At 70.3% G+C, this 55,837-nt stretch carries 53 protein-coding genes, 2 tRNA genes and 2 pseudogenes (1 of these 57 cut by a window edge); 28 read left to right on the forward strand and 29 right to left on the reverse strand.

What is annotated here, in order from left to right; translation table 11 throughout:
• Positions 1–198 (forward strand): annotated as a pseudogene (locus AC0T5L_RS24210) (succinate--CoA ligase subunit alpha); the annotation flags it as partial.
• On the forward strand, positions 195–1,742 hold the full coding sequence (locus AC0T5L_RS24215; RefSeq protein WP_476167790.1) for an aldehyde dehydrogenase family protein: 1,548 nt from the start codon (positions 195–197) through the stop codon (positions 1,740–1,742). The pseudogene AC0T5L_RS24210 and the gene AC0T5L_RS24215, both read left to right, overlap by 4 nt.
• Positions 1,743–1,925: 183 nt before the next feature.
• On the opposite strand, the gene fdhD is transcribed toward AC0T5L_RS24215, so the two are convergent.
• The 5 genes from fdhD to AC0T5L_RS24240 all read right to left on the reverse strand — a co-directional run bounded on the left by fdhD (position 1,926) and on the right by AC0T5L_RS24240 (position 9,102).
• On the reverse strand, positions 1,926–2,807 hold the full coding sequence (gene fdhD / locus AC0T5L_RS24220; RefSeq protein ID WP_476167791.1) for a formate dehydrogenase accessory sulfurtransferase FdhD: 882 nt from the start codon (positions 2,805–2,807) through the stop codon (positions 1,926–1,928).
• Positions 2,808–2,880: 73 nt separating this feature from the next.
• Positions 2,881–3,822, reverse strand: a complete 942-nt coding sequence (locus AC0T5L_RS24225; protein ID WP_476167792.1) for a 2Fe-2S iron-sulfur cluster-binding protein — start codon at positions 3,820–3,822, stop codon at positions 2,881–2,883.
• Positions 3,819–5,798 carry an NAD(P)H-dependent oxidoreductase subunit E gene (locus AC0T5L_RS24230; protein WP_476167793.1) on the reverse strand — a complete coding sequence of 660 codons (1,980 nt, stop codon included), beginning with the start codon at positions 5,796–5,798 and terminating at the stop codon, positions 3,819–3,821. Before AC0T5L_RS24230 ends, AC0T5L_RS24225 begins: the two co-directional genes overlap by 4 nt.
• A gap of 238 nt (positions 5,799–6,036) precedes the next feature.
• Entirely contained in the window at positions 6,037–7,980 is a 1,944-nt protein-coding gene (locus tag AC0T5L_RS24235; RefSeq protein WP_476167794.1) for a molybdopterin oxidoreductase family protein, read from the reverse strand.
• Positions 7,981–8,094: 114 nt separating this feature from the next.
• Positions 8,095–9,102 carry a 2-dehydropantoate 2-reductase gene (locus AC0T5L_RS24240; RefSeq protein ID WP_476167795.1) on the reverse strand — a complete coding sequence of 336 codons (1,008 nt, stop codon included), beginning with the start codon at positions 9,100–9,102 and terminating at the stop codon, positions 8,095–8,097.
• Between the two features lie 79 nt (positions 9,103–9,181).
• Here AC0T5L_RS24240 and AC0T5L_RS24245 point away from each other — a divergent pair, with 79 nt between their 5' ends.
• On the forward strand, positions 9,182–10,399 hold the full coding sequence (locus AC0T5L_RS24245; RefSeq protein ID WP_476167796.1) for a molybdopterin molybdotransferase MoeA: 1,218 nt from the start codon (positions 9,182–9,184) through the stop codon (positions 10,397–10,399).
• Positions 10,400–10,466: 67 nt separating this feature from the next.
• Positions 10,467–11,153 carry a GntR family transcriptional regulator gene (locus tag AC0T5L_RS24250; protein WP_476167797.1) on the forward strand — a complete coding sequence of 229 codons (687 nt, stop codon included), beginning with the start codon at positions 10,467–10,469 and terminating at the stop codon, positions 11,151–11,153.
• A 71-nt stretch (positions 11,154–11,224) separates the two neighbouring features.
• On the opposite strand, the gene AC0T5L_RS24255 is transcribed toward AC0T5L_RS24250, so the two are convergent.
• From AC0T5L_RS24255 to AC0T5L_RS24265, 3 genes are all read right to left on the reverse strand, one after another.
• The gene (locus tag AC0T5L_RS24255; protein ID WP_476167798.1) at positions 11,225–12,043 is read right to left on the reverse strand and encodes an HAD family hydrolase; all 819 of its coding nucleotides are present in this window, start codon (positions 12,041–12,043) and stop codon (positions 11,225–11,227) included.
• A 44-nt stretch (positions 12,044–12,087) separates the two neighbouring features.
• On the reverse strand, positions 12,088–12,807 hold the full coding sequence (locus AC0T5L_RS24260) for an STM4011 family radical SAM protein (RefSeq protein ID WP_476167799.1): 720 nt from the start codon (positions 12,805–12,807) through the stop codon (positions 12,088–12,090).
• Between the two features lie 208 nt (positions 12,808–13,015).
• Entirely contained in the window at positions 13,016–13,471 is a 456-nt protein-coding gene (locus tag AC0T5L_RS24265) for a helix-turn-helix domain-containing protein (RefSeq protein ID WP_476167800.1), read from the reverse strand.
• 58 nt (positions 13,472–13,529) lie between these two features.
• Here AC0T5L_RS24265 and AC0T5L_RS24270 point away from each other — a divergent pair, with 58 nt between their 5' ends.
• The 3 genes from AC0T5L_RS24270 to AC0T5L_RS24280 all read left to right on the forward strand — a co-directional run bounded on the left by AC0T5L_RS24270 (position 13,530) and on the right by AC0T5L_RS24280 (position 16,461).
• Positions 13,530–14,120, forward strand: coding sequence for a class I SAM-dependent methyltransferase (locus AC0T5L_RS24270; RefSeq protein ID WP_476167801.1), 591 nt, complete (start codon positions 13,530–13,532; stop codon positions 14,118–14,120).
• A gap of 162 nt (positions 14,121–14,282) precedes the next feature.
• Complete coding sequence (locus AC0T5L_RS24275; RefSeq protein WP_476167802.1) at positions 14,283–15,074, forward strand: class I SAM-dependent methyltransferase; 792 nt, start codon at positions 14,283–14,285, stop codon at positions 15,072–15,074.
• Positions 15,075–15,219: 145 nt separating this feature from the next.
• Positions 15,220–16,461, forward strand: a complete 1,242-nt coding sequence (locus tag AC0T5L_RS24280) for a phospholipase D-like domain-containing protein (protein WP_476167803.1) — start codon at positions 15,220–15,222, stop codon at positions 16,459–16,461.
• 2 nt (positions 16,462–16,463) lie between these two features.
• On the opposite strand, the gene AC0T5L_RS24285 is transcribed toward AC0T5L_RS24280, so the two are convergent.
• The gene (locus tag AC0T5L_RS24285; protein ID WP_476167804.1) at positions 16,464–16,682 is read right to left on the reverse strand and encodes a calcium-binding protein; all 219 of its coding nucleotides are present in this window, start codon (positions 16,680–16,682) and stop codon (positions 16,464–16,466) included.
• 808 nt (positions 16,683–17,490) lie between these two features.
• Between AC0T5L_RS24285 and AC0T5L_RS24290 the strand changes: the two genes are divergently transcribed.
• Positions 17,491–18,312 (forward strand): SAM-dependent methyltransferase, encoded by an 822-nt coding sequence (locus tag AC0T5L_RS24290; RefSeq protein WP_476167805.1) that lies wholly within the window; start codon positions 17,491–17,493, stop codon positions 18,310–18,312.
• A 693-nt stretch (positions 18,313–19,005) separates the two neighbouring features.
• Here AC0T5L_RS24290 and AC0T5L_RS24295 read toward each other — a convergent pair.
• A tRNA-Arg gene (locus AC0T5L_RS24295) sits at positions 19,006–19,078 on the reverse strand.
• Positions 19,079–19,498: 420 nt separating this feature from the next.
• Here AC0T5L_RS24295 and AC0T5L_RS24300 point away from each other — a divergent pair.
• On the forward strand, positions 19,499–20,605 hold the full coding sequence (locus AC0T5L_RS24300) for a D-alanyl-D-alanine carboxypeptidase family protein (protein WP_476167806.1): 1,107 nt from the start codon (positions 19,499–19,501) through the stop codon (positions 20,603–20,605).
• A 53-nt stretch (positions 20,606–20,658) separates the two neighbouring features.
• Here the strand turns inward: AC0T5L_RS24300 and mscL are convergent, their stop codons facing one another.
• The 4 genes from mscL to AC0T5L_RS24320 form a co-directional block, all read right to left on the reverse strand.
• Positions 20,659–21,063 carry a large conductance mechanosensitive channel protein MscL gene (mscL, locus tag AC0T5L_RS24305; RefSeq protein ID WP_476167807.1) on the reverse strand — a complete coding sequence of 135 codons (405 nt, stop codon included), beginning with the start codon at positions 21,061–21,063 and terminating at the stop codon, positions 20,659–20,661.
• Between the two features lie 185 nt (positions 21,064–21,248).
• Positions 21,249–21,899, reverse strand: coding sequence for a CpaB family protein (locus AC0T5L_RS24310; RefSeq protein WP_476167808.1), 651 nt, complete (start codon positions 21,897–21,899; stop codon positions 21,249–21,251).
• A gap of 171 nt (positions 21,900–22,070) precedes the next feature.
• The gene (locus AC0T5L_RS24315) at positions 22,071–22,439 is read right to left on the reverse strand and encodes an FmdB family zinc ribbon protein (protein WP_476167809.1); all 369 of its coding nucleotides are present in this window, start codon (positions 22,437–22,439) and stop codon (positions 22,071–22,073) included.
• Positions 22,440–22,615: 176 nt separating this feature from the next.
• A complete protein-coding gene (locus tag AC0T5L_RS24320; RefSeq protein ID WP_476167810.1) occupies positions 22,616–23,233 on the reverse strand; it encodes a 5-formyltetrahydrofolate cyclo-ligase in 618 nt (205 codons plus the stop codon).
• A gap of 170 nt (positions 23,234–23,403) precedes the next feature.
• Here AC0T5L_RS24320 and galU point away from each other — a divergent pair, with 170 nt between their 5' ends.
• The 9 genes from galU to AC0T5L_RS24365 all read left to right on the forward strand — a co-directional run bounded on the left by galU (position 23,404) and on the right by AC0T5L_RS24365 (position 30,457).
• Positions 23,404–24,342, forward strand: coding sequence for a UTP--glucose-1-phosphate uridylyltransferase GalU (gene galU / locus AC0T5L_RS24325; protein ID WP_476167811.1), 939 nt, complete (start codon positions 23,404–23,406; stop codon positions 24,340–24,342).
• Positions 24,343–24,503: 161 nt separating this feature from the next.
• The gene (glp, locus tag AC0T5L_RS24330; RefSeq protein WP_476167812.1) at positions 24,504–25,736 is read left to right on the forward strand and encodes a molybdotransferase-like divisome protein Glp; all 1,233 of its coding nucleotides are present in this window, start codon (positions 24,504–24,506) and stop codon (positions 25,734–25,736) included.
• A gap of 206 nt (positions 25,737–25,942) precedes the next feature.
• Positions 25,943–26,452, forward strand: a complete 510-nt coding sequence (moaC, locus tag AC0T5L_RS24335; protein WP_476167813.1) for a cyclic pyranopterin monophosphate synthase MoaC — start codon at positions 25,943–25,945, stop codon at positions 26,450–26,452.
• On the forward strand, positions 26,445–26,963 hold the full coding sequence (locus tag AC0T5L_RS24340; RefSeq protein WP_476167814.1) for a MogA/MoaB family molybdenum cofactor biosynthesis protein: 519 nt from the start codon (positions 26,445–26,447) through the stop codon (positions 26,961–26,963). Before moaC ends, AC0T5L_RS24340 begins: the two co-directional genes overlap by 8 nt.
• Positions 26,964–27,213: 250 nt before the next feature.
• Positions 27,214–27,933, forward strand: a complete 720-nt coding sequence (locus AC0T5L_RS24345) for a GNAT family N-acetyltransferase (protein ID WP_476167815.1) — start codon at positions 27,214–27,216, stop codon at positions 27,931–27,933.
• Positions 27,934–28,328: 395 nt separating this feature from the next.
• Positions 28,329–28,988, forward strand: coding sequence for a divisome protein SepX/GlpR (sepX, locus tag AC0T5L_RS24350; RefSeq protein WP_476167816.1), 660 nt, complete (start codon positions 28,329–28,331; stop codon positions 28,986–28,988).
• 70 nt (positions 28,989–29,058) lie between these two features.
• Positions 29,059–29,132 (forward strand) — tRNA-Ala (locus AC0T5L_RS24355).
• Positions 29,133–29,435: 303 nt separating this feature from the next.
• A complete protein-coding gene (locus tag AC0T5L_RS24360; protein ID WP_476167817.1) occupies positions 29,436–30,044 on the forward strand; it encodes a TetR/AcrR family transcriptional regulator in 609 nt (202 codons plus the stop codon).
• Between the two features lie 2 nt (positions 30,045–30,046).
• Positions 30,047–30,457 carry a hypothetical protein gene (locus tag AC0T5L_RS24365; RefSeq protein WP_476167818.1) on the forward strand — a complete coding sequence of 137 codons (411 nt, stop codon included), beginning with the start codon at positions 30,047–30,049 and terminating at the stop codon, positions 30,455–30,457.
• Between the two features lie 58 nt (positions 30,458–30,515).
• Here the strand turns inward: AC0T5L_RS24365 and AC0T5L_RS24370 are convergent, their stop codons facing one another.
• Complete coding sequence (locus AC0T5L_RS24370; RefSeq protein ID WP_476167819.1) at positions 30,516–31,256, reverse strand: response regulator; 741 nt, start codon at positions 31,254–31,256, stop codon at positions 30,516–30,518.
• A 1,084-nt stretch (positions 31,257–32,340) separates the two neighbouring features.
• On the opposite strand from AC0T5L_RS24370, the gene AC0T5L_RS24375 reads away from it, so the two are divergent.
• Positions 32,341–32,895, forward strand: coding sequence for a hypothetical protein (locus AC0T5L_RS24375; protein ID WP_476167820.1), 555 nt, complete (start codon positions 32,341–32,343; stop codon positions 32,893–32,895).
• A 75-nt stretch (positions 32,896–32,970) separates the two neighbouring features.
• Here AC0T5L_RS24375 and AC0T5L_RS24380 read toward each other — a convergent pair whose 3' ends face one another.
• The 4 genes from AC0T5L_RS24380 to AC0T5L_RS24395 all read right to left on the reverse strand — a co-directional run bounded on the left by AC0T5L_RS24380 (position 32,971) and on the right by AC0T5L_RS24395 (position 36,162).
• Positions 32,971–33,279 carry a sec-independent translocase gene (locus tag AC0T5L_RS24380; RefSeq protein WP_476167821.1) on the reverse strand — a complete coding sequence of 103 codons (309 nt, stop codon included), beginning with the start codon at positions 33,277–33,279 and terminating at the stop codon, positions 32,971–32,973.
• A 373-nt stretch (positions 33,280–33,652) separates the two neighbouring features.
• The gene (locus AC0T5L_RS24385; RefSeq protein ID WP_476167822.1) at positions 33,653–33,856 is read right to left on the reverse strand and encodes a cold-shock protein; all 204 of its coding nucleotides are present in this window, start codon (positions 33,854–33,856) and stop codon (positions 33,653–33,655) included.
• A 308-nt stretch (positions 33,857–34,164) separates the two neighbouring features.
• The gene (locus AC0T5L_RS24390; RefSeq protein ID WP_476167823.1) at positions 34,165–35,802 is read right to left on the reverse strand and encodes a dolichyl-phosphate-mannose--protein mannosyltransferase; all 1,638 of its coding nucleotides are present in this window, start codon (positions 35,800–35,802) and stop codon (positions 34,165–34,167) included.
• Positions 35,803–35,829: 27 nt separating this feature from the next.
• Positions 35,830–36,162 (reverse strand): hypothetical protein, encoded by a 333-nt coding sequence (locus tag AC0T5L_RS24395; protein WP_476167824.1) that lies wholly within the window; start codon positions 36,160–36,162, stop codon positions 35,830–35,832.
• Between the two features lie 208 nt (positions 36,163–36,370).
• Between AC0T5L_RS24395 and rsmI the strand changes: the two genes are divergently transcribed.
• Positions 36,371–37,255, forward strand: a complete 885-nt coding sequence (gene rsmI / locus AC0T5L_RS24400) for a 16S rRNA (cytidine(1402)-2'-O)-methyltransferase (protein WP_476167825.1) — start codon at positions 36,371–36,373, stop codon at positions 37,253–37,255.
• 72 nt (positions 37,256–37,327) lie between these two features.
• Positions 37,328–37,990 (forward strand): AIM24 family protein, encoded by a 663-nt coding sequence (locus AC0T5L_RS24405; RefSeq protein ID WP_476167826.1) that lies wholly within the window; start codon positions 37,328–37,330, stop codon positions 37,988–37,990.
• A gap of 74 nt (positions 37,991–38,064) precedes the next feature.
• On the opposite strand, the gene secD is transcribed toward AC0T5L_RS24405, so the two are convergent.
• Together secD and AC0T5L_RS24415 are read right to left on the reverse strand one after the other, a co-directional pair.
• Positions 38,065–40,737, reverse strand: coding sequence for a protein translocase subunit SecD (secD, locus tag AC0T5L_RS24410; protein WP_476167827.1), 2,673 nt, complete (start codon positions 40,735–40,737; stop codon positions 38,065–38,067).
• An 84-nt stretch (positions 40,738–40,821) separates the two neighbouring features.
• On the reverse strand, positions 40,822–41,277 hold the full coding sequence (locus tag AC0T5L_RS24415; protein ID WP_476167848.1) for a hypothetical protein: 456 nt from the start codon (positions 41,275–41,277) through the stop codon (positions 40,822–40,824).
• Positions 41,278–41,513: 236 nt separating this feature from the next.
• On the opposite strand from AC0T5L_RS24415, the gene metG reads away from it, so the two are divergent.
• On the forward strand, positions 41,514–43,331 hold the full coding sequence (gene metG, locus AC0T5L_RS24420) for a methionine--tRNA ligase (protein WP_476167828.1): 1,818 nt from the start codon (positions 41,514–41,516) through the stop codon (positions 43,329–43,331).
• An 80-nt stretch (positions 43,332–43,411) separates the two neighbouring features.
• Positions 43,412–44,335 (forward strand): TatD family hydrolase, encoded by a 924-nt coding sequence (locus AC0T5L_RS24425; protein WP_476167829.1) that lies wholly within the window; start codon positions 43,412–43,414, stop codon positions 44,333–44,335.
• Between the two features lie 59 nt (positions 44,336–44,394).
• On the opposite strand, the gene rsgA is transcribed toward AC0T5L_RS24425, so the two are convergent.
• Positions 44,395–45,507: a ribosome small subunit-dependent GTPase A gene (gene rsgA / locus AC0T5L_RS24430; RefSeq protein ID WP_476167830.1), complete on the reverse strand. Its 1,113-nt coding sequence runs from the start codon at positions 45,505–45,507 to the stop codon at positions 44,395–44,397.
• Positions 45,508–45,743: 236 nt separating this feature from the next.
• A complete protein-coding gene (locus AC0T5L_RS24435) occupies positions 45,744–46,616 on the reverse strand; it encodes an MHYT domain-containing protein (protein WP_476167831.1) in 873 nt (290 codons plus the stop codon).
• 377 nt (positions 46,617–46,993) lie between these two features.
• On the opposite strand from AC0T5L_RS24435, the gene AC0T5L_RS24440 reads away from it, so the two are divergent.
• The gene (locus AC0T5L_RS24440; protein ID WP_476167832.1) at positions 46,994–47,284 is read left to right on the forward strand and encodes a hypothetical protein; all 291 of its coding nucleotides are present in this window, start codon (positions 46,994–46,996) and stop codon (positions 47,282–47,284) included.
• Positions 47,285–47,339: 55 nt separating this feature from the next.
• The gene (locus tag AC0T5L_RS24445) at positions 47,340–47,873 is read left to right on the forward strand and encodes a hypothetical protein (RefSeq protein ID WP_476167833.1); all 534 of its coding nucleotides are present in this window, start codon (positions 47,340–47,342) and stop codon (positions 47,871–47,873) included.
• Here the strand turns inward: AC0T5L_RS24445 and AC0T5L_RS24450 are convergent.
• The 5 genes and pseudogenes from AC0T5L_RS24450 to AC0T5L_RS24470 all read right to left on the reverse strand — a co-directional run bounded on the left by AC0T5L_RS24450 (position 47,770) and on the right by AC0T5L_RS24470 (position 52,938).
• A complete protein-coding gene (locus tag AC0T5L_RS24450) occupies positions 47,770–48,831 on the reverse strand; it encodes an IS630 family transposase (RefSeq protein ID WP_476167834.1) in 1,062 nt (353 codons plus the stop codon). The genes AC0T5L_RS24445 and AC0T5L_RS24450 overlap by 104 nt on opposite strands.
• 8 nt (positions 48,832–48,839) lie before the next feature.
• Positions 48,840–48,980 (reverse strand): annotated as a pseudogene (locus AC0T5L_RS24455) (hypothetical protein); the annotation flags it as partial.
• A gap of 1,053 nt (positions 48,981–50,033) precedes the next feature.
• On the reverse strand, positions 50,034–50,993 hold the full coding sequence (locus tag AC0T5L_RS24460; RefSeq protein ID WP_476167835.1) for an alpha/beta hydrolase family protein: 960 nt from the start codon (positions 50,991–50,993) through the stop codon (positions 50,034–50,036).
• Positions 50,994–51,321: 328 nt separating this feature from the next.
• On the reverse strand, positions 51,322–52,152 hold the full coding sequence (locus AC0T5L_RS24465) for an MHYT domain-containing protein (protein ID WP_476167836.1): 831 nt from the start codon (positions 52,150–52,152) through the stop codon (positions 51,322–51,324).
• Positions 52,153–52,278: 126 nt separating this feature from the next.
• Positions 52,279–52,938, reverse strand: coding sequence for a TetR/AcrR family transcriptional regulator (locus AC0T5L_RS24470; protein WP_476167837.1), 660 nt, complete (start codon positions 52,936–52,938; stop codon positions 52,279–52,281).
• Positions 52,939–53,761: 823 nt separating this feature from the next.
• Between AC0T5L_RS24470 and AC0T5L_RS24475 the strand changes: the two genes are divergently transcribed.
• From AC0T5L_RS24475 to AC0T5L_RS24485, 3 genes are all read left to right on the forward strand, one after another.
• The gene (locus AC0T5L_RS24475; RefSeq protein ID WP_476167838.1) at positions 53,762–54,259 is read left to right on the forward strand and encodes a hypothetical protein; all 498 of its coding nucleotides are present in this window, start codon (positions 53,762–53,764) and stop codon (positions 54,257–54,259) included.
• Positions 54,260–54,351: 92 nt separating this feature from the next.
• Positions 54,352–54,723: a hypothetical protein gene (locus tag AC0T5L_RS24480; protein ID WP_476167839.1), complete on the forward strand. Its 372-nt coding sequence runs from the start codon at positions 54,352–54,354 to the stop codon at positions 54,721–54,723.
• Positions 54,724–54,891: 168 nt separating this feature from the next.
• Positions 54,892–55,137, forward strand: coding sequence for a hypothetical protein (locus AC0T5L_RS24485; RefSeq protein WP_476167840.1), 246 nt, complete (start codon positions 54,892–54,894; stop codon positions 55,135–55,137).
• A 94-nt stretch (positions 55,138–55,231) separates the two neighbouring features.
• On the opposite strand, the gene AC0T5L_RS24490 is transcribed toward AC0T5L_RS24485, so the two are convergent.
• Positions 55,232–55,837, reverse strand: the 3' portion of a protein-coding gene (locus AC0T5L_RS24490; RefSeq protein WP_476167841.1) for a sugar phosphate isomerase/epimerase family protein. The gene runs 399 nt beyond the window's last position; the window shows 606 of its 1,005 coding nt (coding positions 400–1,005); the start codon falls outside the window, past its right edge; its stop codon occupies positions 55,232–55,234.

Consider the following 55,837-nt stretch of genomic DNA (forward strand, 5'->3'; position numbering starts at 1 on the left):
ATGGGCCACGCGGGTGCCATCGTGTCGGGTTCCTCGGGCACGGCCGCGGCGAAGAAGGAGGCGTTGGAGGCCGTCGGAGTCAAGGTCGGCAGAACCCCCAGCGAAACCGCCCGGATCGTCCGTGCCGTCCTGACCGGAACGACATATGGAGAGGAGACGGGCGCCATCTCCTCGGCGATGGCGCCCACGGCCCCATGACGGAGATGACGCTCAAGCCCGGCACCGAGTGGGCTTCCCTGTACACCCGCTGCCGTGAGACCGCCCCGGAGGCCTTCGGCGCCGACCGGGTCCACAACCGCTGGGGCGGGCAGTGGCGCGCCGACGGTGAACCGCGCACGTCCTACTCACCCGTGGACGGTTCCGAGATCGCCGGACCTCCCATGCTCGACGGATCCACCGCGGACCGCGCCGTGGCCGGGGCCGCCGCCGACCACCGCGAGTGGAGCGGCGTCCCCCTCGACGAGCGCCGGGCCCGGGTCCGCGCGGCCGTCCGGGCCTGGGGCGAGCACCGGGACACCCTGGCCCTGGCCCTGGTCTGGGAGATCGGCAAACCCTGGCGGCTGGCCCGCCAGGATGTCGACCGGGCGATCTCGGGGGTGGAGTGGTACCTGGACGGGGTCGACCGGATGCTGGACGGGCGCGTCGCCCTCGACGGCCCCGTCAGCAACATCGCCAGCTGGAACTATCCCATGAGCGTGCTGGCCCACGCGATGTGCGTGCAGGCCCTGGCGGGCAACGGCGTGATCGCCAAGACGCCCACCGACGGCGGGCTCGTGTGCCTCACCCTGGCAGTGGCCCTGGCGGTCCGGGAGGGGCTGCCGTTCACCCTGGTCAGCGGTGGCGGCCGCGACCTGTCCCCGGCCCTGGTCCGCGGTCCGGAGATCGGCTGTGTGTCCTTCGTCGGAGGACGCGACACCGGGGGCCGGGTCGCGGCCGACCTCGCCGACCTGGGCAGACCGCACATCCTGGAGCAGGAGGGCCTGAACTGCTGGGGTGTGTGGGAGTTCGACGACTGGGACACCCTCACGGGACAGATCCGCAAGACCTTCGACTACGCCAAGCAGCGCTGTACGGCCTACCCCCGGTTCGTGGTGCAGCGCTCCCGCTTCGACGCCTTCCTCCAGGCCTACCTGGCCGCCGTGTCCACGGTCCGCTTCGGCCACCCGCTCGCGGTCGCCGACCCCGGGGACGACCTGCCCGAACTCGACTTCGGACCGGTGATCAGCGCGGCCAAGGCCAAGGAGCTCACCGACCGGGTCGCCGAGGCCGTCGTGGGCGGCGCGGTGCCGCTCCACCGGGGATCCCTCTCCGACGCCCTGCTGCTCCCCGGACAGAACACCGACGCCTACGTGGCCCCCGTGGCCCTGCTGGAGCCGCCGCGTTCCTCCCCGCTGTTCCACGCGGAGCCCTTCGGGCCGATCGACTCGATCGTGTTGGTGGACACCGAGGCCGAGCTGTTGGCGGCGATGAACGCCAGCAACGGGGCGCTGGTCGCCACCGTCTCATGCGACGACACCGACACGGCCGCCCGCCTGGCGGCCGGGGTGCGGGCCTTCAAGGTCGGTGTCAACCGGCCGCGCTCACGCGGTGACCGCGACGAGCTGTTCGGCGGTTGGGGCGACTCCTGGCGGGGCGCCTTCGTCGGCGGCGAGCTCCTGGTCCACGCGGTCACCCGGGGACCCGCCACCGAGAGGCCGCCCGGGAACTTCCCGCACTACACGCTGCACCCCGAGGGGCGCTGAACCGGCGCCCGAACAGCGATGGTCTTGCCCTTACCGGCACTCTCGAGCGCCGGCAGTGCCTCTGGGGGGCAAGATCATCGCGTGTCGGTGCGCACAGCGCGACCAGGGAACACGCCAGAGGAGGAAGTCCGGTGTCGGGCCTGGCCGGCGCGGGGGGCTGGTACGCGCCGACCGGGCCCGCGCCTACCGGTTCGGAGGGCGTGGTGCACCCGGGGCCGCCGAAGACGCGGTCAGCGCCTTCTCCAGGAGCACACGGTGCCTTCCGGCGTAGACGTTCATGGAGGTGCCGCGCAGGAAACCGACGAGCGTGATGCCCGCCTCCGCAGCCAGGTCGACGGCGAGGGAGGAGGGCGCGGAGACGGCGGCCATCATGGGGATGCCCGCCATCCACGCCTTCTGCACCAGCTCGAAGGAGGCGCGCCCCGACACCATCAGCACCGTCTCGCGCAGGGGCAGGCGTTCGGAGCGCAGCGCCCAGCCGACCAGTTTGTCCACCGCGTTGTGTCTGCCCACGTCCTCGCGCAGGGCGAGCAGCTCGCCCCCGGGGGTGAACAGCCCGGCGGCGTGCAGGCCACCGGTGCGGTCGAACACCCGCTGTGCCTCGCGCAGCCGGTCCGGCAGCGCGGTCAGCGTGTCCGCGTCGATCCGCAGCCCGTCCCCGTCCACCGGCCAGTGGGCCTGGGTGCGCACGGCGTCCAGGCTCGCCTTGCCGCACAGCCCGCACGAGGAGGAGGTGTAGAAGTTGCGTTCCAGTGAGGTGTCCGGACGGGGGACGTCCGGGGCCAGCGACACGTCGAGCACATTGTAGGTGTTCGACCCGTCCTCGGTGGCCCCGGCGCAGTAGCGGATCGCGGTGACGTCTCGTTCCCGGGTGGCCACCCCCTCGCTGACCAGGAACCCCGCGGCGAGGTCGAAGTCGCTTCCGGGGGTGCGCATGGTGATGCTCAGCGGAGCCCCGTCCAGCCTGATCTCCAGCGGCTCCTCCACCACGAGCGTGTCCACGCGCTCACTGGCGGCCCCCTCTCTGATCCGGAGGACCTTCTCCCGGGCCGTGACCCGTCCCATCCGTCCACCGCCTTTCGCTGCCTCTGGTCTACTCCTCCGCCCGCCTCGCGTCGAGGGGGGCGGACTCTCGGATTCAGTCCCCGCCGCGCCGCTGCACGTGCTGGTAGCCGAACCGGCCCTTGATGCACAGGTTTCCATGGGTCACCGGGTTGTCGTGCGGAGACGTGACCTTGACGATCTCGTTCTCCTGCACGTGCAGGGTGAGGTTGCAGCCGACACCGCAGTAGGTGCACACCGTGGTCGTCTCGGTCTGCTTCTCCTCGTCCCAGGTACCCGCTTGGCGCATGTCGAACTCCGTGGAGAACGACAGGGCGCCGGTCGGGCAGACCTCGATGCAGTTTCCGCAGTACACGCAGGCCGAGTCTGGCAGGGACACGTCGTGCTCGGTGGAGATGCGCGCGTCGAAGCCCCGGCCCGCCACCCCGATGGCGAAGGTGTTCTGCCACTGGTCGCCGCAGGCGTCCACGCACTTGTAGCACATGATGCACTTGGAGTAGTCGCGCACGTAGAGGTCGTTGTCCACCTTGGCGGGCTGTTCGACCGTCTCCGCGACGGAGCCGTCGCCGGGCTCGTGCTCGCCCGCGCGGCGGGCGTCGCGCACGCCCAGCGCGGCGGGCTCGGCGCGCTGGCCGAACCTCTCGGGCCTCGCCTCGTAGCGCTCCATCCACTCCGGCACCTGCGGGGTGGTGGACAGGTCCACCGATGAGCCCAGCAGCTCCAGGACCACCTTGCGGCTGTGCCGGACCCGCTCGGAGTCGGTGGCCACGCTCATCCCGGGTTCCAGTTTGCGCGAGCAGGCGGGTGCGAGCGTGCGCGCGCCCTCCACCTCCACCACGCACACGCGGCAGGCGTTGCGCGGCGTGAGCGTGTCGCCGTAGCACAGGGTGGGGATCTCGGTCCCGGACGCGGAGCAGGCGTCCAGGACGGTGGTGCCCTCCGGGACGCGGACCGACTCTCCGTCGATGGTCGCGTCGATCAGCCGTTTGGGCGGGGAAAGGAGTACGGGGGCGGTCATCGGGCCTCCTCGGTCGCCGCCCGGGCACCCGGCGCGGCGGTCTGGTGGGTGTCGTCTGAGTACAGTCCGAGCCGGTCGATGGCCGACTCCACGGCGTTCCAGGCGGTCTGGCCGAGGCCGCAGATCGAGGCGTCCCGCATGGCCCGCCCGACCTCGCGCAGCAGCGGCAGCTCCTGTTCGGGGGGAGCACCCGCGCTCAGCCGCAGCAGGGACTCCTCCTGCCGCACGGTGCCCACACGGCACGGGACGCACTGGCCGCAGGACTCGTCCCGGAAGAAGGCGGCGACGCGTACCAGCGTCGCGGGCAGGTCCGCGGTGTCGTCCAGGACGAGGACGACGCCCGAGCCCAGGGAGGTCCCCGCCGCCCGCGCCCCCTCGAAGGTGAGGGGGATGTCCAGCTCGTCGCCGCGGACGAACGTCCCGGCGGCCCCGCCGAGGAGCACCGCACGGATCGAGCGGCCCTCCGGCATCCCGCCCGCGGCCTCGACCAGGTCGCGCAGGGTGGCTCCGAAGGGCATCTCGTACAGGCCGGGCCGGCGCACGCCGCCGGAGAGGCAGAACAGCTTGGGGCCGGACGACCCCTCGGTGCCCACGGCCGCGTACGCGGGACCGCCCATCAGCAGGACCGGGAGCACGTTGACCAGCGTCTCCACGTTGTTCACGGCGGTCGGCTTGCCGAACAGCCCCTTCTCCACGGGGAAGGGCGGCTTGGTGCGGGGCTCTCCCCGCTGGCCCTCGATGGAGCCGAAGATCGCGGTCTCCTCACCGCAGATGTAGGCGCCCGCGCCGCGCCGGACCTCGATGTCGAAGGTGAATCCCGATCCCATGACGTCGGCGCCGAGCAGTCCGCGCTCGCGTGCCAGGGCGAGGGCGTTCTCCAGGTGCCGCAGGGCCCTCGGGTACTCGCCCCGGATGTACAGGTAGCCGGTCCTGGCGCCGATCGCGTATCCGGCGATCGTCATGGCCTCGACGACGGAGAAGGGGTCGCCCTCCATCAGCACCCGGTCCTTGAAGGTGCCGGGCTCACTCTCGTCGGCGTTGCACACCAGGTAGTGCGGGGTGTCGGGCTGCTGGGCGGTGGCGTTCCACTTGCGGCCGGTGGGGAAGGCCGCGCCGCCGCGGCCGACCAGGCCGGAGTCGGTGACCTCACGAAGGACCCCGGCGGGGCCGAGCCGAAGGGCCTCACGCAGCGCGGCGTAGCCGCCCGCCGCGCGGTAGTCGTCCAGGCTGAGCGGGTCGGCGCGGCCGATCCGGCGCAGCAGGACGTGGTCGGGGGAGCCCGCGTCGGGGACCGCGGAGGCGGCGTCCGGCTCGGGGGAGGCGCCGGGAAGCGGATCGGCGCCGTAGGTGGTGCGCGCAGCCGGCCGGTGGCCGTTCCCCCCACCGGAGGCCGCCGGCTCGGACGTCTCGGCGCCGCTCTCGGCGATTGTGTCCAGGGCGGCGGGGTCGGCGGGCGCGGCGACGGAGTACCGTGCCGGGTCCCCGGCCTGGAGCGCGAGCGCGGCGGGTGCGCGCTCGCACATGCCGAGGCAGGGGCTCTCGTGCCAGGTGGTCCCGCCCTCGGCGGAGCCGGGCGGGCCCAGCCGCTCGGCCACGCGGTCCCTCAGTCCGGCCGAGCCCGCGGCGGCACAGGCGATGTCGGTGCACAGGTGCAGGACCCGGCGGGGCCGCTCGTGCATGGCGAACATCGCGTAGAAGGAGGCGACGGCGTATGCCTCCGCCGGGGGAATGGTCAGCCTGCGGCAGACGTAGTCGAGCGCGCCGCGGCTGGTCCAGCCCACACGGTCGTTGACGGCGTGCAGGGCGGGTAGGAGCAGGTCGCGCCGGTCGCGGGCGGCGTGGCCGCCCTTGGCGTAGCGCAGGTCGGTGTCCTGGCGGGTGCCGCCGTCCCATCCGGATTCGGGCGGTCCCAGGACCGAGTCGACGGCCTCGCGCTCGGCGGTGGTGGGAGCCTCATCCAGGAATCGCAGGTCCACGCCCGTGTCACCTCATATCACGTGTAAGCCAGATCACAGGATTCTGTATACAGAGGACAGTATGATGGGGGAGTCGGATTGACAACCCCTGATCCGGTGCGGCCTCGGCGGGGCGTCGCCCTTTCCGGGGCACCCGCGGCGGGCCGTCTCCACAGGGGGCTGGGGAGACGGCCCGCGCGTTCGCCGCGCGTCCGGCGGACGCGGTCGCGGGGCGCCACGGCCTCGGAGCGCGCCGGGGTCAGCTCGCGGTTGCGGTCGCCCGCGCGTTCTCCCTCACCCGCTCGATCCGGACCGCGGCCGCCTTGTACTCGGCCGTTCCGGCGATCGGGTCGGTGGCGTCGATGGTCAGCAGCTGGGTGTCCACCTGGTCGGGGAAGTGGAAGGTCATGAACACCAGTCCCGGCCGCATGGCCTCGCTGACCGAGACGGGGACCAGGACCGACCCCCGGCGCGAGGACACGCGCACCGTCTCCCCGTCCTCGACGCCGAGCTTGGCGGCGTCCTCGGGGGACAGGTCCAGCAGCTCGCCCCGGCGCAGGGGTGAGGAGAACCCGCTGGTCTGCACACCGGTGTTGTAGTCGTCCAGCCGGCGCCCGGTGGTCAGGCGGAACGGGAAGTCCTCGTCCAGCAGGTCCACCGGCGGCGAGTGGCCGACGATGCCGAACGGGGCGGGTTCGCCGCGCTCGTCCGGGTCCTTCGACCACAGCCGCGAGTGCAGGTAGCTCGGCTCCAGAGTGTCCTCCGAGTAGCAGGGCCACTGGATGCCGCTCAGTTCGGCCAGGCGCGCGTAGCTCATCCCCCGGTGCATCGGGGAGAGCGAGCGCACCTCGTCCCAGATCTCCTCGGCTGGCGGACGCTCCCATCCGTGCCCCAGACGGGTCGCCAGCTCGCACATGATCTCGATGTCGTCCCGGGCGCCCTCCGGCGGTTCCAGGGCCTTGCGGACCAGCTGGACCCGTCGCTCGCTGTTGGTGAAGGTGCCGTCCGACTCACACCAGGAGGCGCTCGCCGGGAGTACGACGTCGGCGAGTTCGGCGGTGCGTGTCAGGAAGATGTCCTGCACCACGAGGTGGTCCAGTGCGCGCAGCCGTCCGGTGGTCTTGTGCGTCTCGGGCTCGGACTGGACCGGGTTCTCCCCGATCACGTAGAGCGTCCTGAGCTCGCCGGAGTCCATCGACTCGAACATCTGGGTGAGGTTCTTTCCCTTGGCGGCCTGGATCGGCCGTCCCCACGTCTGCTCGAACGGGGAGCGCACCCGCGGGTCCTGGAGGTCCTGGAACCCGACCAGCCGGTCCGGGATGGCGCCCATGTCGCCGCCGCCCTGCACGTTGTTCTGACCGCGCAGGGGATTGAGCCCGGAGCCGTGCCGTCCCACGTGGCCGGTCAGCAGGGACAGGTTGATCAGTGCGCGCACGTTGTCGGTCGCGTTGTGGTGCTCGGTGATGCCGAGGGTCCAGCAGAGCTGGGCGCGCTCGGCCCGGGCGTAGGCGTGCGCCAGTTCGCGGATGGCCTCCGCGGGCACGCCGGTCTCGGCCTCGGCCGCTGTGAGCGTCCACGGCTCGACCAGTTCGCGGTACTCGTCCAGGCCGCTGGTGGCGCGCTCGACGAAGGTCTCGTTGGCCAGGCCCGCGTACAGGATCTCCCGGCCGACGGCGTGCGCCAGGGGGATGTCGGTGCCCACGTTGAGCCCGAGCCAGCGGTCGGCCCACTCGGCGGTCGGTGTGCGGCGGGGGTCCACGACGAAGAGCTTGGCGCCCCGGCGGACGCCCTTGAGTACGTGCTGGAAGAAGATCGGGTGCGCGAAGCGCGGGTTGCCTCCCCAGATGACGATGAGGTCGGTGTCCTCGATCTCCGAGTAGGAGGAGGTGCCGCCACCGGAGCCGAAGGCCGCGGCCAGTCCGGCGACGCTGGGGGCGTGGCAGGTGCGGTTGCATGAGTCGACGTTGTTGGTGCCGACCACGACACGGGCGAACTTCTGCGCCATGAAGTTCATCTCGTTGGTGGCTCGGGCGCAGGAGAGCAGTCCGAAGGAGTTCGGCCCGTGGCGCTCCACACCCTGCTGGAACCCGGCGGCGGCGCGGTCGAGGGCTTCGTCCCAGGTGGTCGGGCGTAGTTCGCCGTGCTCGCGCACGAGCGGTCGGGTGAGGCGGTCGAGAGGGGCGAAGAGGTCGTCGGTTCGCATGTGGCCTCGCTTGGTGGTCGTGGCCTTCTTCGTGGAGGGCCCGGAAACGGTGGGGTTCCCGCAGGCCGCATAGCACGGATACTGTATACAGTATTTGCGCTAAGAGGGTAGAGGTCAAGAGCGCGCGACCAGGGAGGAGGCGGGCGCTGAGGGCTCGGACACCCTCCGGTTCAGCAGCCCGGCCGCGGCGTCGACCGTCCGGAGCGCCGGTGCCGCGACCCCGGTCAGATCGGCCATCTCCACCACGGCGGACAGGATGACGTCGAGCTCCATGGGGCGCCCCCGCTCCAGGTCGTGCAGGGTGGAGGTGCGGTGGTCCCCGGCCCGTTCGGCGCCCGCCAGCCGCCGCTCGACGGAGACGGCCGGGCGCACTCCCAGCCCGGCCGCCACCTCCAGGGTCTCGTTCATCATGGTTCGGGCCAGTTCCCTGGTCGCGGGGTCGCGGCAGATCTGCACCATGGTCGACCGGGTCAGCGCGCTCAGCGGGTTGAAGACGATGTTGCCCATCAGCTTCACCCAGATGTCCTCGCGCAGGTCCTGCTCGACCGGGCACTTGAGCCCGCCCGCCTCCATCGCCGCGGCCAGGGCGCGGCAGCGCTCGGAGTCGGAGCCGTCCGGCTCGCCGATGGAGAAGCGGGTGCCCTCGATGTGCTGGATCACCCCCGGCGCGGCGATCTCGGTGGCCGCGTAGACCACGCACCCCACCGCGCGCTCGACCGGAATCGTCCGGCTGACCGCGCCCTCGGGGTCCACGCTCTCGATCCGCCGGTCCGCGAACGGGCCGCCGACCCCGTGGAAGTACCACCACGGGATGCCGTTCTGGGCGGCCACGACGGAGGTGGCGGGCCCGAGGAGGGGGCGCAGCAGCGGTCCGCACCCGGCGTACTGCTGGGCCTTGAGGCAGAGGAGGACGGCGTCGACGGGACCCACCTCGGCGGGGTCGTCCGTGACGTGGGGGCGCGCGGTGAAGTCGCCGCGGGGGCTCAGTACGCGGACCCCGTGCTCGCGCATGGCCCGCAGGTGCTCACCGCGGGCGATGAGGTGGACGTCGGCACCGCCGCGGTGCAGCGCGGCGCCCGCGTAGGCGCCGATCGCTCCCGCGCCCAGGACGGCGATTCGCATGAGGACTCCCTTCATTTTACATATTGTATACAGTATGCTTACGAAGCCGCTCCTTCACACCACGGCAGGGAGAGAAGGAATGTCCGACTCGGGTGCTTCGGAAACTTCTCCGCTTCTTCACGCGGGATCCCGTCCCCGCGCGCCCGTGCCCTGGGACAGGGCTCGGAAGCTGGCGCGTGCGGCCGGCGCCGAGGGGGGACTGCCCGTGGCCGAGGAGCCGCTCGCCGACGCACTCGGCGCCACCCTCGGCGCCGACCTCGTCTCAGCGGTCGACGTCCCCGCGCTGGACAGCGCGGCGATGGACGGGTACGCGGTGTCCGGAGGGGGCCCCTGGGCCGTGCTCGGCCGGTCGTTCGCCGGGCACCGGGGACCCGTCGCCCGCCTGCGTCGCGGGGAGGCGGTGGAGATCGCCACGGGCGCCGTCGTGCCGGACGGCACCACCGCCGTCCTTCCCCACGAGCGGGCGACGGTGTCCTCCGAGACCGTGTACGGCGGCGCTGAACCCGGCAGGCACATCCGGCGCCGGGGCGAGACCACCGCGGCCGGGACGTTGGCCGCACGCCGGGGGAGCCCCGTCACGCCGGCCCTCCTGGGCCTGGCCGCGAGCCTGGGGCTGGACACCCTGCCCGTACTCCGTCCCCTGCTGCGCGTCCTGGTCACGGGGGACGAGGTCGTGCGTGAGGGGACGCCGCGCCCGGGGTCGGTGCGCGACGCGATCGGCCCCGTGCTGCCGGGGCTGGCGGCCTGGGCCGGAGCGAGCTGCGCCCCCGCCGCCTCGGTCGCCGACCGGGACGGGGACCTGGCGCGTGCGCTGGAGGAGGCCGCGCAGGCCGACGTCGTCGCGGTCTGCGGCTCCTCGTCGGCCGGACCCGCCGACCACCTGCGTACGGTGCTGGCCGGGTTCGGCGCGAGGGTCGTCGTCGACGGCGTGTCCTGCCGGCCGGGGCACCCGCAGACGCTGGCGGTGCTGCGCTCGGGCACCGTGGTCGTGGGGCTGCCGGGCAACCCCGGCGCCGCCCTGGCCGCCGCCCTCACCCTGCTTGTCCCGGTGCTCAGCGGACGTGCTGGTCGGCGCGACCCCGCGCACACCGGAAGGCGCGCCCGGTTCGTCGGCACCACCCCGCCGCACGCGTCCGACACCCGCCTGCTGCCGGTGCGCGTCAGCCGGGACCTGGCGGTGGAACTGGCCTGCTCGGGTTCCGCCGACCTGCGCGCCGCCGCCACGGCGGACGCCCTCGCGGTCGTCCCGCCCGGCCGTGCCCCCGGCCGCGTCGAGCTCGTGGGGGTACCTGGATGACGTACGCGCCCGCTGTGCTTTGTACACTGTCTACAAAGGCCGACCACCTGGATTCTGGAGATCTTCTATGTCCTCGCAGGGGTTGAGTACCGTCGCAGGGCGTATCCAGCGTCCGGTACCGCTGCGTGAAGCCGTGTACGAGGCCATCCTCGACCTGATCACCACCCGGGCGCTCTCACCCGGCCAGCACCTGGTCGAGACCGAGCTCGCCCAGAACCTGGGCGTCTCGCGCCAGCCCGTACGAGAGGCGATGCAGCGGCTCAGCAACGAGGGGTGGGTGGACCTGCGGCCCGGCTACGGCGCGTTCGTGCACACGCCCACCGAGAGCGAGGCCGACCAGCTCCTGGCCGTCCGCGCCCTGCTGGAGACCGAATCGGCCCGCTTGGCGGCCGAGAACGCCTCGACCGATCAGATCGGGTTCCTGCGTGAGCTGGTCTCCGCCGGGCGCGTGGCGACCGAGCGAGCCGACACCGACGCGGTCGTCCAGGCCAACGCCGACTTCCACCGCACCGTCACCGAAGCCTCGGGCAACCGGGTGCTCGCCGAGCTGGCCGCGCAGGTCGACCGGCGGGTCCGCTGGTACTACGCTCCGGTGGCCCGTGTCCGCGGCTCCGCCTCCTGGGACGAGCACGACCAGCTCGTCGACGTCATCGAGACGGGGAACGCGGACGAGGCGCTGAGACTGATGGGTGAGCACACCGAGCGCACCCGGCGTACCTACCACGAGCAGGTGGACGACCCCCGGAGCCCGTGACCGCGGAGGCGCGCCGCCGCGCGGGCGGCCCCGGTGGACGGTTCCGGGGCCGCCCGCGCGGCCAGCCGTTTTCAGCGCTGGTCGAGCAGCTGCTCGACCACCCTGGCCACACCGTCCTCGTGACTAGCGGGGGCCACCCGCAGTCCCAGCGCCGGGTCGAGCAGGTCCGGGTGCCCGTTGGCCATGGCGTACCCCGCACCCGCCCAGGACAGGGCGGACAGGTCGTTGGGCATGTCTCCGAAGGCCACCACCCCATCGGCGGACACACCCCACCGCTCGCAGACCAGCGCGAGCGTGCTTCCCTTGCTCACCCCCGCGGCGCTCAGCTCCAGCAGGCCGTACCCGCCCGAGTAGGTGATCTCCGCCAGCGGCCCGACCGCCTCCACGGCGGCCTCGTGCAGCACGTGTACCGGGATGTCGCGGGAGCGCACGAGCAGCTTGGTGACCGGGGTGGCCCGCGTGAGCAGGGCGTCGGGGGTGTCCAGCACCTCGCGCACCCAGTCGCGGGGCACCCACGGCTCCAGGTGGTATCCGGTGTCGTGGAAGAAGCCGGTGCCGGTCTCGACACCGAAGCCGATCCCCGCCAGCGCCCCGCGCAGCTTCCCGACCACCGTGCTGGCGGTCTCCAGGTCGATCGCACGCACCAGGGGGTCGGAGTCGGGCACGTGGGCGAGTGCGCCGTTGCCGCAGAGCACGGCGGCGCAGGTGAACTGCTCGGCGATGTGCTGGGTGGTGCGGGGCGGGCGCGCGGTGGAGACGACCACCTTGACGCCCGCCTCCGCGGCGGCGGCCAGGGCCCGCCGGTTGCGTTCGGAGACCAGACCCTCTCTTCCCAGGAGGGTGCCGTCGAGGTCGGTCGCGATAACCCGGGGAAAGACCATGATGCGCATTATGTCGGTTACCTGTGACGTTCTGAAGTGGTTTCCACCCGCCCTCAGACGAGTGGAAGCGTGGTCCCGGACCCCGCTGGGACCCGTTCCACCACCCCGCCCCGAAACACCTCGTACAGGTCCAGCGATTCCAGGTGGACATAGCCGATATGGCAGTCGCAGCTGTTCAGCGGGCACGCGCGCGGCCCGAGCCGGGTGGCGAACGAGCCGTCGTAGAGGTTGCCCAGCGGCGTGTCCACGAAGTGGCAGCGGCGCACGTTCCCGTCCCCGTCCACGGACAGCACACTGTCACCTGTACGACAGGGCAGCCCCCGGCTGGGATGGGGGCGGCGGCTGTAGTGGAAGTACGGGTCCAGGGCCTGCCACTCGGCGGCCTCCGCGTCGGTGTAGGTGCGTCCCTCGGCGGCGTTCACCCACAGGTACACCCCCTCGGGCAGGCCGGCGCGCATCCGCCGGGCCGCCTCCAGGTGCTCGGGCTCGCCGACCACGCCGACGCTGAACCGCACCCCCATACCGGTCAACTCGCGCGCCTCGGCGAGGAAGCGCTCGTGGGACACCTGTCCGGGGTGGTAGGTGGTCCACAGCGCGGCGGAGGAGGGGTCGCACTCCTCCATGGACAGGCCCGCGTAGAAGAGGGAACGCAGGACGGGCAGGCGCGGGGCGGTCTCCACGAAGGCGTCGCGGACCTCGGCGGAGGACTCCGCGTCGAAGGCGTCCACCAGGCTGCCGACCACGACGGCGGTGACCGCGGCCGGATCGGACACGAACTCGGTGAAACCGGTGAGGTAGTCCAGAGCCGGCCCCGGCCGTCGTCCTCGTAGCCGTACCGGGTCAGCCGCCAGGCCACCGAACCGGGATCGGCGAGGCCGTCCAGCTCGGGGGAGGCGCCCCCTCCCCCTCGTCTCTGGATGCGGGCTTCCGTGTACTCGGCGACGGGCGGTCCGGCGAACTCGTTCGGGGGATCGTGGAAGGTCAAGGTGATTTCCGGAGGGTCGGAGGGCGTGCGTGTCCATGCATAGCAGCGCACTCCGACATCGCCGTCTCCTCCAGCATCGCCTGCATGGTCGGGCACTCCAGGAAGTCCCCGGCCTCGCAGGCCACGACGTGCGCCACCATCTCGCGGGCGGCCCGTAGCCGCTCCATGCGCTCGTCCAGCCTGGCCAGGTGCTCGGCCAGGAGGGTGTTTCGCGACGCGCCGTCCGGTGCGCCGACCACCTCGCGGATCTGCGCCAGGCTGAACCCGGCCTCCTGTGCGCGCAGCACCAGCGCGACCTGGACCCGGTGCTCCGGCGTGTAGCGGCGCTGGCCCCCGGTGCGCCGGGACGGCTTCAGCACGCCCGCCGTCTCCCAGTGCCGCAGGACGTGGGGGGCCAGCCCGAACGGCTCGGCCAGCTCGCCGATGGACAGTTCCGACTCTCTTGACCTCATGTGGACATTAACTTCCAGACTGGGGGTTCCGGTCAAGGAACGGAGCTGGGAGGGCGTCATGGACGAGCGGACCGAACGGGTACGTGGTCAGTGGAACCGGATGTCGAGGGGGTATGACCGCGGGGAGCGGGTGCAGGGGCTGGTGCTCGGCGGCACCCGCGCCCGGCTGTGCGGGAGGGCCCGCGGCAGGGTCCTGGAGGTCGCCGTGGGGACCGGCCACGACCTGCCGTACTACCCGGAGGGTGTGGAGCTCACCGGGGTGGACCTGAGCCCCGGCATGCTGGAGGGGGCCAGGGCGAGGGCCGCCAGGCTGGGCGTGGAGGCCGACCTCCGGGAGGGAGACGCCCAGGACCTGCCCTTCGGAGACGGCGGGTTCGACACCGTCGTGTGCGCGCTCGCCCTGTGCACCATCCCCGACCAGCGCCGGGCACTGGCCGAGATGCGCCGGGTCCTCCGAGCGGACGGACTCCTGCTGCTGGTCGACCACGTCGAGTACACCCGCTGGCCCCTCAGGCGGCGCGAGGCCCGTAAGGAGCACCCGCGGCGGCTGCCGAGGCACGTCGCCGTCGACGTGGGCTTCACGGTCGACCACCATGACCGGACCATGCTGGGGTTCGTCGAGCTGGTGGTCGCTCACCGGGGCGTCTGAGCGGCGGGCACCGGGGGGCTGGATGCGTCCGGGCGGTCTACCGGCATCCGGTCTTCCGTCTCTTCGCTATCAGGCTGTCCGAAACCCGTCTAGCAGGGCTTCGGCGCATTCCCTCCGGCGCTTCGACGGGACTTCGCGCGGGCGCGGTGTGACAGTGGTCCCATGGCTACGCACAGCGAACTGCGAGACTTCTGGGAGCGCCGCCTCGAAGGTGACTGGACCGAGAGCGGTGTCGGTTACCGGGCCCTGGGCCGCCCCTTCAACACGTGGATGTACCGGGTGCGCGAGGAGGTGTTCCTGCGCGAGGTGTCCCAGATGGACCCGGGCGGGGCCAGCGTCCTCGACGTGGGTAGCGGCACCGGTTTCTACACGCGCCTGTGGGACCGGATGGACGTCGGTGACATCACCGGGTGCGACATGACCGACGCGGCCGTGGAGCGGCTGCGCGGCAGGTTTCCCGGCCACCGGTTCGTCCGCCAGGACGCCGCGGACCTCGACGCCTTCGACGCCGACTCCTTCGACGCGGTCTCCTGCATGGACGTGCTCTTCCACATCACCGACGACGGCCGTTACGCCGGGGCGTTCGGCGAGTTCGCCAGGGTGCTGCGCCCCGGTGGCTTCCTCGTGGTCTCCGAGAACTGCCTCCAGCGCCCCGAGCAGCGCGGTGAGCACCAGGTCAACCGCACCCTGGAGTGGATCGCGGGTACAGCGGACAAGGCCGGGTTCGACCTGGTCCGCCGCGTTCCCATGCTCATGCTGATGAACGCCCAGGTGGACGCCCCCGCGGCGTGGCGCAAGGCGTGGGGCGGGGCCCTGCGCGCGGCCACCCTGACCGCGCCGACCGGATGGTTGGCGGGCGCCGCGCTGTACCCGTTGGAGCGGCGCCTGGTCCGGGGCCGCAGGGAGAGCCCGACGACGGAACTGGTGGCGTTCCGCCTCCGGGAGCAGACGTGAGGCGCGGCGCGAGGGGTGACACAGGAGGACCGTGCCTCCCCCCGGGGTGCGTCCCGGGTTACGGTTGACGTTCACCTTGTGCCGGAGAGACGGCTTCCGGGGCCGGGGCACCCGGTACTTTGGACGTCCTGCTCGGGAGGCGACTGTGCGACGCTCCACCATCAAGTCTGTGGTCAAGTGGGGACTCGTGGGGCTGACAGCCACCCAGGTCACCGTGGCGGCGACCCTCATGGGGATCAACCACTGGCGCAGGAAGGTGCGGCCGCGCCGAGCGGTCTTCCCCCGCACCGCCCCGGTCCAGCTCTCGGTCGGCGACACCGGAACCACCGCCACCGTGTACACCTACGGCGAGGACGTGTTCGCCGACATGCTCGCGGCGATCCGGGACGCCCGGCACCGAGTCCTGTTCGAGTCCTACATCGTCAAGGACGACCGGGTGGGCGTCGAGTTCAAGAGGGCGCTCGTCGAGGCCGCAGAACGGGGCGTCGAGGTGTACGTGATCTACGACGGCTTCGCGAACCTGGTGGTGCCCCGGTCCTTCTTCCGCTTCCCTCCCGGCATCCACGTGGTCAGGTATCCGGCGTTCCGGCCGGGCGTGCTGCTGATGAACATCCGCAAGTCCGGCCGGGACCACCGCAAGATCCTCACCGTCGACGGGAAGGCGGGGTTCGTCGGCGGGTACAACGTCGGATCCATGTACGCCACCGAGTGGCGCGACACCCACCTGCGGGTGGCCGGCCCGGCGGTGTGGGAGCTGGAGAACGCCTTCACCGACTTCTGGAACATGAATCGCTCCTCTCACCAGCCCGAGCTGGAGGGTCTGGGAGAGGCCGACTGGGACGCGCACTTCCGGGTGCACCGAAACGTGCCCGAACTGCTCATCTACCCGATCCGGGCGATGTTCCTGGAGGCGATCGACCGGGCCAAGGAGAGGGTGCTGTTCACCCAGGCCTACTTCATGCCCGACCGGGAGTTCCAGCGCGCCCTGGTCGACGCCGCCGAGCGGGGGGTGGACGTCAACGTCCTCGTTCCGGAGGAGTCCAACCACGTCATCGCGGACTGGATCTCCCGCAGCCAGTACTCCGTGCTGCTGAGCGGCGGGGTGCGGCTGTGGCTCTACAAGCAGGCCATGGTGCACGCCAAGACGGCGACGGTGGACGGCCGGTGGTCCACGGTCGGCACCGCGAACGTGGACCGGATGAGCCTGACGGGCAACTACGAGATCAACGTGGAGATCTTCGACGAGGGCGTGGCCGGGCACCTGGAGGAGGTCTTCGCCGCCGACCTCACCAACTGCCGGGAGCTGACCGAGGAGGAGTGGCGGAACCGTCCGCTCGCCGCGAAGTTCGGCGAGTGCGTTCTGGCGCCCTGGCGCCCGTTCCTGTGAGCTCAGGAGCGGCGGCGCTTGGGCGGCGGTCCCAGCCGCCTGGGGAAGAACGGGTCCGGGTCGGTCTTGCGCGGACGGGGGCCGCCCCAGTGCTGGGGGCCGGGATGCGGCGTGCGGTGAAGCGCACCGGCGATCGCGGACGGAGACCCGCCCCGCTGCCTGCCGGACGGCCTGCCCTGTTCCCCGGGCTGCTCGTCATGGGCGTGTTCCGCGTGCGTCATCCGAGTGGCCTCCCCCGACCGTTCCGTGCTCAGGTTCCATGATCGGACGGGGCGTCCCCGCTGTCATGGCGACACGGTGGGGGAACCGAGAACGGTGGAGGTCGGACCCGGTGCTGACCGCCGACGACGAACTCACCCGTGGCGCGGGGACCGGATGGGGTCCGCACTGCTGGATGACGTGTAGAGACGCGTAGAACCCCGGGGCTGCGACCCGGACCGCAACCTACGGGGCTCTGTAATCTGCGATGTTTCCGCAGGTCATCCCTGGCGTCCCCAGCAGGGAGCGAACCTGGACGTGTTGTGCGGACACACGCGCATACCGGGAACAGGCCACCACCATGCGCGGCGGCACCGCCCCAGCCACGGTCACCGTCCAGGTCGCCTCATCCGCACGAGACAGGGCGAGGGGTGGTGCCGAAGCGGGTCGGTGACCTCCTGCGGTCCGTGACGCAGCACGTCGAAGCATCCCGAACGGATGGTCTGAGTGCGCCATGAATGAGCTCCCTTCACGACGTCGGAAGTTCCGTGGAGCACGATGCGCTTCGCAGGAAATGAGCAGGAGGCGAGCAAGAAATACCTGCTCACGTCATGCGTGATATCTGCTCACACACAACCGGTGGACTTCTTCGCCGCATTGAAACGGTGCTCCGGTACAAGAGGAACCCGGTCATGGCCGCGGGGGCGTGCGTGCACGGTGTGTATACCATCGGTGCGAGTAGACCCGGCCGGGGCGGGACCGCCCGATGGATGAGCACCGGTATCGCCCGCTCCGTGACATGAACCCCCTGTGCAGCGAGGTAGCCACCCCATGACCGATCACGCGTCCTCGTCCACCCCCGCGAGCGCGGACCACCCGCAGCGGATCGACGCCACCCGGACCCACTCGGCCCGGATCTGGAACTACTGGATGGGCGGCAAAGACCACTACCCGATCGACCGGGAGGCGGGCGACGCGGTCGCCGCGGGCTTCCCGGAGATCGTGGACCTGGCCCGCACCAGCAGGGAGTTCCTCATCCGTGTGGTGACCCATCTGGCGGGTGAGGCGGGCATCCGCCAGTTCCTCGACATCGGCACCGGGATGCCCACCGCCAACAACACCCACGAGGTCGCCCAGTCGATCGCCCCCGAGTGCCGCGTGGTCTACGTGGACAACGACCCCCTCGTCCTCGCGCACGCCCGGGCCCTGCTGGTCGGTACCCCCGAGGGTGGTACCGACTACATCGACGCCGACCTGCGCGATCCCGACGCGATCCTCCAGCGGGCCGCCCAGAGCCTGGACTTCGAGCGACCCGTCGCGCTCATGCTCATGGGCGTCCTGGGGCACGTTCCCGACGAGGAGGTCCTGCCGGTCGTGCGCCGTCTCGTGGACGCCCTGCCATCGGGCAGCTACCTGGCGAGCTATGACGGCAGCAACACCAGCGAGGCCTACAACGAGGCCATCGAGGCCGGAAACAAGCAGGGCGCGGTCCCCTACCTCCTGCGTAGCCCGGACGAGATCGCGGCACGTTTCGAGGGCTTGGAACTGCTGGAGCCGGGCGTGGTGCCCTGCCCGCTGTGGCGTCCCGCTCCCATCGAGGTCGGCACCCGCCGCGGCCTGGACCAGTACGGCGGAGTGGCGCGCAAACCCTAGGAACGACCTCGTCCCCAGCGTTGGGGCGGAAGCGGGGTGCACGAAGGCCACCAGTTCCGTCCACGCCGGGGAACGAGCAGTCACCTGTTCAGGAACCGGGACATCCCGCGCCGGATGCGGCGCTGATCGAAATCGGTCGGGAAGACCGACCGCGCTGGTCTGATGTCCAGACTCCGCGCAGCGCGACGAAAAGCACTCCATGAAGGTGAGCGCAGACGCCCTTCTCGTTCCTCTTGACAGGTAGAGGCGTTCGACACCGGCCGACCCACCACCGATGCCCTATCGCAGCCCGCCCCAGACCTACCGCCTCTTGGGGCGGCTGCGGCACATCGCCACCGAGGCCGCGATGCCCTGGCCGACACCACATGCCTTCTGCCGGGTTGTCCCCGCCCCACCTCGGATACCGACGGTGTCCTGATCGCTGCTGCTGTGGTGGGACGGCCGGGTCCACGATGGGTGCCGCCCCGCTGGGGCACTGCTGGCGGTGCTGGGTATGACGATTCCGGGACGATCCAGCGGTTCATGGCCGCACGCGGATGTCGCGGACCGCTCATGGCGTGCACGCTGGCGACGAACCCACCCACCCGCGGCGAGGGGACCGGATGGGAGAAGCACTATGGGGATGACCTGGAAACTGAGGCCAGATCAGCGACCTGGGGTCTCTCGTTCGAGAGAAACCCCAGGTCACAGGGGCGGCCCCAGCAGGATTCGAACCTGCGACACCCGCTTTAGGAGAGCGGTGCTCTATCCCCTGAGCTATGGAGCCATGGGTCTGACGGAGGTATTTCCTACCTCGTCACCGGACCAAGCCTAACTCAGAATGGCCGTGGATGGGGTGTCGGTCCCCGCCTGGCGGGTGTGACTGGGGGACTCTGCGTGCATGGCAGAGTACGCTGACTTACGATTGGTTGTCCTGGTGCGGTGTGATGTTGTTCATGGCACTTGTCGTGTTATGGCCACATGTGTACCCCCGGTCGCCGTGGGAGCCGGGGCACGGATTCGGTCTGTGCAGTGATGACCAGGTGTTTCTCCAAAGACGGGGACAGAGGGCGGTGGCACGGGCGGGAGCCCGCGCACGGCCCTCCTCGTTCGGGGGAACGACCCTGTGTGGCCGCATGTGGACATGTAGTACGTTGCCTTGCGGTCACGGGTAGGTGTTCGAGGAAAAGCAGCCGGAGGATCATTCGTGCCGTTCACTTCTGATGCGGCGCGGCGCAGGTCCCGCGTACCGGGTAACAGCGGGGTGCTGACCGCCTTCGCGATGTCCTACCGCGTCCGCTTCGCCCAGGCGGTGACCCTCATGGTCGTCACCGCGCTGCTCGTCGCCCCGGTGCCCGCCGCCGCGCTGGACCCCGCCGAGGCAAGCCTGGAGGAGTTCCGTCAGCGGGCGGAGGCCGCCTCGGACGAGCTCGAGGAGGCCACCGAGGAGCAGGTCGAGCGCCAGGAGGCGCTGGAGGAGGCGCAGGAGGAGCTGATCGACACCCTCTACGAGCTCCAGCAGACCGAGCTCGAACTCGGCGAGATGCGCGAACCGCTGGCCCAGCTGGCCAGCACCCTGTACAAGCAGCCCGACGGCGGCATGCTCGCCGTGCTGGCGGAGGGGTCGCTCACCGAGGACCTGCAGATGCAGTCCTACGCGGCCAAGATCTCCGAGGACAACCAGGCGCTCATCCAGGACGCCACCGACCTGGGCGAGGAGCAGACGGAGCTGGCGAGCCAGGCGCAGGAGCTGCAGACCACCACCCAGCTGGAGGAGGTCGAACTCGCCGCGGACATCGAGCGGCTGCGCGAGCGCTCCGAGGAGACCACGAACGAGCTGGTCTCGGAGCTGGAGGAGCGCGGTATCGACCCGGACGCCTACATGGCCGCCGGCGACTGCGACCCGGCGGCGGCCTCGAACGCCGAGGGGGCGGCCAACGGCCTGCTCCCCTCGGACGCCCTCTGCGACCTCTACGACGACAAGCAGCTGCGCGCCGACGCGGCCGTGGATTTCCTCCAGCTCAATTCGAGGTACGTGGCCGAGTACGGCGAGAACATGTGCATCACCAGCGCCTACCGCGACCTGCCCAACCAGCACCGAGTCTTCGCGCAGGTGGCGCCCGGCTTCGCGGCCGTACCCGGTACGAGCAACCACGGACTGGGACAGGCGCTCGACCTGGGCTGCGGCATCCAGAACTACCAGTCCGAGCGCTGGAACTGGATGGAGGCCAACGGCGCGGACTTCGGATGGCACCATCCGGCCTGGGCCAAGTCCAGCCCCTTCGAGCCCTGGCACTGGGAGTACGAGCGCTGAGGCCTCCGGGGGCGGCCCGCACGGGGCCGCCCCCCGATGCCGTCGGCCCCTCCTCAGACGGTTTCCGGGACGACCTCACTGGTGCAGTCGGCGCACCGGGTGGCCTTCTTGTCGATCTCGCTGAAGCAGTGGGGGCACGCGCGGACGGTGGCCTCCTCGGCCCTGGCGAACCGTTCCAGGGCCTTGGCGACGGGCAGGACCACGAGGAAGTACAGGACCGCGGCGGTGATCAGGAACGAGATCAGCGCGTCGATGAACGCCCCGTACAGGAAGCGGCTCCCGTTGACCTCGAAGTAGAGGTCGCCGAAGGCGGGGGCACCGCCGAAGATCCCGAGCAGCGGGGTGATGAATCCCTCGGTGAACGCGTCGATGAGGTTGGCGAAGACCGAGCCGATCACGACCGCGATCGCCAGCTGCACCAGGTTTCCCCGGAACAGGAACTTCTTGAAGCCTTGCATGGGACAGCCTTGTCGAACTTGTTCTCGTTGGCGCGAGTGCTCTGCCCCGGAAGCCGGGGCGGAGCGCTTACTGTGCGTGGTACTTCTATCACCCTGACCGTGCGCGGCGAACATGCGTGGACGGAGCGGCAGGGGGAGGGCCCGCGTGACGCACGGTCGGCCCCGTGCCCCGCGCGGACCGGCGGTCAACCGCGGATGGTGACGGACAGCCGTGAGGCGGTGGCGTGGCCCGCCAGGCTCCTGGCCTCGGCGGGTGTGGCGGCGATGAGGATCAGCGCGCCTCCCTCGCCGCCCTGGCCGGTCCCGTCCGGAAGGGCGAGGACGGGACGGTCGCTGACCACCTCCACGGCGGGTCCCGCACGGGCGGGCGCGAACTCGTCGTGGCCGCCGGCGGCGAGGACGTCCACCCGGCTGCCCGGGGAGAGCAGGCCCGCCGTGCCGGGATCGGCGACCCGGACCGGGGCGGCGACCAGGTCGGTCCCGTACGGGCGCGCGGGCGGATCGGAGAGGCGGGCGTCGGTGATCACCTCGCCGCGACGTACCGGGGCGTTGAGGAGGGATCCGGCCGTCGGGGCGTCGGCCGCCAGGGCGCCGCTCGGCACGGCGCCGGTGGAGAGGGACAGTTCGGCGAGGTCGCGTTCGGCGAGGGGAGCCGAGGCGTCGAGATCACGGGAGGCGACGAGGACCCGGGTGGTGGGCTCGGGGAGGGGTCGCACGGCCAGGACGGCGCTGACGAGCGCAGCGGCGGTCAGGAGGGCGGCGAGGACGCGCCGGTACCGGTCCAGGAGGCGGATGACCGCACGGCGGTGCCGGTAGGGGGGAGGGGGTTCGGTCATGGTTCAACGCTAGGCCGCGAAGGGGCCGTTCGGGCGTTGTCCACAGGCCCTTGTCAGGGACGGTCCTCCGGGCGGGACGCCGGCGGAGCGCGTGTCCTCACCCCGTGGGGCAGGACATGCCAAGCGCCGCCGAGTCCTCGGCGGCGCGGTGGCGGTCAACGGCCCGGTCGCTCAGCTGGCTGCGGTGGTGCTGCTGGAGCTGGAGCTGTTGCCGGACGTGCTCTTGGTGCTGGGCTCGGAGCCGGCGGAGGAGCCCTTGGCGTCCGAGGACGAGGAGTCGGAGGAGGACGAGGAGTCGGAGGCCGTGGAGTCGCCGCCGTCCTTGCCCTCGCCGGAGCCGGTCAGTACGGAGCTGTTGGAGCTCTTCCCGCTGTCGGTGCGGTAGAAGCCGGAGCCCTTGAACACGATGCCCACGGCGGAGTACACCTTGCGCAGGCGTCCCTCACACTCGGGGCAGACGGTCAGTGCGTCGTCGCTGAACCTCTGCACGACCTCCATCTGGCCGTCGCACTCGGTGCACGCGTACTGGTACGTAGGCACTGTTCGGGTCCTCCTTGCTGGCACTCTCGCCCGTTGACTGCTAAATAGTACGCGCTCGCCGACCGGAGCCGTAACAGGGTCTGGCACCGAACACGGACGGACGCCGGGGGCAGGATGCCGGATCGTCGTCGCGCGACCGCCAGCGACAACGCTTCCGGGAGTGGGATTCATCCCGTTCAGGTCCGTTCTCCGGGCCACACGCCCGCGTCGAACACCCGCAGGCCGCCTTCCGGGGTGAGTACGGCGTCCACCGGGAGATCGTGCGGCTCAGCGGGCAGTGACTCCACGAACTCCTCGTCGTGGACCAGGGCGATCGCGGGGGCGTGCGGACCCTTGCGGGCGAGGGCCCTGTCGTAGCATCCGGCGCCGCGCCCCAGCCGTGTTCCCCGGCGGTCCACGGCCAGCGCCGGGCAGACCACCGCGTCCGCCCGGGCCGGCGCCTCCGGCCCGTACCGGTGGCCGACCGGCTCCAGCAGTCCGTGCCCCGCCGGGGCCAGGGTGTCCGGTCCGTCGAAGGCCGCCCAGTCCAGGTGGCCGCCGGGCAGGAACACGGGCAGCAACACGTACGTGCCGCGCTTCCACAGCGCCGTCACCAGCTTGCGGGTGTCGGGTTCGCCGCCGACGGAGTAGTAGCAAGCGACCGTTCCGCCCATGGCCAGCCACGGCAGGCCCATGAGGGTGTCGCGGACCGCCGAGCCGACCCGGGCACGGTCCTCGGGGCCGCGAGCCCGCCGCCGCTCCAGGAACCCCTCACGCAGCCGCCGCTTGGCCGCGCGCCGTTCGCTCTCTTCCATGGCCCCAGTGTGGCACCGCCGCGGCCCGGGCCGTCCGCCCAGCCGGTTACCACGTGCGGTGAACACCGGATGGCGATTCCCTCTCCTTCGCCCGAAACCGCCGGAACTTCTTGACACCCGCCAGTGTGTGGGGACGCCGAGATGGCGGGGGACTGGCCTAAGGTGCCGACATGAACGACTCCACCAACCAGAAGCGGCCCTCCGGTCCGGTACCCGTCACGAAGGCGGTCGTGCCCGCCGCCGGCCTCGGCACGCGGTTCCTGCCCGCGACCAAGGCCACGCCCAAGGAGATGCTGCCGATCGTGGACAAGCCCGCGATCCAGTACGTCGTGGAGGAGGCGGTCGCCGCCGACCTCCAGGACGTACTGATGATCACGGGCCGCAGCAAGCGCTCCATCGAGGACCACTTCGACCGGGCCTACGAGCTGGAGGAGGCCCTGGAGGCCAAGGGGGACAGCGCGCGCCTGCGGTCGGTGCGCGAGTCCAGCGACCTCGCCCAGATGCACTACGTCCGCCAGGGAGAGCCGCGCGGCCTGGGCCACGCCGTGCTGTGCGCGGAGGCGCATGTGGGCGACAACCCGTTCGCCGTGCTGCTGGGCGACGACCTCATCGAGTCCGCCGACCTGCTGTGCCGCATGATCGAGGTCCGGGAGAAGCACGGCGGTAGCGTCGTCGCGCTCATGGAGGTGGAGCCTGAACAGGTGTCGCTGTACGGGTGCGCGGGCATCGAGCCCACCGACGAGGACGACGTCGTCACCGTCACCGACCTGGTCGAGAAGCCCGCACCGGAGCAGGCGCCGAGCCGCTGGGCGATCATCGGCCGCTACGTCTGCGACCCGGCGGTCTTTCCCGTCCTGCACGAGACACCGCCCGGACGCGGCGGCGAGATCCAGCTCACCGACGCCTTGCGTGAGCTGGCCCGGCGCAAACCCGAGGACGGGGGCACGGTGCACGGTGTCCTGTTCCGCGGCCGCCGCTACGACACCGGCAACAAGGCCGACTACATCCGCACGGTGGTGGACTTCGCCTGCCGCCGCCCCGATCTCGCCGAGGAGCTGCTGCCCTGGCTGCGCGACTTCGTCGACCGCAAGGAGGCGGGACGCTCCTGAGGGTCCGGCGGTGCTCTGACCAGCGCCCCCGGCCGACGAACGGGGCGCGAGGGGGCCGGGACCGCCGCGCTGAGGGCCGGACGCGGCAAGAATGGGGCGTGGGACGTCTCCCGAGGCGCGGGGGACGCGCCACCAAGAAACCGCGAACCGGGAGGAACACCGTGAAGAGCGTCGAACAGCACGTCGCCGATGTCCTGGCTCTGACCGCCGAACCCGAGCCGTCCGAACTGGACCTGCTCCAGGCGCACGGCGCCGTGTTGGCGGAGGCCGTCACCTCGCCCGTGTCGCTGCCGGGCTTCGACAACTCGTCCATGGACGGGTACGCCGTGCACGCCGCCGACCTGGAGTCGGCCGCCCCCGACACCCCCGTAAGGCTGCCGGTGGTAGCCGACATCCCGGCGGGGGACCCCTCCCCGACCGCGGTCCTGCCGGGCATGTGCGCCCGCATCATGACCGGCGCGCCCATGCCCTCCGGGGCTGACGCGGTTGTCCCGGTCGAGTGGACTGACGGCGGCACGGCCAGGATGGCCGTCGACCGTCCGGTCAAGGTGGGCAACGCCGTGCGCCGTGCCGGTGACGACGTCACCGAGGGCGCCACCGTACTGCGGTCCGGTGCGCGGATCGGTCCCGGAGAGATGGGCGTCCTGGCGGCGGTCGGACGCCGCTCGGTGCCCGTGTACCCGCGCCCCCGCGTGATGGTGCTCTCCACCGGTGAGGAACTGGTCGAACCCGGGCGTCCGCTCGGACCCGGCCAGATCTGGGAGTCCAACAGCTTCATGATCGCGGCCGCCGCCCAGGAGGTCGGGTGCGAGGTCCATCGCCACGGTTTCGTCGGTGATGACCCGGAGACGGTGCTCGACACCCTGGAGGGCCTACTGGTGCGCGCCGACATCATCGTGACCACCGGCGGGGTGAGCATGGGCGCCTACGACGTGGTCAAGGAGGTGCTCACCCGCCAGGGCACCGTGGAGTTCACCCAGGTGGCGATGCAGCCCGGCAAGCCCCAGGGCTTCGGGACGATCGGTCCGGACCGGACCCCGATCATCACGTTGCCCGGTAACCCGGTGAGCGCCTTCGTGTCCTTCCAGGTCTTCGTGCGTCCCGCGCTGCGCAGACTGCGCGGCCTCGACCCCGCTCCGCTGCCGAGCACGCGGGCCGTCCTCACCGCGCCGGTCACCTCCCCCGAGGGGCGCCGCTCCTTCCTGCGCGGGGTGCTGGAGGAGTCCCCGCACGGCCCCAGCGCCGGCTACACGGTGGCTCCGGCGCTCCACCAGGGCTCGCACCAGCTGTCCGCGCTGGCCGGGGCCAACGCGTTCGTGGTGGTGCCTGAGGAGGTCACCGAGCTGGCCGCGGGAGCCTCCGTGCAAGTACTGCGCCTGCCCGAACCCGCCTAGAGAGTGCTGACCGTAAACGTTGCCGGTGTGACGGGTGCGATCTTCCGGCGGGAGGCATCCCCCTCTCCCCGGAACGCCCGGAGGCCCCGGGGATCGGCGGGCGGAGCGTCACCGGGGTGTCGTACGGTCGTGGTGGCGCGCTCCGGTGCGCCCGGACGCGGCTGATCCGACCGCGTCCCGTGTTCGAGCTGAGAGTTGGCGGGACGATGACCGACACCCCACGGCCGGAGGGGGCCGACCACCCCTCCGGGTTCACCCACCTGGACCGATCCGGGGACGCGCGCATGGTCGACGTCTCGGGGAAGCGGGTGAGCGCGCGTACCGCCACCGCCACGGGCGGGGTGCTGCTCAGCCGGGAGGCCGTCACCGCGCTGCGCGGGGGAGAGGTGCCCAAGGGCGACGCCCTGGCCGTCGCGCGGATCGCGGGGATCCAGGGCGCCAAGCGCACCCCCGACCTCGTGCCGCTGTGCCATCCCATCGCCGTGCACGGCGTGGACGTGGACCTCACCGTCGTGGACGAGGGTGTGGAGATCAGCGCCACGGTACGCACCGCCGACCGCACCGGGGTGGAGATGGAGGCGCTCACCTGTGTCATGACCGCCGCTCTCGGGCTGGTCGACATGGTCAAGGCGATCGACCCCGAGGCCGAGGTCACGCGGGTGCGGGTCGAGGAGAAGACCGGCGGCAAGAAGGGCGACTGGAGGCGCGGTGAGTGAGTCGGGGGACCGCGTTCCCCACGTCGCGGTCGTGACGGCGTCCAACCGGGCGGCGGCGGGCGTCTACCCGGACCGTTCCGGGCCGGTGGTCGCCGAGCGCCTGCGTGAGCTCGGCTGCGCGGTCGTGGGCCCCTGGGTGGTGCCCGACGGCGCGCCGGTGGCGGAGGCGATCGTCCGGGCCCTGAGAGAGCGGGTCGACGCCGTCGTGACCACCGGCGGGACCGGTCTGACCCCGCACGACCACACACCTGAGGCCACACGTCCGCTGCTGTCCTACGAGATCCCCGGGATCGCCGAGGCGCTGCGGGCCGCGGGCCGGGACAAGGGTGTTCCCACGGCGATCCTGTCGCGGGGCCTGGCGGGGATCGTCGAGCGCGGCGGGCACCGGATGCTCGTGGTGAACCTTCCCGGTTCCAGAGGCGGTGCCAGCGACGGGATGGACGTGCTGGCACCGGTGCTCGGGCACGCGGTGGACCAGTTGCGCGGCGGGGACCACGTCCGGACCGAATGACACCGAACAATGACCGGAATCACATCTCGGGCATTCCGTCCCTTGATAATTCCTTGGGTTGCCACGGGTTTTCGGTACGGGAGTATTGGAGTTAGGAATCATCCGATTCTTACCTTGCCGGAGTGATGTACGACATGCCGCGCCCCGGGGATGGAATACTGGAGTCAGCCACCGGCTGCGGAGGGCCGACGCCTCCGCGTCCGGTGCCGCACCGGTGGGTTACGGTGCCAAGGGCATCGAAGGGACGGTCGTGAATCGCAGACAAGGGTGGTCCGTCACCCTGAAGGAGGGACCGGTCGCGCTCCGACCCCTGCGGCTGCGCGACGCCGCCGCGCTGCGGGACACCCGCGCGCGCAACGCGGAGTGGCTGCGTCCGTGGGAGCCGACCTATCCCGAGATGCCGCTGCGCACCACCGGACTCACGCCCTACGTCTCGATGCTCCAGTCCGTCCGCAGAGAGGCCCGGCAGGGCCTGTCCATGCCTTGGGCGGTGACCTATGACGACCAGTTCGTCGGACAGCTCACAGTGGGCGCGATCGTGTGGGGCTCGGCCAGATCGGCGCAGGTGGGGTACTGGATCGACAGCGCCTACGCCGGGTACGGCATCACTCCGACGGCGGTCGCGCTGGCCGTCGACCACTCCTTCTTCCGCGTCGGGCTCCACCGGATCGAGGCCAACGTCCGGCCCGAGAACCGGGCGAGCAGACGTGTGGTCGCCAAGCTGGGCTTTCGGGACGAGGGGGTGCGCCGACGCCAGCTGCACATCGACGGGGCCTGGCGCGACCACATCTGCTACGCCATCACTGCTGAGGAGGTACCCCAGGGGCTGATGTACCGGTGGCGCCACGGAACGCCTCCGGGGCCATCCGCTGGGTCCGGAGGCGTTCCCGGTTCCGCTTTGGGGTCTCAAGGCCCGAACGGCGGCCAGGATCCGCGCGATCCGGCGAGTCCGCACTCGGGGCCGAACTGAACGTGGCACCATCACGGACGCATCCGGAACTTAAACCCTGCTTTAGTGACATTGATTCATTACTTTGCGTTGAATTGGCGCTGCACTCCGCAGTCGAGGTTTGACCTGCGTTTTCGCATCCAAGGACGGGACGACCGAAACTGAGGGTCCACAATCTTGCGACACTCCGGTCAGAATGTGGCGCATTTATGGACACGGGGTCGTACCGTGCGGAACATAGACGCATTGACGATGCGGGCAACGCGTGGATATGGCACACAGGAATCGTTCCGAGTCCGGGGAGGACCGGAAGCGACGCCTCGGAGGGGAGCATCTCTCCTCTTGGAAGTTCCACGCGGCGCGGTGTCGACGAAGTGTCGATCAACGTCCGGTGGCCGTCATCGTGAGGAGGGGTGATGAGCAGCTCTCCTCTGTATCTGGCCATCGTGGTGGTGTGGCTCATAGTCCTTGTGCCGATGCTGCTGCGCAAGGACTCCGTGGACACCGTCCACGAGGACCAGCGCCGCGAGGAGGACGAGGCCGAGGCGTCCTCGCGTGAGGAGTTCGGGGACGGCCCCGAAGAGCGCATGGACGACGGGGACGGCCCGGACGCCACCGAGACCCAGGTCCTGCACCGCGGCGAGTACGACACCGGCCCCGCGGAAACGCCGCGGGCCCGCAAGGGGGCGCCGCGCCCGGGACGGTACCGCGCCGCCTCCGAGCCACGCGCGCGTATCATCGCCCGCCGTCGCCGCCGCACGGCGGCGCTGGTCCTGGTGAACGCCTCCACGGTCGTGGCCGTCGTGCTCGGCCTGGGGCCCTGGTGGGTGACCGTCCCGCCGGTGCTGCTGCTCGCCGGTCACCTGACCCTGCTCAGGGAGGCCGCCAAGGCCGACGCCGAGCGCGGGCAGGCGGTCCTGCGCGCACGTCGCCGTGCGGTCCTGCGCGCCCGCCAGGCCGAGGAGGAGCGGCTGCGGGACGCCGAGCGCGAGGCCCAGGTGATCGCCTTCAGGGAACGGAGCAGCCAGGTCTACGACCAGTACGCGGACGCACGGCTCAGGGCGGCCGGGGACTGACCCGTGCCCCGGGGCGGAGAAGCGCCGTTCTGACCACTCCCGGTTTCCTGCTAGTCTGGATCTCGTCTTCGGGGCTATGGCGCAGTCCGGTAGCGCACCTCGTTCGCATCGAGGGGGTCTGGGGTTCAAATCCCCATAGCTCCACCGAAGATCGAAGGCCCTGTTCCATTTCTGGAACGGGGCCTTCTTCATGCCGTATCCCGGCAGCGCACGGCGACGGCTGTTCTCAGGCGTCGCCGGTGAGGGCTCCGGGCCGGGGGTGATGCTGTTCCCTGCGGCGGGCGGTCGTTTCCGGACCGGAGCCTCGAGTGTCACCGGCGAAGCGGCTATCCCCTGTCGCGGGAGGGCCGGTACCCCTTCAGCGTACTCCGCGCATCCTCCGTTCCCGGGGCGACGTCGCCCGAAAGGATCTTTACAGCGGTAACTTACCGCCGTATAGTTCCGGGTATGGCAGACGGATACCATCACGGAAACCTCAGGGCCGCGGTCCTGGAGAAGGCGGCGGAGGTCATCGGCAGGGAGGGGCCCTACTCCTTCAGCCTGCGCTCGCTGGCGGCCGAACTCGGGGTCAGCCACACCGCTCCCCGGCATCACTTCGGCAGCCGGGAGGGTGTGCTCAACGCCCTGGCCACTGAGGGTTTCCGCGAACTGGCCGACCGGTTGCGCGCCAACCGCGAGTCGGGCGGCGACTTCCTGGACGCGGGCGTGGAGTACGTGCGCTTCGCGACCGAGCACCCGGCGCACTTCGACGTGATGTTCGCCCCCACTCTGCTGAGCGGGGACGACGGGGAGCTGGACGCCGCGCGGGCGGCCGCCTTCGGCGAGCTGCGCACCGGGGTGGACTCCCTGGCCGACGACGGCGGAGCGGTCGAGGACGCGGCCGCCGCCGTGGTCGCGGGATGGTCGATCGTGCACGGCATCGCCACGCTCGCCCTGACCGGGAACCTCGACGGCTCCGGGGTCAGGCAGCTGTTCCAGGACACTGATCTGCTCACCATCACCCGTCGCAGCGCCGGACTGCTCTTCGGCCCGCGAAGACCCCCTGAGAAGGAGTAGACATGTCCTCCGCCCAACTCGTCTCGTCCGGCGTGATCCTGCTGACCGTCGTCGGCATCGCCTACGGCGGCACCTTCCTGCTCCGGGTGGTCGGAGGCGGGGTGTCCGCCAACGAGCTCCAGCGCGCCTACTTCCGCGCTGGGCACGCGCACGCGGGCGTCCTGGTGATCCTGGGACTCGTGGTGCGCCTGCTGCTCAACGAGCCCACAGTGCCCGACTGGAGCCGTCAGACGGGGGACCTCGTCCTGGTGGCCGCCATCCTGATGCCCGCTGGTTTCTTCCTGTCGGTGATCGGCCGGGATCCTGGCGCACCCAACCGCCTGAGGGTCCTGATCGGACTGGGCGGGGCGAGCCTGGTCCTGGGCCTGGTCGGGGCCGGTGCGGGACTCATCGTCGGCGGAGCGGCGCTCTGAGGGCCGGGCGCCCGCGGGGTTCGGCGGCGGCCCCGCCGGGGCCGGTGCCGGAGCCGGCTCAGTGGCCGGAGACGTACTCGGCCCGGACGGCGTAGATGGCGGCCTCGGTGCGCGAGTGCACCTGGAGCTTCTCCAGGATCTTGCGCACGTGGTTCTTCACGGTGTTCTCGGTGATGAAGAGCCGCTCGCCGATCTCCCGGTTGTTCAGGGACCGGGCCAGCAGCTTGAGTACCTCGGTCTCGCGCCGGGTCAGCTCGGGGATGGTCGGGCGGCTGGGCGGGGCGCTCTCCTGCTTGGCCAGCTCGGCGAACTCCCCGATGAGCTTGGTCGCCATGGCCGGGTTGATGAAGGACTGGCCGTCGGCGATGGAACGCACCACCCGGGCGATGTCGGTGACCCCGATGGCCTTGAGCAGGTAGCCCGTGGCACCTGCCTTGAGGGCGTCGAAGAGGTCGGACTCCTCGTCGCTCATGGTCAGCATGACGAACTTGGCGTGCGGGACCGTCTTGCGTATCCGCGAGCACGCGTCGATCCCGCTGGCGCCCGGCATCATCACATCCATGAGCACCACGTCGGGCCGGAGCTCGGCGGCGAGGCGGAGGGCCTCCTCACCGTCCCCGGCCTCGCCCACGATGTCGATGTCCTCCTCGTCGCCCATGACCGAGGCCAGGCCCCGGCGGAACAGGGCGTGGTCGTCCACGACCATGACGCGGATGGGGCGGGGGCGGGAAGCGGTGTCGGGCGGATGGTCCTCCACGCCCGGGGTGAGGGTCATGGGGGTCGGGGGGTGTGGACTCACGGGGGTGCCTTCCATGCGTATGACAGCCAGGGGGGAGACTCCACGTCCCCGCTTCCGGGGCGTGCGGCGGTGTCACCCGCACACCGCCTTGGGGCGGCTCTTTCCACTTTAGGCGGGGTTCTTGCCGACTGCGGAGGTAACGAACGAACTTACCCACTGGTACCACGGGCATATCGGTGGAAAACGGTGTGGGCGCCGTGCTGGGGAGCTCGCCGGAGGGGTGTCCTGGGGAGGAACCAGCAGAGTAGAGGAAAGGCATATATCCGGTTTTGTGCATGACCGAAACGGAGCCACCCAGGCGTTCGGGGTGTGCTTGCCGGGGCGCACGACGCCGTGTGGCCATGACAGAGGGTCATGTAGGGATGAGACGGGTGTTATTTCACAAAGGTGGGCATATAGTAGGTTTCCGACATCCCGGTCGGCAGATCCTGCCTGGTGTCCGGCCGTGGTGCCTCAAGTTCCGGTTCCCGATCGCTCGGTGCATATCCTGCTTTCCGTCTGTGGTTGAATAAGAACTCCGTCGCTCTCGGTTATGGTGACGGTGATATTTTTGCCATGGTGTGGTCTTGTTTTGGCAGGGCAACGAGGAGAGCGCGTACTGCGAACGGTAATAGAAGGCCCTCCGAACTGCGAGAACAGTCCGGGTGTCGGTTATTGACCGGTTGCCGTCGCGGGCTTGGCGGCGGCCGCGCCATAAAACGATGAACATTTGGCTCCAGGGCTTGCGGGCGGAGAGCGTTCTACGCCATCGTGGTCGTGGGATGGGCTGGAAGCCACACGAAAGGTAGATGCCATGACCACGCACACTATTACTGCCCGTGACAGCGGGTGGGCCTGGCTGTAACCAGCCCGCCGGACGGGCTCTCACGGGCCCTCACCGGTGTCGGGCCTGACCGGTTCACGCGGACCTGGTCGGGCCCTTTTCCTTTCTCCGCCTTTCCACGGTGTCCTCCCGCTTTCCACCGCGGCCGCGGAAGCCCGGCGGGCGGGTGATTTGACCGCGGGCGACACCGGGTAGGGACCTGGTCATCAACCCCCGGTCCTGTCCGGGCCGGCCGCGCGACCGTGAAGGGGCGGATCACCCGTGTCCGACTCCCCCCAGTACCCGGGCGGGTACCAGTCCCCCGAGGAACCCGTCCGTCCCTCCCCCAAGGAACCCAACCCGGCCGGTGGGTACGAACCACCGCCCGAGCCCCCTGCCCAGCCGCTGTCGGAGACCACGGTCGAACCGGTGGAGGATGACGATCCCCTGGTCGCGGCCGAGCGCTTCCGGCGCACCACGCCGGCCCGGCGCAAGGTCATCCCGGCCCACAGGGGACGCGGACACTGGCGGCTGCTCGCGGGGACGATGACCTACGTGATGGTGGTCGGCGGGATGGCCGACTACGTCGAACCGGAGACCCGTGCGCTCGCCCACCTGGCGTTCTGGCTGCTCACCGGAGCCGCGTTCCTGATCACGCTCGGACGGGAACGCCGCCACGGCTGGGAGCCGGGGCCGCGCTGGCCCTGGCTGGTCGGGGCCTTCGGCGGCGCGCTGGCCGTGGAGGTACTGGTCCTGGCGGTCGGCTCTCCGACGATCATCGTGGGATCGGTGATCCTGCTGGGTCTCGGCCTCTTCATACTGATGCTCGTGGGCTGAGCGCCGCGGACGGGGCGACGGGGAGCCGTCCCCGGCCGAGGCGTGCGTGAGGGCCGCGGGCGGGAGCGCGGGTGGTCAGGTGGCCTCGTCGTCGAAGGGCGGGCGCTTGCCGTTGAGCCTGGCCACGGGCTTCTTCTCCGGCTCCTCGTCCTCCCAGAAGTGCTTCTGCACGAAGCGCTTGGGGTTGAGGTCCTGCACGTCGAAGTCCTTGAACTCCGGGCCCAGCCCCTCCTTGATGTCGTTGGAGGCGGAGTTGGCCATCGTCCGTAGCTGGCGCAGCACCCGGCCGACCTGCTGGGCGGCCTTGGGCAGCTGGTCGGGACCGAAGATCAGCAGCGCGAGCAGGAGGAGGACGATGAGCTCTCCTCCGCTGATGTTGAACATGCGCGATCCTCGTCCCTCGGTGTACCGAACGGCTTCAAGCAGGTTAACCGGTATCGGCGAGGTTGGGTAACCCTGCCCCTATTGCCCGGGCGCCGAACGCGGACCGGTTACCCGGGTGCCGGACGCGGACCGGCCCTCCGCTCGGGAGCGGAGGGCCGGGAGAACGCGTCCTCACTCGGAACGCCTGGCCGGATCACGGACCTGCCGACGAAGCCGGCTCGGGGTCGCCGGGCGGTGCCCCGGGTCCTGGACCCGGCTGTGATTCATCGAACCCGACCCCGGCTGCTCGGGCGTACCGACAAGGAAAGGATCGCGGTCGCGGGTAGTGGTTCCGTGCGGCGGCCGGACCCCGCGAACCGCGGAAGAAACGGGTCTAGACCGCCTTGACGTCCGCCGCCTGCGGGCCCTTGGGGCCCTGAATGACGTCGAACTCGACTTTCTGGTCTTCTTCCAGGTTCCGGAAGCCGGTGCCCGCGATCGCCGAGTAGTGGACGAACACGTCGGGCTGACCGCCCTCGACGGCGATGAACCCGAAACCCTTTTCAGAGTTGAACCACTTCACGGTGCCCTGAGCCATGTGCTCTCCCTTAGGGACTACTGCGGGGCCGCACCCTGCTGGCCCCGGGTCGCCGGGCGCCGGACCGGCGAGTAATCCCCGTATCGACGAGCGCCCACGTGAAGTTCCGCGAGGCGCCTTGGGCATCCATGGAAACTACAACAGCAACCAGTTGCTGACAGTACCAGGGAGGGCGGTGCCCTGCCGAGAGTTTCCGCTCGGGAACCGCCCTCTTCCCGTGTCCTGTTTCGGCAACTCCGAACTGTTGATTTCCGCCCGCCGACCCACTAATGGGGATTCGGTGGAATGCGGGATTACCGACGAAGTGTTCAGGAACCGCCGCTGCCGTAGATCCACACGTCGAACCACAGGCGCTCGCTCCACACCCCCTCGTCGATCGGATACGCCGACAGCACCGGGTAGAAGTACGCGAAGCAGGCCACGATCAGCAGCAGGACCACGCCGTAGACGATGCCGCCCACCGCCCTCAGGTACGGGGCGAAGCGCGGACTCTCCTCGCCCGCTCCCAGCACCAGGCCCAGCGCCAGCACGATCGCCAGGACCAGGAACGGCAGTATCGGGAGCGCGTAGAACAGGAACATGGGGCGGTCCGGGTAGGCGAACCACGGCAGCCACCCCGCCGCCACGGCCAGCAGTACCGCGCCCGCGCGCCAGTCGCGGAAGGTCGCCCACCAACCGAACACCACCGTCAGGGCGAGCAGGCTGGTCCACCAGATGATCGGCGTGCCGATGGAGACCACGGAGGTGACGCAGTCGCCGCTGCCGCACCCGACGGCCTCGCCGTTGTAGTGGAACATCACCGGGGTGCGCATGACCAGCCACTCCCATGGAGCGGAGATATAGGAGTGGTCGCTGGTCAACTCGGTGTGGAAGTTCATCATCCGGCTGTGGTAGTCCACCAGGCTCCACAGCGCCTCCACCGGTGCGCTCAGGAAGCCGGGCAGCCAGTCGGGCAGCATGCCGTCCGCGTAGTCGCGGTTGTAGCCGCCGCGGGTGAACAGCCACCCCGACCACGAGACCAGGTAGACGACCCCCGCCACCACCACGGTCTGCACGAACGCCGGGACGGCGTCGATCCCCAGCCACCGCCAGAACGGGTGCTGCTGGCCCACACTGCTGCGGGCCCCGTAGTCCCACGCCACCGTGAGCAGGCCGAAGGCCGCCACGAAGAACAGGGCCGACCACTTGGTGCCGACGGCCAGGCCGAAGCACAGCCCCGCCGCCAAGCGCCACCAGCGCATCCCCAGCCAGCCCACCGAGGCCAGGTTCACCCCCGCCTCCGACAGGCGGGACCACCGTTCCCTGGTGCTGTCCCGGTCGATCACCAAACACGCGAACCCGGCCAGGATCCACAGGGTGAGGAAGATGTCCACCATGGCGATGCGGCTCAGAGTGAAGTGCAGGCCGTCCAGCGCCAGGATCAGTCCCGCCGTGCAGCCCAACAGCACCGAGCGGGTCATCCTGGTGGCGAGCCGAACCAGGATGAGGACCGAGACCATCCCGGCCAGGGCCGAGGCGAACCGCCACGCCTCCGGGGTCATGGTCGTACCGAACGGCAGGAGTGACCACGACCAGTCGCCCAGCGCGATCATCCACTTGCCGACCGGCGGGTGCACGATGAAGTCGCCCGCGCCGGTGAAGATGTCCTGTTGTCCCTGGTTGAGCAGGTCGTCGGCCTCGACCGGCTCCTCCAGGGTCTCGTGCTCGTAGCCGAACTCCTGGAGCCCGTAGGCGTCCTTGGCGTAGTAGGTCTCGTCGAAGTAGATCCGGTCGGGCTCGCCGAGGTTGACGAAGCGCAGGGCCCCGGCGAACAGCGCGACGAGGGAGGCGCCCAACCAGCCCGGCCAGGAAGAAGCGGGACCGACCGGCAGGAGGCGGTCGCGGATGCGCGCCGACCGCGGCGGGGACGAGGGCTCTGCCTCGGAGGAGTGTGCGGTGGTGGTCATCAGGTGTGTGGGGTGGATACCCCGCTCTCAGGCGGGGAAGGAAGCCCCTGCCTCCTTCTGTGTGGTGTAGCCGTAACCGTCCGCCCGCTGGAGCAGACGCAGGTTCTTCCATGAGGTCGTGACCGGGCCGTGCGGGGTTTGCAGGCTGCCGCTGCCGCGCACCGTCAGCCGACCGGTGCGGCTCCCGGCGCGCCCGCCGGGGGAGACGCGCGTGCGTGCGTGGTCTCCGCGCCCCGTTCCGCTCCTCTTCCCGGAGGGGGTCCCGCCGTTCGCGGTGGGCGCCGCCGACGCGTGCCCCAGAGCAGGCCGTTGAGGAAGCCCGGCCTGGTGGGCCTCCTCACCCGGGTGGAACGTAGCCAACCGGTCACCTCCCTGGTGTTGGCTGGTGCTGGTAACGGTCGGTCCCCCGACCACCGGGGCCGAAGGCCCCCTCCTCAAGGAGGGGAACCCGTTGCCTCGGCTCGTAGGTTGGGGCCGGAGATGGTCGTCCTTTGCGGACGGATCACGAAACCAGGTTTCGGGTGGCATAACAGAGCCAACCGTAGCGCGCGACAGGACGGAGATCACAGTGGTTGAGGGTGGAGCTGGTGCGGGGGCGACGGGGACCCTGACGCTCGCCGGTGTGCCCATCGGGAACGTGGAGGACGCGCCGCCCAGGCTGCTGCGCATGCTGGAGAGCGCTCGCGTCATCGCCGCCGAGGACACCCGTAGGCTACGCCAGTTCGCCTCACGCGCGAACGTGCGTCTGGGCGGGGCCGAGGGCGCGCGCGTGGTGTCCTACTACGACGCCAACGAGAGCCGCCGCACCGACGAACTGCTCACCGACCTGCGCGGCGGGCGCGACGTCCTGGTCGTCACCGACGCCGGGATGCCGGGGGTGTCCGACCCGGGCTACCGGCTGGCCGCCGCATGCGCCGTGGAGGGCATCCCGGTGACCGCCGTCCCGGGGCCGTCCGCCGTGACCACCGCGCTCGTGGTCTCGGGCCTGCCGACCGACCGCTTCTGCTTCGAGGGGTTCCCTCCCCGAAAGGGCCTGTCCGGCTACCTGGCCGATCTGGGGGCCGAGCGCCGCACGATGGTGTTCTTCGAGAGCCCGCACCGCGTCGCGGCCACGCTGGAGGCGATGGCCGGGGCCTTCGGCGCCGACCGGCGCGCCGCCGTGTGCCGGGAGCTGACCAAGACCTACGAGGAGGTGCGCCGGGGCGGTCTCGGAGAGCTGGCGGAGTGGGCCGCCGGGGGCGTACGGGGTGAGATCTCCGTCGTGGTGGAGGGGGCACGCCAGCGACCGGAGGAGACCAGCGACGCCGATCTGCTGGCCGCGGTCTCCGTCCTGGAGGAGGAGGGCGTGCGCCGCAAGGAGGCGATCACCCGTGTGGCCAAGGAGACCGGTGTCCCCAAGCGCCGGATCTACGACCTGGTACACGGGATCGTGCCCGCCGTACGGGCGGATTGAGGGACCGGAACCCTTCCCGGTGTGGCGTGTCTGAGCTATTCGAACAGGTCGACCATCGATGAGGAACATGTCATGAGAAGTCAGCTCTTCCAGCAGGCACAGGAAACCAACCAGCCAGGGATGCACCTACAGAACCACAAGATGCTCCGGGTGGGCCTCAACGGCGAGTTCCTCGCCCGGCAGGGCTCCATGGTCGCCTACCAGGGGCGGATCGACTTCTCCTACGAGGGCGCCGGCAGCGTCGGGAAGTTCTTCAAGAAGGCCTTCACCGGCGAGGGGCTACAGCTGATGAGGGTGTCCGGGCGCGGTGACGTGTTCCTGGCCCGCGACGCCTGGGACGTCCACCTGATCGACCTGGAGGACGACCAGGTCACGGTCAGCGGCGACAACGTGCTCGCCTTCGAGTCCGGGCTGAAATGGGACATCAACCGGGTCAAGGGCGCGGGGATGGCGGCCGGCGGGCTCTTCAACACGGTTTTCTCCGGGCGCGGCAGGGTGGCCATCGCCTGCCACGGCTCCCCGGCGCTGATCAACGTCGACCAGCCGACCTTCGTGGACACCGACGCCGCGGTCGCCTGGGCCAGTTCGCTGAAGACGGGCGTGCGCCGCACGGTGAAGGCCGGAGCGCTCATCGGCCGGGGCAGCGGCGAGGCGTTCCAGCTGTCCCTCGAAGGGCGGGGCTTCGTCCTGGTACAGGCCTCCGAGGGTGCCCCGGCGCCCGCCCAGACGGGCTGACCCGCCCCGGACGCGAGCGGGGCCCCGGGGACGCCGTACGCCCCCGGGGCCCCGTCACGGAGCGGGTGCGGCCGCTACACGACCGCGCCGTCGTCGGCGTCGCGGGCGGCCTTGGCGGCCACCTTCTGCTTGGCCTTGCGGTCCCTGACCACGTGCGGCGGATCGGTCTTGTCCCACCTCTGCAGCCAGATAGCCAACGGGACGGCGACGAAGACCGTGGAGAGCACACCCGTGGTCAGACCGACCAGCATGGCGATGGAGAAGTCCTGGAGCGAGGACCCACCGAGGAAGGTGAGGAAGCCCAGGATGATCAGCGCACCGACCGAGGTGTTGATGGTACGCGGCAGGGTGTTGAGCACCGCGCGGTTGGCGATCTCCGGGAACTTCGACTTCTCGTCCCTGGCCCACTCGTCCCGCACCCGGTCGAACACCACCACCGTGTCGTTGACCGTGAAACCGATGACACTCAGCAGCGCGGCGAGGAACACGCCGTCGATCGGCTTGCCCAGCCAGATGAACAGCCCGATCACCAGGACCAGGTTGAACGCCAGCGACAGCATGGTGGAGACACCGAACGACCAGCGGAAGCGCCATGCCAGGTAGACCAGCTGGAGCGCGAGGGCCGCGCCCAGGGCGATCAGCGCGCGGTTGCGCAGCTCATCACCCATGCTCGGCCCGATCAGCTCGTCGCTGACCCGCTCCACGCCGCCGGTCTCCTCGGACAGGGCGTCGGAGATCCTGGCGGCATCGGTGTCGGAGATGTCGCCGGTGCGCACCGCGAGGTCGCTGTCGCCGGACTCCTGCACCACGGCGGTGTCCGAACCCGGGAAGTCGAGGTCGGAGACGAGCTCGCGGGCATCGTTCACCGAGATGTCCCCCTCGCCGGTGATCTCGTACTCCATCACCCGGCCGCCGGTGAACTCCACGCCCAGGTTGGTGTCACGGATCAGCGGTGCGGCGACCGCGGCGGCCACGATCAGGCCCACCACGACCATGCCCTTGCCACGGTGCCTCATCAGGTCGGGGTTCTTCTCGACCAGCCAGGTGCGGACCCGTCCGATCCTGTTCAGGCCGCTGATCCCCGGGTGGTTGCGGATGACCGCGCGGCGCACCGCCCACTCGACGAACACACGCGCGATGACCAGCGCGGAGAACATCGAGACGAGGGTACCGATGCTCAGGGTCACACCGAAGCCCTGGACCGTGCCCGAGGCGAAGATGAACAGCAGGGCAGCGGCGATGAGCGTGGTGATGTTCGTGTCGATGACCGCGCTCCACGCCTTGCGGGAGCCCTGGACGAACGCCTTCTCCAGACTCGGCGGGATCGCCCGCCGGCGGCGCCGGGTGAGCACCCCGGTCTCGGCCTTGGCCGCCTCGTCCTCTGTGGCGTCCCGCATCCCCGCGGACTTGTTCGCCTCGTAGGTCTTCGTCTGGCGCTGGTACTCCTCACGTGCGCGTTCGAAGATCAGCACGTTGGCGTCGATGGCCATACCGATCGCCAACACGAAACCCGCCAGACCCGGCAGGGTCAGCGTGGCGCTGATGGCGACCAGGGCCCCGTAGGCGATCAGCGTGTAGAACGCCAGCGCGAGCGAGGCCAGGAAACCGACCAGGCGGTAGACGAACGTGATGTACAGCGCGGTGAAGGCCAGACCCAGGACGGCGGCGATGGCGCTGGCCTGGATGGCGGCGGCACCGAGGGTCGGGCCGACCGTCTGGCGCTGGACCTCGGTGACCGGCAGCGGCAGCGAGCCGCCCTCGATCAGCACGGCCAGCTCGTTCGCGGACTCGCTGGTGAAGTCGGGGCTGGTGATGGTGGTGGACCCGCCCGGCATACCCACGTCGCAGGCGAACTCCGGGTTCACCTCCGGGGCGGAGATGATCTGCTCGTCCAGCACGATCGCCACCCGGCGGCGCGGGTCGTTCTCCTGGTAGCAGGCGGCGTCGGCGGTCAGCTCGGTCCACTGGTCGCGGCCCTCGCCGCGGAAGTCGACGTTGACCGTCCACTGGGCGCGGTTGACGCTGTCCAGCACCGCGTCGGCGCTGGCCACCTGGTCGCCCTGGATGACGCTCTCACCCAGCTGTAGGTTCGTGCCGTCCGAGTCCGGAAGCGTCGTCACGACGTCTTCGGGGTTCTCCGCGGAGGGGTCGGCCTGGCCCGGCTGCTGCTGTTGGCCGCTCATGCCGCCCATGAGCTCTTCCAGCTGCTCGGGCGTCATGTCCTCGGGCGACAACTCCTCGCCGCCTTCGGCGCCCTCGCCGGAGGACTCCTCCCCGCCTTCGGTGTCGGCCGGGGGACGGGCCTCGTCCGCGGTGGCCTCCGGAGCGTTGCCGAAGTCGCCCGCGGGCGCCTGCACGCCCTGGCCGTCCTGCTGGCCGACGCCCAGCACCGGGTGGAAGGACAGTTGCGCGGTCTGGCCGACGACCTGCGCGGCCTCCGCCGGGTCCTGCACACCGGGCAGCTCGACGATGATCCGGCTCTCACCGGATCGCGACATGGTCGCCTCGGCCACGCCCAGGCTGTCGATGCGCTGGCGCAGCACCTCGACGACCTTGTCGGTGTTCTCGGAGTTGGCGGGTGTGCCGTCGGGGCCGTCCTGGGCCTCCAGGACGATCTGGGTGCCGCCGCTGAGGTCGAGCCCCAGGCGCGGCGGCATGAACCACGCCGCGCCGAACGCGACGAGGATGACGAGAAGGGAGATGAGCGCGCGTGTCCAGCGCCCTCCTGCTCCCGTTTGACTGGACAAGGGGTTGGTACCTCTCACTGCGAATACGGATGGTCCGAACGCACGCCCGGTGGGCCCGGGCAGGGGGTGCGGTCCGGAGGATGGTCAGACGGGGGTGTTCGCGGTGAGAGGGGGTCCCCGTGTCGGCGGCAGCTCCCCGTGGGCGACCTGTTCGGGAACGGGGTCGAAGCTCGGGGGCTGTAGCGGCCACCAGGGCTGGTCCCACACCGCCAGGCGCAGCGCGCAGCTGGGCACCGCGTCCGGGAGGTCGCGCAGCACCGAACGCTGGTCGCAGGTGGAGGCGGGCGGCCCGACGGTCACCATCGGGTTCTCGGCCAGGTCCGCGCGCTCGCGCGGGGTCGCCCGGTCCTGCTCGTCCGCCTGCTCCTGCTCGTGCGCGGGGGCGCTGAGCAGGCCGTGCGGCGGCATGGGCGGGGAGGCCGGCTGCCCGACGCCGGAGGCGACGGGGAAGGACAGGATGACGAGCAGCACCACGCTGGTGAGCAGCGCGGTGGTGTGCCTGGCAGGACGGGGTAGGGCACCAGTAACCAAGGTGACCACCGCCTCAGGTAGGGCCGGGGAGGGAGCGCTGTCCGTCGCCGCGTGTCCCGGCGGCACACGGTCCGTCTCGCAGAGCATACGTGCAGCGGCAAACCCTGGGGAATGTCCTTTCGGTGCGGAAATGCGAATATCTGCCCGGACATGGAGTTCGCACGGCGTTCGCACCGGGTCCGCCGCGCGGCCGCACACGGGAAAAGGCGTGCGCGGCAGGCCGCCGACCCCTTTAGGCTTGGGTCATGTCGTCGAATCGCCACATCCTGACCGCGGTCGCATGGCCCTACGCCAACGGACCGCGCCACATTGGCCACGTGTCCGGCTTCGGGGTCCCCTCCGACGTCTTCTCCCGCTTCCAGCGAATGTCGGGCAACCACGTGCTGATGGTCAGCGGCACCGACGAGCACGGCACCCCGGTCCAGGTGCTGGCCGACCAGGAGGGCGTGACCCCCCGGGAGCTGGCCGACCGCTACAACCGGGTCATCGCCGACGACCTGGTCGGACTCGGCCTGTCCTACGACCTGTTCACGCGTACCACCACCGGCAACCACTACGCCGTCGCCCAGCAGCTGTTCACCACGCTGTACGAGAACGGGTACGTCTTCGCCCACACCACCAAGGGCGCGGTCTCCCCCTCCACCGGACGCACGCTCCCCGACCGCTACATCGAGGGCGTCTGCCCGATCTGCGGCTACGACGGCGCGCGCGGCGACCAGTGCGACAACTGCGGCAACCAGCTCGACCCCATCGACCTCATCTCGCCCCGTTCGCGGATCAACGGTGAGGCGCCCGAGTTCGTGGACACCGAGCACTTCATGCTCGACCTGCCCGCCTTCGCCGACGTCCTCACGGACTGGCTCAAGGGCAAGGAGGGCGAGTGGCGGCCCAACGTCCTCAAGTTCTCCCTGAACCTGACCGAGGACCTCCAGCCGCGCGCGGTCACCCGCGACCTCAACTGGGGCGTGCCCGTCCCGCTGGAGGGCTGGAGCGACAACGACAACAAGCGCCTGTACGTGTGGTTCGACGCGGTCATCGGCTACCTGTCCGCGTCGGTGGAGTGGGCCAAGCGCGTCGGCGAGCCCGAGGCCTGGCGCCGCTGGTGGCAGAACGGGGACGCCCGGTCCTACTACTTCATGGGCAAGGACAACATCGTCTTCCACTCGGTGGTCTGGCCCGCGATCCTGCTGGGCGCCAACGGTGAGGGCGACCGGGACGGCGACCCCGGGCCGTTGGGCAGGCTCGACGTGCCCACCGAGGTGGTCTCCAGCGAGTTCCTCACCATGGAGGGCCGCAAGTTCTCCTCCTCGCGCCGCGTGGTGATCTACGTGCGCGACTTCCTGGAGCGCTACTCGGCCGACGCGCTGCGCTACTACATCATGGCCGCCGGCCCCGAGACCCAGGACACCGACTTCACCTGGGCCGAGTTCGTGCGTCGCAACAACGACGAGCTGGTGGCGGCCTGGGGCAACCTGGTCAACCGCTCCATCTCGATGGCCGCCAAGAACCTGGGTGAGATCCCCGCCGCCGGTGAGCTGACCGACGAGGACCGCCGGGTCCTGGAGGACTCCAGGGCCGCGTTCGCCAGGGTCGGGGAGCGGCTGGAGCGGTCCCAGTTCAAGGCCGGGCTACAGGAGGCCATGCGCACCGTGGCCGAGGCCAACAAGTACATCTCCGACCAGGCTCCGTGGGCACTGAAGAAGACCGACCCGGAGCGGATGGCCACCGTGCTGCACGTGGCCCTCCAGCTGGTCCAGGACGCCAACACGCTGCTCACCCCGTACCTGCCCGAGTCGGCGAACAAGGTGTACGCGATGCTCGGCGGTACCGGGACCTGGACGGGCATGCCCCGTATCGACACCGGGCGCGATCGCATCGGCGGTTCGGGCGAGGAGGTGGACTACCCGGTGATCACCGGGGACTACGCCGACAACGAGGCGCGCTGGGAGTCCACACCGATCGCGGCGGGCACCCCGCTCAGCCGCCCGGAGCCGCTGTTCACCAAGCTTGACCAGTCGGTGGTGGACGAGGAGCTGGCACGCCTGGAGGGCGCCGCCGAGTAGGGCTCGGCCACCGCCGGAAGACAGGACGACCGCGCCGACGGGCACCGCCCGTCGGCGCGCCTTCGCGGAGGAACGTGAACATGGGCAAGCGCAGCGGGAAAGCAGTCAGGGAGCGCAACAACCAGACGCCCCCGCCGGTACCCGAACCCCTGCGTGTCCCGGTGGCCGACAGCCACACCCACATGGACATGCAGGCCCCGGATGTCGAGGAGGTCATCGCCGCCGCCGAGGGCGTCGGGGTGACCCCGCTCGTGCAGGTGGGCGTGGACCTGCCGTCGTCGCGGTGGGCGGCCGAGGTCGCCGCCGCGTACCCGGGCAGGGTGTGGGCGGCCGCGGCCCTGCACCCCAACGAGGCGCCGCGCATCGTGCACGGCGACGGCGCACCGGGCGTGGAGGTCGACGACACCGACTGGGCGGGCAGGACCCGGGAGGCCGGGGGAGCGGCCGTGCTGGAGGAGGCGCTGGCCGGGATCGACGAGCTGGCCGCCCTGCCCCAGGTCGTCGCGGTCGGCGAGACCGGCATGGACACCTTCCGCACCGGCCCCGAGGGAGCGCGGGCGCAGGAGGAGTCGTTCCGCCGCCACATCGGCATCGCCAAACGCCACGGCAAGGCCGTGATGATCCACGACCGGGACGCCCACGAGGACGTGTTCCGGATCCTGGCCGACGAGGGAGCTCCGGACCGGGTGGTCTTCCACTGCTTCTCCGGCGACGCCGACATGGCCAAGGTGTGCGCCGAGCACGGCTACTTCATGAGCTTCGCGGGCAACGTCACCTTCGCCAGCGCCGAGTCCCTGCGTGAGGCGGCCGCGGCCGCGCCGCCGGAACTGATGCTGGTGGAGACCGACGCGCCGTTCCTCACCCCCAAGCCCTACCGCGGCCGCCCCAACGCCCCCTACCTCATCCCGCACACACTGCGGGCGCTGGCCGAGGCCAAGGGCATGGACGAGGACGAACTGGCGGGGGCCATCGCGGGCAACGCGCGGCGGGCCTTCGGCTTCTGACGGGTTCCGCGACGCGTACGGGCCCCTCCGCCCCGCCCAGGAGGCGGAGGGCCCCGCCGCTAGCGGCCCCGTTTGCGCCAGGTGTTCTCCCTGGCCTGGCGTTCGGCGGCCTTCCACTGCTTCCGGCACTCGGCGCGCAGGCGGGCGTCGCCCCGGGACCGGTTCCACTCGGCCTCACGCCGGAGCCGGTTCCAGCGCTCCAGACGCCGCGCGTCCAGTTCGCCCTCGTCCACGGCGGCGTTGACCGCGCAACCGGGCTCGTCGCCGTGCGCGCAGTCGCGGAAACGGCATCGCTCGGCGAACTCCTGAACGTCGGCGAAGGTCCGGTCCACGCCCTCCTCGACACCGGGCACGTCGATGCGCCGCACGCCGGGGATGTCCAGGACCAGCGCGCCGCCGGGCAGCCGCAGGAGCTGGCGGTGGGTGGTGGTGTGCCGTCCCCGGCGGTCCTGGCGGATCTGCCCGGTGTCCATCAGCGTGCGCCCGGACACCGCGTTGACCAGGCTGGACTTGCCCGCTCCGGAGGTGCCCAGCAGCACCCAGGTGCTTCCGGGGAGCAACCTCGCGGACAGCTCCTCCAGCCCGAGGCCGGTGTGCGCGCTGACGGTGTACACGTCGGCGCCCATGGTCACCGACTCGATGAGTTCGAGCACCTCGGGGAGGCGGTCCCCGGCCAGCTCGGCCTTGGTGACCGCCACGACCGGGGTCGCGCCGCTCGCCCAGGCCAGGCTCAGGAAGCGTTCCAGGCGGCCCACGTTGGGGCCCTGGTCGGCGGCCTCGCAGATGAGGACCGCGTCGATGTTGGCGGCCAGCACCTGGTCGTGCGAATTCTTGGCCACGCCCTGGCGGACGAGGCTGCCGGCGCGTTCGAGGACGGCCTCGACGAGCCATACGTCGCCGGAGCGGCGTACCGCGACCCAGTCGCCGCCGCACGGAGCGGTGGACGGATCGGCACGCGCCGCCTTGGTGACGGCGGGCGAGTAGTCGGCGGCCGTCTCCCGGGGGAGGTGGACCACCGCCCCGCCGCGGCGGGAGGAGGCGACGCGCGCGGGGACCAGGGGATGGGCGCTCGCGGCGGCGACGGCGTCGAAGGCCTGCTCGACACGGCGGTTCCATCCCAGTGCGGCCAGCGGGTGGGTGAGGGGTGCGTCTGTGCTGTTGTGCGTACTCACGACGGGCTCTCTGTGGGGCGAGCCGTCCGAAGGGGTGTTCTCGGTCCTTCAGGGCTCGTGAACGATCGGGAAGGTCGGGTGCAAACCATTCGAGAAGACGGGCATGGCTCTTCTTCCTCTCCGTCGTCGTGGGCCGCCGTGGTCGCGGCGCTCCGGCCCGGTGAGTCTAGGAGCGGCGGACCGGGGCGTGCCACTGGTTTTTCGGCCGTGCCACCGGCCGTCCGGCCGGGTCAGGTTCAGCGGTGTCTGGTCCACACGTCGCCGGAGCCGCCCGGCACGGTTCGGGGGCCGGCGGCGTGCCGGGGCGCGTAGTCGGCGGGGGCCGTGTCCGGCCCGCTTCCGGGCTGGGGCGGGGCGGCGTGGACCGGGCGCCGGGTGTAGGCGGGGCGCTCCTCCTCCACACCCAGCAGGAGGAAGAGGCTACAGATCAGCAGGAAGATGAACAGGCCCACGATCAGGGGCAGCAGCAGGTCGGCCGCGGTGGCCCCGTCCGGGGCGCCGAAGCGGGAGAACCGGGGCTCCGTGATGTGGACGCCCATCATGCCGACGTAGTGCATGGCGGTCACCGCGACCGCCATCACGAGGGAGGCGGCTCCGATGGCCGTGCGCCCGCGTAGCCGGGAGGCGGACCACAGGGCGACGGTGGCGGCCACCAGCGCGATGGCGCAGGCCAGGGCGACGTACGGGGGATCGTGGTGGATGTCCCCGTGCACGTTCATCGAGTACATGCCGACGTAGTGCATGGCGATGACGCCGGTACCGGCGATGAACCCGCCGGCCAGGAGCCAGGGGGCCGTCCTCCTGAGGATGGTCATGGTGAGCGCGAGGGCTGTGACCGCGACGGCGATGAGCCCGCTGGCCACGGTGAGTACGGCGTCGTAGCGGATGGCCGTCCCGGAGACCTGGAAGCCCATCATGGCGATGAAGTGCATCGACCACACGGCCATGCCGCCGGTCGAGAGGGAGGCCAGGGCCAACCACTGCCAGCGCACGGGACCCGTCGCGCGGCGTGCGCGGGCGGCGAAGGAGAGCCCGAGGAAGGATCCGATGGCCGAGACCGCGAAGGCGATGGCGGGGGTCAGCCAGTCCTGGGCGAAGTGATCGAGCACAGCTCACTACTTTCCATGACCTTAGTCACATTCCGGTCGGATTATGGATGGTAGGGAGAGCCGCCACTGCGGCGCCAGGGGTGCGCACGAAAGCGATTGGCCTGATGCGGTCAGCGAGAACACAGCGGAACAGGTGCGTGACGGTCGGTCTCGGCGTTGCGTCCGCGGGTGCCCGGGGCTTCCGCGCTGCCCGTGCGGAGCGGCTCCTGTGCGGGGGCGGGCCCTGGTCCGGTGCCGCACATGCCTCGGCCGCATGTCGTCCTTTGCGAAGAAAGGGCTGTTTATGGTTTCGTGCACGAAGGGCGAAATAACGTTCGGATATAGCTTGCGGCCGGCTGCTCGGTGCCGGTAAAAGGCACGGTCGGGTCCCGTCTCCGATGGTCGCGCGGGGGCGACGGCCCGAACGAGGCGGAGACGGCGTCCGCGACCTGGTGGTCGGTGACCCGGACGCGGCGGTCGACGGAGACCAGCGCGCCGGACGGATCACCGTGGCCTACGGAGGAGACGGCGTCCCGACAGTCCTGGAGCGGGGCACCGGCGCCGTCCCCGGCGATCCGGGCCGGGGCGACCGTTTCGGCGAGGTCCTGGACACCTTCGACCACGACACTGATATCGCGAAGAGAGAATGTGCCCCATGGACGCGAATCGTTGTGGCCGTTCTTGCGTGATAACGGTATTGGCGATGGTGACCAGTGCTTTGTGAGGGTTCAGTAAGGGGATTTAATGCTGTCTGACGAGCTCGATGCACTGGTAGAAAAACTGAACAGCCTGGGTCGTCCAGTGAGTCAGTGGATTGTTCCGGGCAGCAGCCCTTCACGTGTCAGAAAATTTCTCGGGCCCCATGTCCCCGAAGAAGTTGTAACCTGGTTTGGCTGGTGCGATGGAATTGAAGTCCACCCGGGGCAGACTCAGGATGATGTAAATATAGCTCCAGGATATTTCCCGCTTTCTCTAGAAGAAGCCGCGGAGGGGAGATTCCTATACGAAGGCGATTCTGTCCTCGGTGGAAGTTGGGTACCCATTCTCGGGAGTGGTGGGAGTGATATATATGCGGCAGTGTGGGGCGTGGATAAAGGATCTTCCGTGGCCGGAGTGCTAGAGGGAGAGCCTACCGAGATAGAGTTTCCAAGCCTGGGGTGGATGGTTTCATTCTTTAATGAGTGCTACCTGAGTAGAGTTTTTTACCTTGACGGTAATAGTTATTTTCAGATGGACTCGGAGAAGTACGACGAACTGTACTCAGAGTTCTTCCCGTGAACTGGCTGGAGTTTGATTGCCCTTGTCTGTGGTGGGTGCTGAAATTTGATAATTCGGCTGTCGGGGGCGGGGAGGGCCGCAACCCGACCGAGCCGATGAATCCCCGTGGCAGGCCCGGACGTTTGAGCACCAAGCGAAGATGCGCGTTGACCACCTGTTCCAGCTCTTCCAGGCTTCGGAACAGGCGGCTTCTGAGCATGCGCTTGAGATGGGACCACAACGACTCCACCGGATTCAGCTCGGGCGCGTACCGGGGCAGGCACACCGCGCTCAGCCAGTCCCGCGCCACGACTTGGACGGCCACCGGCTCGCACGTGTGCGAGGAGTGGTTGTCCCAGACCAGCACCACCGGCCCCCGCAGTGCCCGGTGCGGCCCATCCAGCACCACAGGCAGGTCGGCGTGGGTGATGGAGGCCTCCTGCACACAGTGGAACAGACGCGCCCGCCCGCTGGCCGGGTGCACGCACAGCCACCCGGCGGCGTTGGCCCTGCCCCGACGGCCTCCTCGCGCGGCCACCAGCGGGGTACGCCCTCGCCGACCCCAGGTGCGGCGGGTGGGCGGACTCGTGCTGGCACCGCTCTCATCAGCGAAGGCGGTCCACACGCCCGAGGTTTCAACGTCCTTTTTGACCCGTGGACACACCTGGGTGCGCCAACGGTCGACCTCCTGCTCATCACGTTCGACCGCTCGGGTTGCGGGCACTTGGTCGGACCATCCCAACCGCTGAAGCAGCCGCCAGACCCCCGAAGGGTCGGCATAGCCCACACCGAAGCGCTCGCTGGTGAGGTGGTTGATGCGCTCCAAAGTCCAGTACTGGTCGGGCCATCCGTGGGCCATGGGACCCTGGCCGAGCAGGGCGGGCAGGAGCCGCTGCGCGTCGGCGTCCAGCATGGGCGCGCCGCCACGGAGCGGGCCGCGAGAGCATCTGCTCCCTCGGCCTTCCAGGCCTTGTGCCACGTGTGGACGGCCTGTCTGCTCACGTGGTGTATCCGAGTGGCCTCGGCTTGGGACAGTTCTCCTTGCTTGAACAGTTCGGCCGCGGTCAGGCGGCGTTTCTCGTATTCTCCGGGGTGTGCGGAGGAGGGGAGTAGAGCTCCATGATCCAACGACCTTCCCAGGTCAGAAGCATGTCATCCCACACATCAAAGATCAGTATAGATCCAACTAGCGCTTGGACTCAGTAGACCGGAAGGCGTGGCACATTGTTCACAAGGAATGGTGATCCACCATGGTGGAAGATCGAAGGGGTCGCAGGCGGAGTCAATACCGGTGCGGTCTATGAGACGGCCTATGGCAGGATCGTTACTGGATTTCCTTTCCGGTAGAACAGGGAGATGGGTCGGCCATGGGGTCGATGTGGCGCCGAAGTGAACTTAAACGCCTGTTGCTGGATTCGCCTATAATCAATCCTGGTGTGGTCAAGGATGTCGAGGACTTCCTGTTTGCTGGTGGGTGTTATCTTGCCTTTGGCGCGCTTTGCTCATGGATATACGAGAATGGTATTCCTGTGAGCCCTTCCTGCTGAGGAAGACTTGTTGGTATGTCGGAGGAGATAGGGCCTGAAGGGCTTGTGGAGAAGATTCGAAGCCTGGTCGTTCGGTAGGATATCTGTACTAGTCGGCTATTTTATGGTCATCCTGCGAGGCAATCCATGAGTCGTGACGTGAACTACGGAACGCAGCCGGAAATCATTTCTCGCTCCACGGCCAGGTTCCCGGAAAGAGGTGTCGCTGAGTAGTTTCACCCTCCGGGTTTTTGGGGTTCTGACGACCTGGAAGGAGATCAGCCAGAGGAGCGCCCGGGCGATCTCACCCGTCGGCGTTGGACGACGGCGGGGCTTGTGCGGGACCCGTCAGTGCTTCAGCTGGGCGGTCGGACGTTCTCCGGGGCTGCGGGGGTCGGTGCTGGCATTCTTCTTCCCATACGGCTTGCCTCGGCCCCTGAACGGTACGAACACGCCCCGGTCCAGACCGATGTAGCCCTTGGGCCGATGCCATCAGAGAAGTGGCGGTGACGCGCTCGGCGAGAGGGCGGGACGCTCCGCCGGAGGAGAGCCGGCCGGTTCGGAGAGTGCGTCCGAGGTTCCGGGCCGGTGGCGGTCGGGGACGCGGCCGCCGGCCGCCACCCGTTCCAGGCCTCGGAGACGGTGCCTCTTCGGCTTACTTGGACTCGACCCGTCCGATCGGGGCGGGGCCGGCTGTCAGCGTGTCACGCGCCTCCCGCCAAGCGGAGTCCCCGAGGCGGAGCTCGGTGCGGAGGTAGGCCCAGGTGAGCCGCTGGACCGCGGACACCCGCTCCGGGCTCTCGTCCGTGGTCTCGGCGACGTCGTATCCGGAGACCCCGCCTAGCCCGTGCTCCGCGTCGAACAGGGTGAGCAGGGACTTGGGCCCGGGGGAGAGGAAGTACGGATCGGCGTGCCAGTCCGGGCCCCGGACCGTCAGGTGGGCGGAGGTGTCCTTGTCGCCGGCGACCACGAGCGCGGGCGTCGTCATCTCGGAGAAGTCGCTGGTCACGAGGAAGGAATAGTTCTCGGCCACGAACTCGGTGAGGGCGTCGCCGCCTCTGCCGGGCGCGGCGAGCAGCACACCCGCCCTGATCCGGGGGTCGGCCAGGTTCACCTCCGTTCCGTCGTGCGGATCGGTGAGCCGGGCGCCCAGCAGCAGGCTCGCGGTGTGCCCGCCCATCGAGTGCCCGGCTACGGCGACCCTGCTTCGGTCCAGGCGCCCGAGGAGCTGTGGGACGGTGGCCTCGATCACGTCGAGCTGGTCGAGGACGCGCTTCATGTCCTCGGCCCGCGACCGCCAGTACATAGGTGCCTCAGGGGCGCCGGTGTCCAGGCTCAGCGTCGTCGAGCTCAGGTGGGTGGGCTGGATCACGGCGAAGCCGTGCGCCGCCCAGAAGTCGACGAGTGGCGCGTAGCCGTTCAGCGAGGAGAGGTTGTTCGAGTGGCCCTGCCCGTGTGAGAGGAGGATGACCGGCAGCTCGCTCCCGGTCACGGGCGCGGAGACCCGCACCTCCAGGTCCACCGCTCGGCCGGGCACTGACAGCGTCACCGGACTGACCGAGAGGACGGGGGAGGGCGAGCCGAAGGTGTCGGCTGTGTGGGTCGATTCGCTCATGGCGCGCGTTTCCCTTCGATGGCCTCTGCCGCCGGTCTCATCCGGTCGGCGGAGGGCGATGCGGTCAGGAACGTCCCGCCTCCGCCGGGCTGACAAGCGGAACGCTGCTCCGGTTAGCATACGGAGCAGTGTTCCGCTTTGTCAATCGTCGTCCGGGGGAGAGCGTGGTGCCCGTCCGCGCGCGGTCGCTCGACGCCGCGGCCGACGCTGGCGAGACCAGGCCCGGCACACACGCCTACGGACTGGTGCGCGGTACCGGCGGCCTCCTGCCTGGGTGGCGGAACGGACACACGAGGCCGTCAGCAGGGCGAACGCGGCCTGGCACTCCCTAGCGCCGACGGGTCCACACGTCGTCGGAGCGGTGCCGGGCGGCGTAGGACCCCTCGGCCTCCGCGGGGGCCTCGTCCTCCGCACTCGCGGAGGCGGTGCCGCGGGCCGGGGAGTCGTCCACGTCCAGCATCAGCAGCAGGCTGCACACCAGCAGGAAGACGAACAGGCCGATGAGCAGCGGCAGCAGCAGCTCCGGGGAGGCCGAGCCGGGGAGCGGCGCATCGCCCGGCGACTCGTCGACCGTGACGTGTACGCCGAACATGCCGGTGTAGTGCATGCAGGTGACCGCGACGCCCATGACCAGGGAGGCGGCGAGGGTCGCGGATACGCCCCGCAGGCGCAGCGCGAACCAGAGGGCGACCGTCGCCGCGATCAGTGCGATGGCGACGGCCAGCACCACGAACAGGGGGTCGTGCCCCATGTGGCCGTGCATGTTGATGGAGGCCATGCCCATGTAGTGCATGGCGACGATCCCCGACCCGGCGACGGCACCGCCGGCCAGCAGCGATCCGAGCGTGCGGCGGGTGGTGACCAGGTACAGGGCCACGCCCGTGACCACGACGGCGAGCAGACCGCTGGCCACGGTGAGTACGGCGTCGTAGCGGATGGCCGTCCCGGAGACCTGGAAGCCCATCATGGCGATGAAGTGCATCGACCACACGGCGGTTCCGCCGATACACGCCGCGCTGAGCGCCAGCCACGCCCAGCTGGCGGCGCCGACGGTCCTGCGGGCCCGGGCGGCGAACATCAGCCCCACGAAAGAGCCGACCACGGAGACGGAGTAGGCGATGGCGGGCGTCAGCGGCCCCTGGGTGAAGTGGTCGATCACGGCCGCCGCTCCCGGCTTCGAAGGTGGGGGATGCTGTTGTGGCCATCCTAGGAAGCGCGGCACCTCAGTAGGTCACGTTGCGATCACGCCCAGGCGTTGGGGCCGGGGGTGGCCACGCTGGAGGGGCTACTCCGCGAAGGGGCGCGTTCCACGTCCGCTCAGACCCGCGAAGGCGATTCCTGCCAGGGTGTCGGCGATCTCCGAGGGGTCCAGGCCGCGGTCGGGCTTGTACCACTCCACGATCGAGTTGACCATGCCGAACAGCAGGCGGGCCGCGACCGCCGGGTCCACGTCCGGGCGGATGTCGCCCTCGGCGGCGCCCTCGCGCACCAGGTCGGCGATCAGGTGGTCGAACTCGCGGCGCCGCTCCAGAGCGTGTTTCTCCACCTCGGTGTTGCCGCGCACACGCAGCAGCAGGGTCACGTGGGGCAGCTCCTCCACCAGTACCCGCACGCTGCCGCGCAGCACGTACTCCAGGCGGTCGATGGCCGGACCGGTGGTCGAGGCCTCCTCGCGGGTGACCTCGAACAGGGCGTCCATGGCCAGGTCCAGTGAGCGGCGCAGCAGTTCGGTCTTGCCGGTGACGTGGTGGTAGATGGCCGACTTGGTCACGCCCAGGGCGCGCGCCAGGTCCTCCATGCTCGTGCCGTCGTATCCGCGTTCGTTGAACACGCGTGCGGCCACGCGCAGTACGGAGTCGGCGTCATGGCCGGGGCGGCCTGAGCGCCGCCGCCCCGCCGCTCCTGGTCGGGAGGGCGCTGGTTCGACAGGGGAAGATCTGGACACGGTTGTCGAATCTACCTGGTGGGAGCGGCCCGATGTGCGGAGAGCGGCCCGAGAGGCGCTGCTCCCTACCCCCGGGCTTCCCACGAGGGTTTGCTAACTTAACGAACGGTCGGTTGGTAACACACCCTAGCGCGGGTCGCCGCCGGCCGTCGCCCCGCCGCCGTGGAGGGCGGCGAAGCGGTGGTGCGCGGAGAACACGGGAAATGAGTGCCCAAGCACGGGAAAGCGGCCGCGTGGAATGTTTCGCCCGGGCACTGCCATGTTCCGGCCGCCACGCTTTCACCTGTCCGGAGAAGGGTCCCAGGGGCTCCGGAACCCCTTGACGGGTTTCGCGGCACAAGGGTATTCCGGCCCTCGCCTGAGGGCGGAAGTCCTGATCTTCCCATATCAAGAACGAGGGTCCCTGTGGCTGTCGCCCGCCACGGCGCCTTATGTGCCTCATCAGCCGGAGGGCGGGTGCCGCGGCGGCCGCGACGGCTCCCGATCCGCCGCGCCGCCCCACCTGGGCCTCCTGCTGCACCTGTGCCTCCTGCCCTGGCCCGGGCCACAAGACCCGAAAACCCCACACGGCGATAGAAGTGTTCGTCCGGAGCGCTTCGGGAGATCACTTTTGTCCTTGGGGCGAAACGTGCATCCCTCCCCTGGTGCCTTTCTGACACAAAGAACTTCGCGTCCCCTCCAAGCAGGCATGACACAGAAAATTACCGAAAAGCCTGCGGTTCGGCCGTCCGGTCCTTATTCTCGTGATGTCCGCAAAGGACAGTCCGCCTGATTCGTCGCGGGCGGTTGGGAGAACCGGCCCCCGCCTTCGCAAAGGACAGCCGTGCGTTTCGACCAGCAGTTGAGGGAGATGCTCGAAACACCCGGGGTGCGCAGTGCCTGCCTCGTGGACTGGCGAGCCGGACACGTCCTCACCCGCGTCGGTGCCGACGACCGTGCCATGGACACGGGGGAGATCCTCCGGGCCATCCGCGGTGGTCCTCTGCGCGCCGTCCAGGCGCTGGAGGACGTGGTCGTCACCGACGCCGACCACCACCTGCTGTTCGCAGTCCTGGAGGGCTCCGACCTGTGCGTACAGGTGCGCATGAGCCGCACGGAGGGAAGCCTCGGCTTCGCCCTGCGGCGGCTGCGCCGGCTGGTGCGCACGGCACGGGTGCCCCCGCCGCCCCGGAGCGACGCCGACCACCCGCCCCGCCGTGACCGGGACCGGCCCCGCCCCGCCGCCCGTGTCGCCGCACCCGTGGACCAAAGGGTCCTGAAGCGCGTCCTCACCGCGCTCCGCTCGCTGTCCGTCGACCGTTCGCGGTCGGTGGCCGCGTGACCCCTGGCCCGTCCCGTCGCGGCGTCGCGGGCCTGCGCCACTGGATGGCCGACAAGGCGCTGCGCCGACGTACCCAAAGGAGAGAGAAGGGCATGCCGAACATCGAAACCGGGCTCAAGGAAATGATGGAGATCGACGGGGCGATCGGTGCCGCCGTCGTCGACTACAGCAGCGGAATGGCGCTGGGCACCCTGGCCGCGACCAACTCGCTCGACCTCACCGTCGCCGCCGCCGGGAACACCGAGGTGGTCCGCGCCAAGATGCGCACCATGGACCAGCTCGGGCTCAACGACGCGATCGAGGACATCCTCATCACCCTGTCCGGCCAGTACCACGTCATCCGTCCCCTCACCAGCCGCAAGGGGCAGGGACTCTTCCTCTACCTGGCCCTCGACCGAACCCGGGGCAACCTCGCCCTGGGGCGGCACCGCCTCAAGAACATCGAGGAGACCCTGGAGGTCTGACCAGGGGCTCCGCGGGGACCGGGGGAGGGCTCCCTCCGGTCCCCCGCCCGGTTCCCGCCGCCAGACCGCCTCCGGCTCCCGCGACCCTTCGCCGCCAAACGTTTCCGAGTCCGGAGGCGATGGGAGAGAATGCCGGTGTCCACCCCCGACGCCTCAGGGAGACCCGGTATGTTCCGGATCGTGATCAGCCGCCTCACCAACGACGGACTGCGTATCACCCCCGAGCACAGAGGCACCGCCATGTCCGTCGACGAGGCGGTGCACGCCGTCGAGGAGCACCTGCCCACCGTGGACACGGCGGCCTTCGGCAGCGACGCCGTGCAGAGCTCCGTCAACCGGGTCAACGACTTCCGCCGCGACGTCTCCACCGCGGACGGCGGCCATTACCGGGTGGTCATCGCCCCCATGATGTGAGCGCCGCGCCGTACCCCCGCCCCGACGGCCGCCGCCCGGCGCACTCGTGCCCCGGGCCGCCTGGAAGCCGGCCGGGGCACGGGCCCGGCCCCGGTCAGTCCGCCCCGAAGGCGGAGTCGAAGGAGGCCTCCGGCGGGTCGTAGGCCTTCGACCGGACGAAAGCCACCGCCTCGGCGGCTCCGACCAGCCGGTCCATACCCGCGTCCTCCCACTCCACCGAGACCGGCCCCTGGTAGCCGATCGAGTTCAGGGTGCGGAAGCAGTCCTCCCAGGGCACGTCGCCGTGCCCCGTCGACACGAAGTCCCAGCCGCGGCGCGGGTCGCCCCAGGGCAGGTGGGACCCCAGACGCCCGTTGCGGCCGTTGCCCACCCGCTTGCGGGTGTCCTTGCAGTCCACGTGGTAGATCCGGTCACGGAAGTCCCACAGGAACCCGGCCGGGTCGATGTCCTGCCACACCATGTGACTGGGGTCCCAGTTCAGGCCGAACGCGGGACGGCGGCCCACCGCCTCCAGTGCCTTCTCGGTCGACCAGTAGTCGTAGGCGATCTCGGAGGGGTGCACCTCGTGTGCGAAGCGCACCCCCACCTCGTCGAACACGTCCAGGACGGGGTTCCACCGGTCGGCGAAGTCCCGGTACCCGGCCTCGATGACGTCCTCGCCCACCGGCGGGAACATCGCCACGTACTTCCAGATCGCCGA

The sequence above is a fragment of the Nocardiopsis sp. TRM 82005 genome (assembly GCF_056312425.1).

What these genes read in the sequence shown, in the direction of transcription:
- AC0T5L_RS24215 (WP_476167790.1), top strand. Translation starts at nt 195, where the DNA reads ATGACGGAGATGACGCTCAAGCCCGGCACCGAGTGGGCTTCCCTGTAC.
- fdhD (WP_476167791.1), bottom strand. Translation starts at nt 2,807, where the DNA reads ATGGGACGGGTCACGGCCCGGGAGAAGGTCCTCCGGATCAGAGAGGGG.
- AC0T5L_RS24225 (WP_476167792.1), bottom strand. Translation starts at nt 3,822, where the DNA reads ATGACCGCCCCCGTACTCCTTTCCCCGCCCAAACGGCTGATCGACGCG.
- AC0T5L_RS24235 (WP_476167794.1), bottom strand. Translation starts at nt 7,980, where the DNA reads ATGCGAACCGACGACCTCTTCGCCCCTCTCGACCGCCTCACCCGACCG.
- AC0T5L_RS24240 (WP_476167795.1), bottom strand. Translation starts at nt 9,102, where the DNA reads ATGCGAATCGCCGTCCTGGGCGCGGGAGCGATCGGCGCCTACGCGGGC.
- AC0T5L_RS24245 (WP_476167796.1), top strand. Translation starts at nt 9,182, where the DNA reads ATGTCCGACTCGGGTGCTTCGGAAACTTCTCCGCTTCTTCACGCGGGA.
- AC0T5L_RS24250 (WP_476167797.1), top strand. Translation starts at nt 10,467, where the DNA reads ATGTCCTCGCAGGGGTTGAGTACCGTCGCAGGGCGTATCCAGCGTCCG.
- AC0T5L_RS24255 (WP_476167798.1), bottom strand. Translation starts at nt 12,043, where the DNA reads ATGCGCATCATGGTCTTTCCCCGGGTTATCGCGACCGACCTCGACGGC.
- AC0T5L_RS24265 (WP_476167800.1), bottom strand. Translation starts at nt 13,471, where the DNA reads ATGAGGTCAAGAGAGTCGGAACTGTCCATCGGCGAGCTGGCCGAGCCG.
- AC0T5L_RS24270 (WP_476167801.1), top strand. Translation starts at nt 13,530, where the DNA reads ATGGACGAGCGGACCGAACGGGTACGTGGTCAGTGGAACCGGATGTCG.
- AC0T5L_RS24275 (WP_476167802.1), top strand. Translation starts at nt 14,283, where the DNA reads ATGGCTACGCACAGCGAACTGCGAGACTTCTGGGAGCGCCGCCTCGAA.
- AC0T5L_RS24285 (WP_476167804.1), bottom strand. Translation starts at nt 16,682, where the DNA reads ATGACGCACGCGGAACACGCCCATGACGAGCAGCCCGGGGAACAGGGC.
- AC0T5L_RS24290 (WP_476167805.1), top strand. Translation starts at nt 17,491, where the DNA reads ATGACCGATCACGCGTCCTCGTCCACCCCCGCGAGCGCGGACCACCCG.
- mscL (WP_476167807.1), bottom strand. Translation starts at nt 21,063, where the DNA reads ATGCAAGGCTTCAAGAAGTTCCTGTTCCGGGGAAACCTGGTGCAGCTG.
- AC0T5L_RS24310 (WP_476167808.1), bottom strand. Translation starts at nt 21,899, where the DNA reads ATGACCGAACCCCCTCCCCCCTACCGGCACCGCCGTGCGGTCATCCGC.
- AC0T5L_RS24320 (WP_476167810.1), bottom strand. Translation starts at nt 23,233, where the DNA reads ATGGAAGAGAGCGAACGGCGCGCGGCCAAGCGGCGGCTGCGTGAGGGG.
- galU (WP_476167811.1), top strand. Translation starts at nt 23,404, where the DNA reads ATGAACGACTCCACCAACCAGAAGCGGCCCTCCGGTCCGGTACCCGTC.
- moaC (WP_476167813.1), top strand. Translation starts at nt 25,943, where the DNA reads ATGACCGACACCCCACGGCCGGAGGGGGCCGACCACCCCTCCGGGTTC.
- sepX (WP_476167816.1), top strand. Translation starts at nt 28,329, where the DNA reads ATGAGCAGCTCTCCTCTGTATCTGGCCATCGTGGTGGTGTGGCTCATA.
- AC0T5L_RS24360 (WP_476167817.1), top strand. Translation starts at nt 29,436, where the DNA reads ATGGCAGACGGATACCATCACGGAAACCTCAGGGCCGCGGTCCTGGAG.
- AC0T5L_RS24365 (WP_476167818.1), top strand. Translation starts at nt 30,047, where the DNA reads ATGTCCTCCGCCCAACTCGTCTCGTCCGGCGTGATCCTGCTGACCGTC.
- AC0T5L_RS24380 (WP_476167821.1), bottom strand. Translation starts at nt 33,279, where the DNA reads ATGTTCAACATCAGCGGAGGAGAGCTCATCGTCCTCCTCCTGCTCGCG.
- AC0T5L_RS24385 (WP_476167822.1), bottom strand. Translation starts at nt 33,856, where the DNA reads ATGGCTCAGGGCACCGTGAAGTGGTTCAACTCTGAAAAGGGTTTCGGG.
- AC0T5L_RS24390 (WP_476167823.1), bottom strand. Translation starts at nt 35,802, where the DNA reads ATGACCACCACCGCACACTCCTCCGAGGCAGAGCCCTCGTCCCCGCCG.
- AC0T5L_RS24405 (WP_476167826.1), top strand. Translation starts at nt 37,328, where the DNA reads ATGAGAAGTCAGCTCTTCCAGCAGGCACAGGAAACCAACCAGCCAGGG.
- metG (WP_476167828.1), top strand. Translation starts at nt 41,514, where the DNA reads ATGTCGTCGAATCGCCACATCCTGACCGCGGTCGCATGGCCCTACGCC.
- AC0T5L_RS24425 (WP_476167829.1), top strand. Translation starts at nt 43,412, where the DNA reads ATGGGCAAGCGCAGCGGGAAAGCAGTCAGGGAGCGCAACAACCAGACG.
- AC0T5L_RS24440 (WP_476167832.1), top strand. Translation starts at nt 46,994, where the DNA reads ATGGTCGCGCGGGGGCGACGGCCCGAACGAGGCGGAGACGGCGTCCGC.
- AC0T5L_RS24445 (WP_476167833.1), top strand. Translation starts at nt 47,340, where the DNA reads ATGCTGTCTGACGAGCTCGATGCACTGGTAGAAAAACTGAACAGCCTG.
- AC0T5L_RS24460 (WP_476167835.1), bottom strand. Translation starts at nt 50,993, where the DNA reads ATGAGCGAATCGACCCACACAGCCGACACCTTCGGCTCGCCCTCCCCC.
- AC0T5L_RS24480 (WP_476167839.1), top strand. Translation starts at nt 54,352, where the DNA reads ATGCCGAACATCGAAACCGGGCTCAAGGAAATGATGGAGATCGACGGG.
- AC0T5L_RS24485 (WP_476167840.1), top strand. Translation starts at nt 54,892, where the DNA reads ATGTTCCGGATCGTGATCAGCCGCCTCACCAACGACGGACTGCGTATC.